The 43,358-nt window shown below is 66.0% G+C and carries 43 protein-coding genes (1 of these 43 running past the window's edge); 29 read left to right on the top strand and 14 right to left on the bottom strand.

Features of this window, described 5'->3' with window-relative positions; all coding sequences use genetic code 11:
• Nucleotides 1–383 precede the first annotated feature (383 nt).
• Nucleotides 384–1,067 (bottom strand): TetR/AcrR family transcriptional regulator, encoded by a 684-nt coding sequence (locus tag MGN01_RS15810; RefSeq protein WP_147047790.1) that lies wholly within the window; start codon nucleotides 1,065–1,067, stop codon nucleotides 384–386.
• 206 nt (nucleotides 1,068–1,273) lie between these two features.
• Between MGN01_RS15810 and MGN01_RS15805 the strand changes: the two genes are divergently transcribed.
• The gene (locus MGN01_RS15805; RefSeq protein ID WP_147047789.1) at nucleotides 1,274–1,633 is read left to right on the top strand and encodes a YybH family protein; all 360 of its coding nucleotides are present in this window, start codon (nucleotides 1,274–1,276) and stop codon (nucleotides 1,631–1,633) included.
• 19 nt (nucleotides 1,634–1,652) lie between these two features.
• On the opposite strand, the gene MGN01_RS15800 is transcribed toward MGN01_RS15805, so the two are convergent.
• Both MGN01_RS15800 and pdxH read right to left on the bottom strand, forming a co-directional pair.
• Nucleotides 1,653–2,588 carry a pirin family protein gene (locus tag MGN01_RS15800; RefSeq protein WP_147047788.1) on the bottom strand — a complete coding sequence of 312 codons (936 nt, stop codon included), beginning with the start codon at nucleotides 2,586–2,588 and terminating at the stop codon, nucleotides 1,653–1,655.
• Between the two features lie 30 nt (nucleotides 2,589–2,618).
• Complete coding sequence (gene pdxH, locus MGN01_RS15795; RefSeq protein WP_280178547.1) at nucleotides 2,619–3,245, bottom strand: pyridoxamine 5'-phosphate oxidase; 627 nt, start codon at nucleotides 3,243–3,245, stop codon at nucleotides 2,619–2,621.
• Nucleotides 3,246–3,335: 90 nt separating this feature from the next.
• On the opposite strand from pdxH, the gene MGN01_RS15790 reads away from it, so the two are divergent.
• The 3 genes from MGN01_RS15790 (at nucleotide 3,336) to fabI (ending at nucleotide 5,781) form a co-directional block, all read left to right on the top strand.
• Nucleotides 3,336–3,818 (top strand): RT0821/Lpp0805 family surface protein, encoded by a 483-nt coding sequence (locus MGN01_RS15790; RefSeq protein WP_147047787.1) that lies wholly within the window; start codon nucleotides 3,336–3,338, stop codon nucleotides 3,816–3,818.
• A gap of 114 nt (nucleotides 3,819–3,932) precedes the next feature.
• Nucleotides 3,933–4,841, top strand: a complete 909-nt coding sequence (locus MGN01_RS15785) for a DnaJ C-terminal domain-containing protein (RefSeq protein ID WP_147047786.1) — start codon at nucleotides 3,933–3,935, stop codon at nucleotides 4,839–4,841.
• Between the two features lie 118 nt (nucleotides 4,842–4,959).
• Complete coding sequence (fabI, locus tag MGN01_RS15780) at nucleotides 4,960–5,781, top strand: enoyl-ACP reductase FabI (protein WP_147047785.1); 822 nt, start codon at nucleotides 4,960–4,962, stop codon at nucleotides 5,779–5,781.
• A 131-nt stretch (nucleotides 5,782–5,912) separates the two neighbouring features.
• On the opposite strand, the gene MGN01_RS15775 is transcribed toward fabI, so the two are convergent.
• Nucleotides 5,913–6,917: a polyphosphate kinase 2 family protein gene (locus MGN01_RS15775; RefSeq protein ID WP_147047784.1), complete on the bottom strand. Its 1,005-nt coding sequence runs from the start codon at nucleotides 6,915–6,917 to the stop codon at nucleotides 5,913–5,915.
• 130 nt (nucleotides 6,918–7,047) lie between these two features.
• Between MGN01_RS15775 and MGN01_RS15770 the strand changes: the two genes are divergently transcribed.
• The 3 genes from MGN01_RS15770 (at nucleotide 7,048) to MGN01_RS15760 (ending at nucleotide 12,439) form a co-directional block, all read left to right on the top strand.
• Nucleotides 7,048–7,644 carry a histidine phosphatase family protein gene (locus MGN01_RS15770; protein ID WP_147047783.1) on the top strand — a complete coding sequence of 199 codons (597 nt, stop codon included), beginning with the start codon at nucleotides 7,048–7,050 and terminating at the stop codon, nucleotides 7,642–7,644.
• Nucleotides 7,645–7,823: 179 nt separating this feature from the next.
• Nucleotides 7,824–11,909, top strand: a complete 4,086-nt coding sequence (locus MGN01_RS15765) for a Pls/PosA family non-ribosomal peptide synthetase (protein ID WP_147047782.1) — start codon at nucleotides 7,824–7,826, stop codon at nucleotides 11,907–11,909.
• Between the two features lie 107 nt (nucleotides 11,910–12,016).
• Nucleotides 12,017–12,439 (top strand): VOC family protein, encoded by a 423-nt coding sequence (locus MGN01_RS15760; protein WP_147047781.1) that lies wholly within the window; start codon nucleotides 12,017–12,019, stop codon nucleotides 12,437–12,439.
• A 557-nt stretch (nucleotides 12,440–12,996) separates the two neighbouring features.
• Here MGN01_RS15760 and MGN01_RS15750 read toward each other — a convergent pair.
• The gene (locus MGN01_RS15750; protein WP_147047780.1) at nucleotides 12,997–13,650 is read right to left on the bottom strand and encodes an alpha/beta hydrolase; all 654 of its coding nucleotides are present in this window, start codon (nucleotides 13,648–13,650) and stop codon (nucleotides 12,997–12,999) included.
• A gap of 289 nt (nucleotides 13,651–13,939) precedes the next feature.
• Between MGN01_RS15750 and MGN01_RS15745 the strand changes: the two genes are divergently transcribed.
• From MGN01_RS15745 to MGN01_RS15715, 7 genes are all read left to right on the top strand, one after another.
• A complete protein-coding gene (locus MGN01_RS15745; protein ID WP_147047779.1) occupies nucleotides 13,940–15,112 on the top strand; it encodes a cysteine desulfurase family protein in 1,173 nt (390 codons plus the stop codon).
• Nucleotides 15,113–15,180: 68 nt separating this feature from the next.
• On the top strand, nucleotides 15,181–16,650 hold the full coding sequence (gene sufB, locus MGN01_RS15740; RefSeq protein ID WP_147047778.1) for a Fe-S cluster assembly protein SufB: 1,470 nt from the start codon (nucleotides 15,181–15,183) through the stop codon (nucleotides 16,648–16,650).
• 92 nt (nucleotides 16,651–16,742) lie between these two features.
• Nucleotides 16,743–17,492 carry a Fe-S cluster assembly ATPase SufC gene (sufC, locus tag MGN01_RS15735; RefSeq protein ID WP_147047777.1) on the top strand — a complete coding sequence of 250 codons (750 nt, stop codon included), beginning with the start codon at nucleotides 16,743–16,745 and terminating at the stop codon, nucleotides 17,490–17,492.
• Nucleotides 17,492–18,814, top strand: a complete 1,323-nt coding sequence (locus MGN01_RS15730) for a SufB/SufD family protein (RefSeq protein ID WP_147047776.1) — start codon at nucleotides 17,492–17,494, stop codon at nucleotides 18,812–18,814. The genes sufC and MGN01_RS15730 overlap by 1 nt, the downstream gene beginning before the upstream one ends.
• A 198-nt stretch (nucleotides 18,815–19,012) precedes the next feature.
• The gene (locus MGN01_RS15725; protein WP_147047775.1) at nucleotides 19,013–20,257 is read left to right on the top strand and encodes a cysteine desulfurase; all 1,245 of its coding nucleotides are present in this window, start codon (nucleotides 19,013–19,015) and stop codon (nucleotides 20,255–20,257) included.
• Nucleotides 20,258–20,307: 50 nt separating this feature from the next.
• Nucleotides 20,308–20,691, top strand: coding sequence for an SUF system Fe-S cluster assembly protein (locus tag MGN01_RS15720; RefSeq protein ID WP_147047774.1), 384 nt, complete (start codon nucleotides 20,308–20,310; stop codon nucleotides 20,689–20,691).
• Nucleotides 20,692–20,815: 124 nt separating this feature from the next.
• Nucleotides 20,816–21,199, top strand: a complete 384-nt coding sequence (locus MGN01_RS15715; RefSeq protein ID WP_147047773.1) for a HesB/IscA family protein — start codon at nucleotides 20,816–20,818, stop codon at nucleotides 21,197–21,199.
• Between the two features lie 38 nt (nucleotides 21,200–21,237).
• Here the strand turns inward: MGN01_RS15715 and MGN01_RS15710 are convergent, their stop codons facing one another.
• The 3 genes from MGN01_RS15710 to MGN01_RS15700 all read right to left on the bottom strand — a co-directional run bounded on the left by MGN01_RS15710 (nucleotide 21,238) and on the right by MGN01_RS15700 (nucleotide 24,427).
• Complete coding sequence (locus MGN01_RS15710; protein ID WP_147047772.1) at nucleotides 21,238–22,296, bottom strand: GGDEF domain-containing protein; 1,059 nt, start codon at nucleotides 22,294–22,296, stop codon at nucleotides 21,238–21,240.
• Between the two features lie 107 nt (nucleotides 22,297–22,403).
• Nucleotides 22,404–23,864, bottom strand: coding sequence for a DEAD/DEAH box helicase (locus tag MGN01_RS15705; RefSeq protein WP_147047771.1), 1,461 nt, complete (start codon nucleotides 23,862–23,864; stop codon nucleotides 22,404–22,406).
• A gap of 302 nt (nucleotides 23,865–24,166) precedes the next feature.
• Nucleotides 24,167–24,427, bottom strand: coding sequence for a hypothetical protein (locus MGN01_RS15700; RefSeq protein WP_147047770.1), 261 nt, complete (start codon nucleotides 24,425–24,427; stop codon nucleotides 24,167–24,169).
• A gap of 417 nt (nucleotides 24,428–24,844) precedes the next feature.
• On the opposite strand from MGN01_RS15700, the gene MGN01_RS15695 reads away from it, so the two are divergent.
• Nucleotides 24,845–25,744 (top strand): outer membrane protein, encoded by a 900-nt coding sequence (locus tag MGN01_RS15695; RefSeq protein WP_147047769.1) that lies wholly within the window; start codon nucleotides 24,845–24,847, stop codon nucleotides 25,742–25,744.
• A gap of 128 nt (nucleotides 25,745–25,872) precedes the next feature.
• On the opposite strand, the gene MGN01_RS15690 is transcribed toward MGN01_RS15695, so the two are convergent.
• Nucleotides 25,873–26,481 carry a YceI family protein gene (locus MGN01_RS15690; protein WP_147047768.1) on the bottom strand — a complete coding sequence of 203 codons (609 nt, stop codon included), beginning with the start codon at nucleotides 26,479–26,481 and terminating at the stop codon, nucleotides 25,873–25,875.
• 333 nt (nucleotides 26,482–26,814) lie between these two features.
• Between MGN01_RS15690 and MGN01_RS15685 the strand changes: the two genes are divergently transcribed.
• Nucleotides 26,815–28,323: a Do family serine endopeptidase gene (locus tag MGN01_RS15685; protein WP_147047767.1), complete on the top strand. Its 1,509-nt coding sequence runs from the start codon at nucleotides 26,815–26,817 to the stop codon at nucleotides 28,321–28,323.
• 110 nt (nucleotides 28,324–28,433) lie between these two features.
• Here the strand turns inward: MGN01_RS15685 and MGN01_RS15680 are convergent, their stop codons facing one another.
• Both MGN01_RS15680 and MGN01_RS15675 read right to left on the bottom strand, forming a co-directional pair.
• Complete coding sequence (locus MGN01_RS15680; RefSeq protein WP_147047766.1) at nucleotides 28,434–29,180, bottom strand: SDR family NAD(P)-dependent oxidoreductase; 747 nt, start codon at nucleotides 29,178–29,180, stop codon at nucleotides 28,434–28,436.
• A 61-nt stretch (nucleotides 29,181–29,241) separates the two neighbouring features.
• Complete coding sequence (locus tag MGN01_RS15675; RefSeq protein WP_147047765.1) at nucleotides 29,242–29,580, bottom strand: ArsR/SmtB family transcription factor; 339 nt, start codon at nucleotides 29,578–29,580, stop codon at nucleotides 29,242–29,244.
• Between the two features lie 176 nt (nucleotides 29,581–29,756).
• Here MGN01_RS15675 and MGN01_RS15670 point away from each other — a divergent pair, with 176 nt between their 5' ends.
• The 5 genes from MGN01_RS15670 to MGN01_RS15650 all read left to right on the top strand — a co-directional run bounded on the left by MGN01_RS15670 (nucleotide 29,757) and on the right by MGN01_RS15650 (nucleotide 33,149).
• Nucleotides 29,757–30,632 carry an aldo/keto reductase gene (locus MGN01_RS15670; RefSeq protein WP_147047764.1) on the top strand — a complete coding sequence of 292 codons (876 nt, stop codon included), beginning with the start codon at nucleotides 29,757–29,759 and terminating at the stop codon, nucleotides 30,630–30,632.
• A 172-nt stretch (nucleotides 30,633–30,804) separates the two neighbouring features.
• Entirely contained in the window at nucleotides 30,805–31,266 is a 462-nt protein-coding gene (locus MGN01_RS15665) for a hypothetical protein (protein WP_147047763.1), read from the top strand.
• A gap of 43 nt (nucleotides 31,267–31,309) precedes the next feature.
• Nucleotides 31,310–31,813 (top strand): hypothetical protein, encoded by a 504-nt coding sequence (locus MGN01_RS15660; protein ID WP_147047762.1) that lies wholly within the window; start codon nucleotides 31,310–31,312, stop codon nucleotides 31,811–31,813.
• Nucleotides 31,814–31,822: 9 nt separating this feature from the next.
• Nucleotides 31,823–32,680, top strand: a complete 858-nt coding sequence (gene kdsA, locus MGN01_RS15655; protein WP_147047761.1) for a 3-deoxy-8-phosphooctulonate synthase — start codon at nucleotides 31,823–31,825, stop codon at nucleotides 32,678–32,680.
• 184 nt (nucleotides 32,681–32,864) lie between these two features.
• Nucleotides 32,865–33,149 carry a hypothetical protein gene (locus MGN01_RS15650; protein ID WP_147047760.1) on the top strand — a complete coding sequence of 95 codons (285 nt, stop codon included), beginning with the start codon at nucleotides 32,865–32,867 and terminating at the stop codon, nucleotides 33,147–33,149.
• A gap of 81 nt (nucleotides 33,150–33,230) precedes the next feature.
• Here MGN01_RS15650 and queF read toward each other — a convergent pair whose 3' ends face one another.
• Nucleotides 33,231–33,695 (bottom strand): preQ(1) synthase, encoded by a 465-nt coding sequence (gene queF, locus MGN01_RS15645; RefSeq protein WP_147047759.1) that lies wholly within the window; start codon nucleotides 33,693–33,695, stop codon nucleotides 33,231–33,233.
• A 238-nt stretch (nucleotides 33,696–33,933) separates the two neighbouring features.
• Here queF and eno point away from each other — a divergent pair, with 238 nt between their 5' ends.
• Nucleotides 33,934–35,223 (top strand): phosphopyruvate hydratase, encoded by a 1,290-nt coding sequence (gene eno, locus MGN01_RS15640; protein WP_147047758.1) that lies wholly within the window; start codon nucleotides 33,934–33,936, stop codon nucleotides 35,221–35,223.
• A gap of 119 nt (nucleotides 35,224–35,342) precedes the next feature.
• Here the strand turns inward: eno and MGN01_RS15635 are convergent, their stop codons facing one another.
• Both MGN01_RS15635 and MGN01_RS15630 read right to left on the bottom strand, forming a co-directional pair.
• Nucleotides 35,343–36,047 (bottom strand): YoaK family protein, encoded by a 705-nt coding sequence (locus MGN01_RS15635; protein ID WP_147047757.1) that lies wholly within the window; start codon nucleotides 36,045–36,047, stop codon nucleotides 35,343–35,345.
• A 16-nt stretch (nucleotides 36,048–36,063) separates the two neighbouring features.
• On the bottom strand, nucleotides 36,064–36,282 hold the full coding sequence (locus MGN01_RS15630; protein WP_147047756.1) for a hypothetical protein: 219 nt from the start codon (nucleotides 36,280–36,282) through the stop codon (nucleotides 36,064–36,066).
• Between the two features lie 97 nt (nucleotides 36,283–36,379).
• Between MGN01_RS15630 and MGN01_RS15625 the strand changes: the two genes are divergently transcribed.
• From MGN01_RS15625 to lpdA, 7 genes are all read left to right on the top strand, one after another.
• Nucleotides 36,380–37,249, top strand: coding sequence for a LysR substrate-binding domain-containing protein (locus tag MGN01_RS15625; RefSeq protein ID WP_147047794.1), 870 nt, complete (start codon nucleotides 36,380–36,382; stop codon nucleotides 37,247–37,249).
• A gap of 138 nt (nucleotides 37,250–37,387) precedes the next feature.
• Nucleotides 37,388–37,699, top strand: a complete 312-nt coding sequence (locus MGN01_RS15620; RefSeq protein WP_147047755.1) for an FtsB family cell division protein — start codon at nucleotides 37,388–37,390, stop codon at nucleotides 37,697–37,699.
• A gap of 176 nt (nucleotides 37,700–37,875) precedes the next feature.
• Nucleotides 37,876–38,925, top strand: a complete 1,050-nt coding sequence (gene pdhA / locus MGN01_RS15615) for a pyruvate dehydrogenase (acetyl-transferring) E1 component subunit alpha (protein WP_147047754.1) — start codon at nucleotides 37,876–37,878, stop codon at nucleotides 38,923–38,925.
• A 54-nt stretch (nucleotides 38,926–38,979) separates the two neighbouring features.
• A complete protein-coding gene (locus tag MGN01_RS15610; protein ID WP_147047753.1) occupies nucleotides 38,980–40,428 on the top strand; it encodes a pyruvate dehydrogenase complex E1 component subunit beta in 1,449 nt (482 codons plus the stop codon).
• Between the two features lie 58 nt (nucleotides 40,429–40,486).
• Nucleotides 40,487–40,762 (top strand): DUF5076 domain-containing protein, encoded by a 276-nt coding sequence (locus MGN01_RS15605; RefSeq protein WP_147047752.1) that lies wholly within the window; start codon nucleotides 40,487–40,489, stop codon nucleotides 40,760–40,762.
• A 27-nt stretch (nucleotides 40,763–40,789) separates the two neighbouring features.
• Complete coding sequence (locus tag MGN01_RS15600; protein ID WP_147047751.1) at nucleotides 40,790–42,193, top strand: pyruvate dehydrogenase complex dihydrolipoamide acetyltransferase; 1,404 nt, start codon at nucleotides 40,790–40,792, stop codon at nucleotides 42,191–42,193.
• A 79-nt stretch (nucleotides 42,194–42,272) separates the two neighbouring features.
• Nucleotides 42,273–43,358, top strand: the 5' portion of a protein-coding gene (gene lpdA / locus MGN01_RS15595; protein ID WP_147047750.1) for a dihydrolipoyl dehydrogenase. Its footprint extends 336 nt past the window's final position; 1,086 of the gene's 1,422 nt are visible here — the first part of the coding sequence; its start codon is at nucleotides 42,273–42,275; its stop codon lies beyond the right edge, outside the window.

Genomic DNA, 43,358 nt, shown 5'->3' with positions numbered 1-43,358 from the left:
CCGTCAGAGTTGGCTTTGCGTAACCCGCGCTCTTGTCATTCGGAATCGAAAGGACCCGCCGAGCGGCTGATACCAGCTCGGCGGGTCCCGACCTCGAGGCGCTCTGAGCGCGTTTGTCGCTACTCAGATCAAGGCTTGGGTGCTGCAGGCTTCGGAGCGTCGGGGTTCGTCGCAGGCGGCGTGGTCGGTGCGGTGTTAGCCGGCGGAGAAGCGGGAGGCGCGGGTGGCGGAGCCTTCTTCTCGTCCTTGCAACCGGCCAGAGCCAGCATACCGGCTACGGGCAGCAGGTAACGGAATTTCATGACGTCCCTCCACGTTATTGGGACTTCAGCAACGCCTAAGCCCACGAATCGGTTCGAAACGGCCTGTGGGCAGCGCTGCAGCTAGCGTTTTGCCCCGAGTTCTGGGATCGACCGGACGAGTTCGGGCATCCCGCCGAGAAAGACGCGCACGTCGTCGGCAATGGTCTGCGTCAGGTCCGAGGGAATGACACCGCCATAGACGAATTTTCGGATGGCCAGGTAGAACACCTTGCCGTGGAGCGCCCAGACGGCCTCCACCTCCCGCTCGGTCAACGGAACATCCGCGACGGCGGGTAGGGCAAGATTGTGCCGGACCTCCTCGGCAATCGGCAGGATCAGCTCATCGCGCACGGTTGCGAGGTAACGCGGGGCGATGTCGTAGCCTTTCAGCCCGGAAAACACGAAGATCCGGACCCAGTCGTAGTCGAAGACCCGAGCCGCATAATCACCGTAGAAGCGGAGCAACCGGTCTTCGAAGGCAAGCGAGCGATCCCGAATCAGGCCGGTCCAGCCTGAATCCCAGCGGCTGACATAGACGTGCTCGTAGACGCGATCGACCAATGCTTCCTTGGTCGGAAAGTAGCGGAAGATCGCCGAGTGCGTGATGCCGAGGCCGCGAGCGAGTTCGCGCGTTTGGCCCTCGAAGCCATGCTTGGCGAAAAACCGCGTCGCTCCTTCGACGATCAGGCGCTCGCGCTCCGCCGCGGGCAGATGGCGCCGCCTGCGCTCGGTCAGTTGGATGATGGCCTCGTCGCTATCATCCATCACACTCGATCTCCCCGAGAACTGGCTTTGGCGGCCCTGCTCGTGACCATGCGGTCACATCTGTTGACGAGCCGTGCCCATCCCGGTACCCATTGTAACCAAGCGGTCACAACCAGTCGATACGCGGCGTGCCCAGGGCAAGCCGCCACGGCCTTCGCCGTCACGACAGCCGCGTTTGCAACCCAAGTTCATGGGAGATCCATCATATGACTGCGCATGTCCAAGCCGCTGCCGACCGTTGGGACGAAGCCTTCAACAACGGCGATACCGACAAGCTCGCAACCTTCTACAGCGCGGAGGGTCGCGTGCTGCCGGCCGGCGGCACGCCTGTCGATGGTCCGAGCGCGATCGGCGCGTTCTTCGCTGACCTGCGCGCCAAGGGCTTCGACGGGCACAAGATCACGGTCCAGTCCGTGCTCGAGCGCGATACGGTCCTCGTCGCCTCGGGCACCTGGGCGCTGACCGGCCCGGGCGAGGGAGGCCAGCAACAATACAGCGGCAACTGGGTGAACGTGATCGAGCGTCAGGGCGACGATCTGCGCATCCTTCTGCACAGCTGGAACTGAGATAAGCCTCGCGGGCCGATCAGCCGGGCAGGGGGATGAACTCCGCCCGGTCGTCGGCCGGCAGGTCGAACTGGCCCTGTCCCCAGGCCCCGCGCCGCCACTCCTCCTTGGCGGCCTCGATCTTGTCGCGGCTGGAGGAGACGAAGTTCCACCAGACGTAGCGCGGCCCGTTCAGCGTCGCGCCGCCCAGCGCCATCAGACGTGCACCCTGCGGGCCAGCGGCCACGGTAATGGCGTCGCCTGGGCGAAACACCATCATCTGGCCGCCCTCGAAGACCTGGCCCGCGATCGAGACCGAGCCTTCGACGATGTAGAGGCCGCGATCCTCGTGGTCAGTCGGCAGCGGCAGCCGCGCGCCGGCTTCCAGAACGACGTCGGCATAGAAGGTGTCGCTGAAGACGCTGGCCGGTGCCGTCTCGCCATAGGCGCGGCCGAGGATCAGGCGGAGGCGGACACCGTCGCTCTCGATGACCGGGAGGGTGTCCTTGCCGTGGTGCTCGAAGATCGGCGCAGCCTCTTCCTTGTCCTCGGGCAGAGCCACCCAGGTCTGGATGCCATAGAGACTGTGTGGCGCTAGACGGGTCGCCTCCGAGGTGCGTTCGGAATGGGTCACGCCGCGCCCGGCCACCATCCAGTTCACCGCGCCCGGCAAGATGGTCTGGTTCGAGCCAATGCTGTCGCGGTGCTGAAATTCTCCGCGGTAGAGATAGGTCACCGTGGCGAGGCCGATATGCGGGTGAGGGCGCACATCGACGCCCTTGCCGGTCACGAACTCGGCCGGGCCGGCCTGATCGAAGAACACGAAAGGCCCGACCATCTGCCGTTTCGGCGAGGGCAGGGCGCGCCGCACCTCGAACCCGCCGAGGTCGCGGGCGCGGGGCACGATCAGCGTCTCGATGGCGTCGATGCCGATGGCATCGGGGCAGCCAGGCTCCAGGGCCGGATTCCAACTCATCGCGTCACCTCGCTCTTACGGCCGCAGGCCTCAGGGATAGAGCCGCGCGCGACCCCAGCCCTCGCTTTCTCGCGTGAACCTCACCCGGTCGTGAAGGCGAAACTCACCATTCTGCCAGAACTCCATCTGGACGGGTGCGAGGCGAAAACCCGACCATGTCTCCGGGCGCGGAATTGGGCCGTCGCCATATTTCTCCGAGAGCGCGTCGACCGCAGCGATCAGCGTCGGCCGGTCAGCGAGCGGCCGTGACTGCCGGCTGGCGATGGCGCCGAGACGGCTCTCGCGGCGGCGGCTGGCGAAATAGGCATCCGCCTCCTCCGCCGTAACCGGGCTCACCGGCCCGCGCGCCCGCACCTGCCGGCCCAGCGACTTCCAGTAGAAGACCACGGCAGCTTGTGGATTGCGGGCAAGCTGCTCACCCTTCGCCGATCCGAGATTGGTGTAGAAGACCAGCCCGCCCTCGTCCGCTCCCTTCAGAAGGACCGTGCGCACGTCCGGCAGGCCGTCGGCATCGACCGTTGCGAGCTGCATCGCGTTCGGATCGGCAGGCTCCGCGGCCTCGGCCTCGGCCATCCACGCGGAAAACAGCTCCCAGGGATCTCGCGCCAGAGTGAAGTCCGCAGGCAGACCGGGCTCACCGTCTCTTAACCGATCCACGCTCTACTCCTCTGTCGTGACATCCGGGTCGGGGGGCACCGACGTGGAGCGCCGAAGCGTCGGTCACGGGGTGTGGCGAGTTCAGGTTTAATGCGTTTTCGCGAGTGTAAAACCCCAGCAGGTTGGAGACCGGCCGCGCTGGTAGTGTCGAGCCTGATCGTCTCGAGCCTGTGCGGCTGCAGCGGACCGATCCTTTCGTTCCAGGCCGAGCAGAAGGATGACCCCGCCCGCGAGCCCGTCAGCACGGGTAGCATCACCAAGGCTCCCACCACATTCGGCAAGGATCTCGGCGATGAGGACTGGCGTCGGGCTCACGCCGCCCTCGCCGTGGCGCTCGATCCGCAAGGCAACGGCAAGCCGGTGAAGTGGGAAAATCCCGACACCGCTATGCGCGGCTCGGTGAATCCCACTGGCCTGCCTTACGTCGACAATGACGAGATCTGCCGTGACTTCCTCGCCTCCGTGATCGCGCCGGCGACGAGCCGCTTCGTGCGTGGCACAGGGTGCAAGCCGTCGGGCGGCAACTGGGAGCTGAAGCGCCTCAAGAGCGCTGCCAAGCCCGCCACCACTTGACCTCGCCTCGTCACCCGCGAAGGCCGTTGCACATCCGCCACGTACCACCCACGTTGTACGGCTGACCACGAGGCCGTATCCGTACGGCCAGATTGCGCTTGGACAAGACCCTGGATGCGAAACCCCTACGACGTGCTTGGCGTGCCGAAGGGCGCGAGTGAGGCAGAGATCAAGAAAGCCTTCCGGAAGCTCGCCAAAGCCTACCATCCCGACTCGAACAAGGATCCAAAGGCCAAGGAGCGGTTTGCCGAGGCGAACACCGCCTACGAGGTGGTGGGCGATAAGGAAAAGCGCGCTCAATTCGATCGCGGCGAGATCGATGCCGAGGGCAAGCCGCACGCCACCGGCTTCGAAGGCTTTTCCGGCTTCGGCGGTGGACGCGGCGGTGGCGGCTTCGATTTCGAGCATATGCAGCGCGCTCGCGGCGGCATGGGTGAGGACATCTTCTCCTCGCTGTTCGGAGAGGCCTTTCGCGCGAGCGGAGCCGGGCCGGGGCGGGGACCGATGCGGGGTGAGGACGTCCAGGCCGAACTCGCAGTAACCCTTGAGCAGATCGCGGCGGACGAGAAGCTGCGCCTGATCCTGCCAGGCGGACGCGGCGTCGACGTGATGATTCCTAAGGGCGTTGTCGACGGTCAGACCATCCGGCTGCGCGGCCTCGGCGGACAGGGCGGCCCTCGCTCGGAGCCGGGCGATGCCCTTCTCACCATCCGCGTCAAGCCGCACGACCGCTTCAAGGTCGACGGTGCGGATCTGCGCGTCACCGTCGAGCTTCCCCTGGAGGATGCGGTGCTCGGAGGCGGGCTGCGTGTGCCGACTCTGACCGGAGCCGTCGAGATGAAGATCCCGGCCATGACCAGCTCCGGCCGCTCCTTCCGCCTGCGGGGCAAGGGGCTACCGAAGAAGGATGGCAGCCGAGGCGATCTCATCGCCACCACCGCCATCGTTCTACCGGCAGACGACGAAGACGCGCTCGCCGACTACGCGCGGCGCCGGCGCGAGGCGAAGGCCGGCACGGCCTGAGACCCGCACTGCACTGCGCACAAGGCTTTCCCCTACGCCGGGCGTCCGCTAAGGATGCCGGCCGCATGGCCGTCCCGTGGGTCGGGCGGAACGTGCGGTCCTAAGGTCAAGGTGGGTCATGTCGGACGGAACCGGTTTGCTGGCTGGCAAGAACGGGCTGGTGCTCGGGGTAGCCAACAACCGATCGATCGCCTGGGGCATCGCCAAGAGCGCTGCGGCGCACGGTGCCAAGCTCGCCTTCACCTACCAAGGCGACGCACTCAAGAAGCGCGTCGAGCCGCTGGCAAAAGAGCTCGACGCGCACGTCGTCGGTCATTGCGACGTTACCGACCCGGCCTCGATCGACGACGTCTTCGCGCGTGCCGGCGAGGTCTTCCCGGAGGGTCTCGACTTCGTCGTCCACTGCATCGCCTTCTCCGACAAGGACGAGCTGACCGGCCGCTACGTCGAGACCTCGGAAGGGAACTTCACCAAGTCGCTGCTGATCTCCTGCTACTCGTTCACGGCCGTTGCCCAGCGCGCCGAGAAGCTGATGAAGAATGGCGGCTCCCTGCTGACCCTGACGTATTACGGCGCCGAGAAGTGGATGCCGCATTACAACGTCATGGGTGTCGCCAAGGCCGCGCTCGAAGCCTCCGTGCGCTACCTCGCTGCCGATCTTGGACCCTCGAACATCCGGGTCAACGCGATCTCGGCCGGTCCGATCAAGACGCTAGCAGCGTCGGGCATCGGCGACTTCCGCTACATCCTCAAGTGGAACGAGTACAACGCGCCGCTGCGTCGGACCGTGACCATCGACGAGGTCGGCGAGACGGCCGCTTATCTTGTCTCCGACATGTCGCGCGGCATGACCGGCGAGATCCTGCACGTCGATGCTGGCTACCACGTCGTCGGCATGAAGAACCCTGAAGCCCCCGACCTGTCGCTCGACAAGGACTGAGCGCATCTAGCCTTCGCGGCGGGGGGTCCAATCGCCAACCGCCTCGCGCTCAAGCTGCTGGGCGACGAGCGGCCACCGGGATGTCGACAGCGGTTCCAGCGCGGCCCTGTCGATCTGTCTCGAGCGGCCGCTCAGTCGTCCACGCGCAATCCTGAGATGCCTGCTCTGGCTTCGGGGAACTGGGGGTCCATCGCCTGAAGCGTGTCGGCGATGGTGCGGGCGACGACGATGTTGCGGTACCATTTGCGATTGGCCGGCACCACGAGCCAGGGCGCGTAGGGCGTCGAGCAGCGCGACAGGGCATCCTGGAAAGCGCCCTGGTAGGCGTCCCAACTCTTGCGCTCGACGAGATCGGCCGGGTCGAACTTCCAGTGCTTCTCCGTCTCGGCGATACGCGCCTCCAGACGCTTCTTCTGCTCGTCCTTCGAGATGTGCAGGAAGAATTTGAGCACCGTGGTGCCGGAGGCCGTGAGGAGGCGTTCGAAACCATTGATCAGGCCGTAGCGCTCACGCCAGACAGGCTCGGGCACGAGATCCTTGACCCGCACCACGAGCACGTCCTCGTAATGGCTGCGGTTGAACACGCCGATCATACCGCGGCCGGGCGTGCGCAGATGGTAGCGCCAGAGGAAGTCCTGATCGAGTTCCTCAGCGCTCGGCACCTTGAACGACCAGACCCGGCAGCCCTGCGGGTTCACGCCCTCGAAGACGTTGCGGATGGTGCCGTCCTTGCCGCCGGTATCGATCGCCTGGAACACAATGAGCAGGCTGCGCTTGTGCTCAGCGTAGAGACGCTCCTGCAGAGCCTTGATGCGTGTGCGTTCCGCCCTCAGCAGTTCCTTGGCGGCATCCTTGTCGAACCCGCCATCGGTGCTCGCGTCGATCGCGGCGAGGCTGACCGTCTTGCCAGGCTCGACCATGACGATGCCGGGCGCGGGCCGCGGCACCGTCGGGGCGTAGCCGCCGATGAGCGCCGGGGCCGTTTCCGCAAGCGCCTCAGCGCCGCGCGCCCATTCGGCGGAGGAGGGCGGATGGCCGCCAACAAGCCCTGCACCGCGCGCTGCATCCTGCGACGCTTTGGCAGAGTCTTTCTGCCCGTTCGCGGCATCGTGATGCTTGCCCTGCTTCTTTGTCATGCGGACAGTCGTGCCTTGGCAAGGTTTCGAAATGCAATCGAGTCACGCTACCTAACCGAGACGCTATGATCCAGGTTAAGAAGCGGCACGACGCGCCGAGGCACGCGTCGAAGAGTATCGGAACGGTGGCGTGAAGCCGAGATCGGCGATCTGGTTCGTTCGTCACGGCCAGACCGACTGGAATGCGCAGAGACGGCTTCAGGGCCAGCGCGATATCGACCTCAACGCGACTGGGCTCGCCCAGGCGGCGGAAGCCGGAGCGCGCCTGCGTGCGGTGGCCGGCCCGAGGCTGGCCGCGGCCGCATTCGTATCAAGCCCGCTCCTGCGCACCCGCCGAACCATGGAGACTCTGCGCGCGACGTTGGATCTTCCCCCGGATCAGTACCGGACCGATCCGCGGCTGATGGAAATCGGCTTCGGTGCCTGGGAAGGCTCAACCTGGGCGGAGATCCGGCGCTGGGATCCCTCCGGCGCGGCCGCGCGCGACCGCGACCGTTGGAATTACCAGCCGAAGGGTGTGGGTGCGGAGAGCTATGCCATGCTCGCAGGGCGGGTCGGCGCAATGCTCGCCGAGTTCGAGGGCCCCGCAGTGATCGTCGCCCATGGTGGTGTCGCTCGCGCAGCCCTGGTGGCACTCGGCCATCTCGATACCTACGCCGCCGTGCGTCTCGGCATCCGCCAGGGCAAAATCCTGGTCATCGAGCCGGATGGCTGGCGCTGGGCCTGAGGCCATCCGCTATTCAAACCCGGTTCAAGCGCGGCATGGAACCGTGCTAGGCGACGCTTACGAGGTTCACGCCTTCGTGAGGGCAGGGTCCGGTCGCAAAACGGCCCCGAGCGTCGGCCAAGCGTCGCCGAGCCGATCCAAGACCAGAGGGCCGGTCCCTGACGGGGACGGAAGTTCGGATGAGCACACTCGCCGAGACGAGCACGGCACGCCACGGCACGGTGCCCGACGGACTCGTCGGCAAGGCCGTCATGCATGGCGAAACCCGCCCTGAATTCATCCGTGACGAAGTGCTTGCCGACATCTTTCGCGCGAGCGCTGAGGCTCGTCCGGACCACCCTTGCCTGATCGATGGCGCCGCCGGCAGCGCCGGCAACCGCTATCCGGCCCTGACCTATGCCGAGGTCGATGCCCGCTCCGACGCGGTCGCGGCGGCTTTGGCCAATCGCGGCATCGGCCCGGGCTCCGTGGTCGGGCTTTGGATGGCGCGCGGGCCCGAGTTGCTGATTGCCCAGATCGGCATCACCAAATCCGGCGCTGCCTGGCTGCCCTTCGACGCTGAAGCTCCCGCGGATCGCGTCGCGGTCTGCCTCAAGGATGCAGAGGCCAAGGCACTGCTCGTTTCGGAGGCCTTGAAACCGGGTGCGCCCGACGTGGCACCCATCGTCACCACCGAGACCCTGCTGCGTGCCGTGCCGGAGGGGGCTCCCGCCCCGGACCTCAAGGCCCTGCGCTTGACCCCGCAGCACCCTGCCTACCTGATTTACACCTCGGGCTCGACCGGCGTGCCCAAGGGCATCGTCATCAGTCACGCCAATATCTGCCACTTCCTGCGCGCGGGGAACGCGCTCTACGGCATGCGCGCGGACGACGTCGTCTTCCAGGGGGCAAGCGTCGCCTTCGATCTGTCGATGGAGGAGATCTGGGTTCCCTACCTCGTCGGCGCGACGCTCTTCGTCGCCACGCCCACCATGATGGGTGACGTCGAGAGCCTGCCCGGCATCATCGCCGAGGCCGGCGTCACGGTGCTCGACACGGTGCCGACGCTGCTCGCCATGATCCCGGGCGACCTGCCGAAGGTCAGGCTGGTTCTGCTCGGCGGCGAGGCACTGCCTGAGCCGCTGGTCGGCCGCTGGGCGGTGAACGGGCGCCAGCTCTTCAATACCTATGGCCCCACCGAGGCGACGGTGGTCGCCACCGCCGCCGAGATGCGGCCCGGCGAGCCGGTGACCATTGGCGGCCCGATCCCGAACTATACGATCTACGTCGCCGACGAGGCGCTGAACCTGCTCGGACCTGGTCAGCAAGGCGAATTGCTGATCGGCGGCCCGGGCGTCGCCAAGGGCTACCTGCAGCGCCCAGAGCTGACGGCGGAAAAGTTCATCGCCAATCCCTTCGCCGCGGGCGGCAACGATCCGGTGCTCTACCGCTCGGGTGATGCGGTTTCGCTGGATGCCGAGGGCCGTATCGCCTTCCACGGTCGCATCGACGACCAGGTCAAGATCCGCGGCTTCCGCGTCGAGCTCGGCGAGATCGAGACGCGGGTGCGAGCCGAGCCGGGCATCAATCAGGCCGCTGTTGTCGTGCGCAACGACGACGGCGTCGAGCGTCTCGTTGCCTTCGTGGTCCCCGAGCGCGATGCCACGGTCGATCCGGCCGCGCTGCGCAAATCGCTTGCCGCGCAACTACCGCCCTACATGGTGCCGGGCCATTTCGAGACCGTGGAGACGCTGCCGCGGCTGACCTCTGGCAAGGTCGACCGCAAGGTGCTGAAGGCGGCGCCGCTCACGGTGACGATCGTCGAGGGCGAGCAGGAAGAGCCGGCCAACGCCACGGAGGCGGCACTGCTGGCGGCGGCAAAGAAGGCCTTCGGTGAGCAGCCCATCAGCTTCAATGCGGATTTCTTCGCCGATCTCGGCGGCCACTCGCTGCTCGCCGCGCGCTTTGTCGGTGCAGTGCGCGACACCCCCATTCTCGCGGCTATGACGATCCGCGACGTCTACGCGCATCGAACCCTGCGGGCGATGTCGGACGACCTGATCACGCGCTTCGGCGGCGTCGGCACCGAGATCGCGGCGCGCGACCTGAGTTTCAGTCCGCCACCGCTGCTGCGCCGAGCGCTCTGCGGGTTGGCACAGGCCATCGCTCTGCCTTTCGTGATCGCGCTCGCGACCTCGCAATGGCTTGGCATCTTCGTGACCTACCTGCTGCTCACCGGCGGCGGGCTCGGCTTCTTCGAAGAACTCGGCGTGCTGCTCGCGGTCTATATCGGCCTCGTCCTCGGCACCGGCTTCATCGCGGTCGCCGCGAAATGGATCGTGCTCGGGCGGACCAAGCCCGGGCGCTATCCACTCTGGGGCCAGTATTATTTCCGCTGGTGGCTGGTGTCGCGGCTGGCGCCGCTGGTGCACATCAAGTGGCTGCAGGGCTCACCGGCCATCGCCTGGTACCTGCGCCTGATGGGCGCCAAGATCGGCAAGGATGCCCTGATCTCCGAACTCGTCGTCGGCGCGCCGGACCTGCTGACGATCGGGGAGGGCGCAACGCTCGGCGGCCACAACGTCGTGGCCAATGCCGAGGTGATCGGCGACGAACTTGTCATCGGCACCGTCGAGATCGGCCGCGACGTCGTCACCGGCGCTTCCTGCGTCTTCGGGCCGAATACGGTGCTGGGCGACTACGCGCAGCTCGCCGACCTGACCACCGTCCCAGAGGGCACCGAGATCGGTGAGGCCGAGGCCTGGGACGGCTCACCGGGCCGCAAGGTCGGCATGGTGAACATCTCGGAATTGCCGGAACCGGCCGAGGCCTCGCCCGCTCGCCGCTTCTGGCTCGGCGCGGCCTATCTGGCACTCGTCACCATCGTGCCGTCAGTCGGCTTGCTGCCGATCTTCCCGGCCTTCTTCGTCTTCGACCAGATCAGCGACTCGCTCGGCGACATCACCGATATCGACTATCACTGGTACCTGCCGCTCCTGACCTGGCCCACCGCCATGCTGATGACGGCGAGCTCGGTGCTGCTGATCGCGCTGATGCGGTGGGTGCTGATCCCGCGGCTGCGCACGGAACGGTACTCGGTCCACTCCCTCTTCTACCTGCGCAAATGGACCCTGACGCTTGCTGTCGAGGTCACGCTGGAGATGCTCTCCTCGCTCTTCGCCACCGTGTACATGCGGGCCTGGTACCGCATCATGGGCACGCGGATGGGCAAGGGCTCGGAGATCTCGACGAATCTCTCCGGCCGCTACGACATCGTCGATATCGGCGCCAACAACTTCCTGGCCGACGAGGTGATCATCGGCGAGGAGGAGATTGTGCGCGGCTGGGTCGAGACCAAGCCCGTGAAAACCGGCGCACGCGTCTTCATCGGCAACGAGGCCGTGGTGCAGCCGGGCGCCGTGGTGCCGGAGGACGTGCTGATCGGCATCAAGTCGAAGGCGCCGTCGAACGCCGAGATGCAACCGGGCGATACCTGGTTCGGCTCGCCGCCGATCAAGCTGCCAACCCGGCAGAGGGTCGATCTCGGCCAGATCGGCAAGACCTACGAGCCCGGCATCGGCCCGAAGCTGAGGCGCGGCCTATTCGAGGCCTTCTCGACCTCGTTCTCGCCGATGCTGTACCTCACGCTCGCGGTCTGCGGCATCGACTTCTACTTCTATCCGGCGATTCTCGCCGAGGACTGGACCGGGCTGGCGATCAGCTTCGTGATGCTCAGCGTCGCCTTCGCCTTTATCCAGACGGCCGCGGTAATCGTGTTGAAATGGGCTCTCATGGGCACCTACAAGCCCGGCATGCGCCCGATGTGGTCGTGGTTCGCCATGCGCACCGAGGCGATCGCGGTGGCCTATTGGGGGCTCGCCGGCAAGGTTCTGCTCGAGCACATGATGGGCACACCCTTCCTGCCTTGGATGCTCAGGCTCTTCGGGGTGAAGATCGGCAAGGGCTGCTGCCTGTTCACCACGGACGTTACCGAATTCGACTGCGTGACGATCGGCGACTACGTCACCGTCAACCGCGTCTCGGCCGCCCAGACCCATCTCTACGAGGACCGCATCATGAAGGTTGGCCGCGTCGAGATCGGTAACGGCGTCTCGATCGGCTCCTTCGCCACCGTGCTCTACGACGCCAAGGTCGGCGACTTCGCGCGCCTGCGGCCCCTCACCATCGTCATGAAAGGCGAGACCATCCCGCCGCACAGCGAGTGGGAAGGTGCGCCACCGGTGCCGGTCGTGCGGGCTCCGGTGGAGATCCGGAAGGCCGCCTGACCGCGCGTCAGCTTTTCTACACAAGAATCGCAGGAGGCTGTCGGAAAGGCTGCGCTTCGTTCGTCTTCATGACGGAGCTGGCAAGCCCGTCCGAGAGGAGCCCTGAGATGACCGACGAGACACTGAACACCATCCCGCCCAAGGGCATCACCAAGGGCGGTGTCGTTGCTTACCTCTCGATCCCGAGGGCGACTGAAGCCGCCGAGTTCTACGGCCGCGCCTTCGCCGCGGAAACCGCCTTTGCCATCCCGCCCGACGACAAGGGGCGGACGATGCACGTGCACCTGCACATCAATGGCTCATCCGTGATGCTGGCGGATCCCTTCCCGGAATACGGCCACCCGGTTGAGGCACCGCGCGGCGTCACCATGACCCTGCAGGTCGATGACATTCACGCCTGGTGGCAACGCGCCATTGATGCCGGCTGCACGCCGGTCATGCCTGTCTCCGAGATGTTCTGGGGTGACCTTTATGGGCAAGCCCGCGACCCGTTCGGCGTGCTCTGGGCTTTCAACCAGCCGAAGCCTTGAGCGGGCCTTCCAGGCCTCTTCGGCCGAGGCATCACCGTAACCGACGCCGCTGACAACGCGGAACGCAACCTCGTGCTCACGCGGTTGATCGCGGCGTGTCCGGCCGCACTCTTTTGCCTTCGGACCGAGCCGTAGCTGCTGAAGCAGTGGTTCACGCCGGCGCCGGGGACCACGGTCGGAGTTGAGTCTGACAGCGTCCCGCCGGGCCGGGTCTCGTCGTGACGCGAGGATGGGACGGCACCGAGTTTCCCAATTGCGGGATTTGCCTCGGTGTCGTGCCGAACGAATGAATCGTCTTCACCGATGCCGACACTTCGGCCTGGGAGCCCTCGCAAAAGCCGGTCATGACGGCGATCGCGACCTTCGCGTCCGAGGGCATCGGCACCCGCTATACCACCCCAGTCCGACACTGAACGGTGGCTGATCGCGAAGCTCACGAGCAGACGGGCTTCTAGGAGGGATGGGGAAAGGCGGCGCATCAGCGCGCCGCTGTGGCGACGATGCTGTAGGCGCAAGCGCCATTCCCGCTCCCAAGTGGGACGGGGTGGCGCAGCGGTTCAGGCTGCCTTTGCCGGCCCCAGTCGCTTGTCGAGATAGGCGTCTACCGTCTGCGTCAGCTCATCGACCTTGCCATCGAAGAAGTGATTGGCGCCCTCGACCATCTGGTGCTCGATGATGACGCCCTTCTGGACCTTCACCTTCTCGATCACCGGCATGACCTCGCGGGCCGGGGCCACGCGGTCCTCGGAGCCGTGCACGAATAGGCCGGAGGAGGGGCAAGGGGCGAGGAAAGTGAAGTCGTAGCGGTTGGCCATGGCGGCGATCGAGATGAAACCCTCGATCTCGGGGCGGCGCATCAACAGCTGCATGCCGATCCAGGAGCCGAAGGACACGCCGGCGATCCAGCAGGCCTTGGCCTCCGGATTGACCGACTGCACCCAATCCAAGGCCGAGGCCGCATCCGACAATTCGCCCGAACCGTGGTCGAAGGCTCCCTGGCTGCGGCCGACACCGCGGAAGTTGAAACGCAAGGCCGCGAAACCGCGATTGGCGAACGTATAGAACAGGTTATAGACGATCTGGTTGTTCATCGTGCCCCCGAACTGCGGGTGCGGATGCAGGATGATCGCGATCGGAGCGCCCTTCTTCTTGGGCGCCTGGTAGCGACCCTCAAGGCGACCGGCCGGACCGGTGAAGATGACTTCGGGCATGATGTCCTCGGGCGGAGCATCCGATCGCCTCCGCTCGGCACGAGTCGGCGGGGATCGCGATACAGACGTATTTCGCAACGCCTTGACTCGCTCCGCCATCACCGTACAAGCGGCTTAGAATAATTCTAGGCGATTAGAAGCATTCTAAACAATAAGCCGCTTTGAGCGGCCCCGTCGTTGCAGATGTTGCGTGGCAGCGCCTTAGCACGGTGACGGGGGGCGAAAGCAAGAATTTCGAGCATCGGTCGAACAGGCGCGACGAATTCGAGCCATCGAGATCTAAAAGGGCATGAACGGAGCAACACGCAGTTACCTCGACTACAACGCTACGGCTCCGGTGCGTCCGGTCGTGGCGCAGGCGGTCGCGCGCGCTCTGATGGTCCCTGGAAACCCGTCTTCGATCCATGCGGAGGGCCGCGCTGCCCGCATCATGCTCGATACCGCGCGCGACTCCGTCGCCGCCCTCGTCGGCACCCGGCCGGCGCAAGTTACTTTCACCAGCGGCGGCACCGAGGCCGCCAATACCGTGCTCTCCGGCGCTCTGCGGCGTGTGGGCCAGCCCGCGCCGACTCGACTGCTGATCTCCGCCACCGAGCATTCCTGTGTAGCGACCGGCCATCGTTTCACGGATGAGGCGGTCGAGGTTTTGCCGGTCGACCCATCGGGCATCCTGCGGCTTGACGTGCTTCGCGAGCGTCTTACGGCTCTTGCTGGAGAGAGCCTGCTGATCTCGGTTCACGCGGCCAACAACGAGACCGGCGCGGTTCAGCCGCTTGCCGAAATCATCGCGCTCGCCCGCGAGCATGGTAGGGCGCTGGTGCACAGCGACGCCGTGCAGGCCATTGGCAAGATCCACCTGGACATGGCAGCGCTCGGCCTTGATGCGCTCACTCTGTCCGGCCACAAATTCGCGGCGCCCAAGGGCGTCGGTGCCCTCGCGGTTGGCCGCGGCGTTACTCTGGAGGGCGCGTTCATTCGCGGTGGCGGGCAGGAGTCGCGCCTGCGCTGCGGGACCGAGAACCTGTCGGGTATCGTCGGCATGGGTGAGGCCGCCCGGCACGCGCTGACCGATCTCGACGCTGAGGGGACGCGGCTCGCAGGCTTTCGCGATACGCTCGAGGCGCGGGTGCTGGCGCTCGCGCCCGATGCGGTTATCTTCGGTAAAAGTGCGCCGCGCCTCCCGAACACCCTCAGCTTCGCTGTGCCCGGCCTGGACGCCGCCACGACGCTGATCGCCTTCGATCTCGCCGGCGTTGCAGTCTCATCCGGTTCGGCCTGCTCGTCCGGAAAGGTCGCGCGGTCGGCCACGCTCGCGGCCATGGGCGTGAGCCCTGCACTCGCTGCGGGGGCGCTACGCGTCAGTTTTGGTTGGAATTCGCGGGATGAGGACATGACCCGCTTTCTCATGGCCTTCGAACGGGCCGTCCAATCCCTATATCAGCGACGAGGGCAGGCGGCATGAGTGCCACCTTCCACCGTCATCTCGCAAATGCGCCAGCCATATGGGCCGGCGTCGTCAGGAGACGTTGAATGCCTGCAGTGCAGGAAACCATCGATCGCGTCCGCTCGATTGATCTCGATCAGTACAAGTACGGCTTCGAGACCGTGATCGAGATGGAGAAGTCCGAGAAGGGCCTCTCCGAGGACATCGTGCGCTTCATCTCCGCCAAGAAGGGCGAGCCGGAATGGCTGCTCGAATGGCGCCTCGATGCCTATCGTCGCTGGCTCACCATGAAGGAGCCGGCCTGGGCACGCGTCGAGTACGACACGATCGACTACAACAACCTCTATTACTATGCCGCGCCCAAGCGGAAGAGCCCGGAATCGCTCGACGAGATCGATCCCGAGATCCTGAAGACCTACGAGAAACTCGGTATCCCGCTGCGTGAGGTCGAGGTGCTGGAGGGCATCGCCCCCGAGCGCCGTGTCGCCGTCGACGCTGTGTTCGACTCCGTGTCGGTGGCTACCACCTTCAAAAAGGAGCTCGCCAAGGCCGGTGTGATCTTCATGCCGATCTCTGAGGCGGTGAAGGAGCATCCCGAGCTGGTGAAGAAGTATCTCGGCTCGGTCGTGCCGGTGACCGATAACTTTTTCGCGACGCTGAATTCGGCAGTCTTCTCAGACGGCTCGTTCGTCTACATCCCGCCGGGCGTGCGCTGCCCGATGGAGCTGTCGACCTATTTCCGCATCAATGAGCGCGATACCGGCCAGTTCGAGCGCACGCTCATCATCGCCGACAAGGGCTCCTATGTCTCGTATCTCGAGGGCTGCACGGCCCCGAAGCGCGACGACAACCAGCTTCACGCGGCGGTGGTCGAACTCGTCGCCCTGGACGACGCCGAGATCAAGTACTCGACGGTCCAGAACTGGTACCCGGGCGACAACGAGGGCAAGGGTGGCATCTACAACTTCGTGACGAAGCGCGGAGATTGCCGCGGCGCCCGCTCCAAGATCTCCTGGACCCAGGTTGAGACCGGATCGGCCATCACCTGGAAGTACCCGTCATGCATCCTGCGCGGCGATGACAGCCGTGGCGAATTCTACTCGATCGCTGTGTCGAATGGCATGCAGCAGGTCGATTCCGGCACCAAGATGATCCACCTCGGCAAGAACACCACCAGCCGGATCATCTCGAAGGGCATCTCGGCCGGTCGTTCGCAGAACACCTACCGGGGCCTCGTCTCGGCGCACAAGAAGGCCAAGGGCGCGCGCAACTTCACGAACTGCGACTCCCTGCTGATCGGCGATCAGTGCGGCGCGCATACCGTGCCCTACATCGAGTCGAAGAACGCCTCGGCTGTCTTCGAGCACGAGGCCACCACCTCGAAGATTTCCGAGGACCAGAAGTTCTACTGCCAGCAGCGCGGGCTCTCCGAGGAGGAGGCGACCGCTCTCATCGTCAACGGCTTCGTCCGCGACGTGCTGCAGCAGCTGCCGATGGAGTTCGCTGTCGAGGCGCAGAAGCTGATCTCGATCAGCCTCGAAGGCTCGGTGGGCTGAGGCCCGCCCAAACAAGAATGCTCAACGTCGGCGCCGACCCTACTGCCTCGCGGTGGGGTCCGGCTGCCGTTCCCAACTAGGACGACCCCAGCATGCTCGAAATCAAGAACCTCGTCGTGAAGATCGAGGACAACCAGATCCTCAACGGCCTGAACCTCACCGTGAACGACGGCGAGGTCGCTGCGATCATGGGCCCGAACGGCTCCGGCAAGTCGACGCTCTCCTACGTCATCGCCGGCAAGGAGGACTACGAGGTCCTCGATGGCGAGATCCTGCTCGACGGCGTGAACGTGCTTGAGATGGCACCGGACGAGCGCGCCGCGGCCGGCCTGTTCCTGGCCTTCCAGTACCCGCTGGAGATCGCTGGCGTCGGCACAATGACCTTTCTCAAGGCGTGCATCAACGCGCAGCGCCGTGCTCGCGAGGAAGGTGAAATCTCGACCCCGGACTTCATCCGCAAGGTCAACGCTGCCGCAGACAAGCTCGAGATCAACAAGGAGATGCTCAAGCGCGCCCTCAATGTCGGTTTCTCCGGCGGCGAGAAGAAGCGCATGGAGATCCTGCAGATGGCGCTCCTGGAGCCGAAGTTCTGCGTCCTCGACGAGACCGATTCCGGCCTCGACATCGATGCGCTGCGCATTGTCTCCGAGGGCGTGAACGCGCTGCGCGAGAAGGGCCGCTCCTTCCTCGTCATCACGCACTACCAGCGGCTCCTGAACCACATCGTGCCCGACACCGTGCACGTCATGTCGAAGGGCCAGATCGTGAAGACCGGCGGCAAGGAGCTGGCGCTCGAACTCGAGCAGTCGGGCTACGCCGATTACCGCAGCGAGGCCGCGTAATGGCCGACATTACCAACCTGCGCACCTCCGCCGAAACAGGGCTCTCGAACCTGTTCGAAGCTGCTCGCAAGAGCTTCGCCACCGAGGAGAAGATCTCGCGCGAGGAGGCCTTCAAGTTCTTCGAGGCGACCGGCCTGCCGAGCCGCCGCGTCGAGGCCTTCAAGTACACGGACCTGCGCGCCGCGATCGTAGAGGCCGCGCATCCGGCAGAAGTACCCTCGGCCGAGACCGCCAAGTCCACTGTTGCTTCGGCAAAAGCGTTTGCCGGTGTCGAGGCCGTGCGCCTGACCTTCGTCAACGGCCACCTCGTCGACGCACTCTCGGATCTCGGCTCGCTGCCGGAGGGTGTCACCGTGACGCCGCTGACGGAGGCGCTGACCAAGGGCAACCCGCTCCTGAAGGCGCTCGGCCCGGTCGAACAGACCCGCGAGAACCCGATCTACCAGCTCAACACGGCTTTCCTGGCCGATGGCGCGCTGATCTCAGTCGCAGCCGGTGCCAAGGTCGAGACGCCGGTCCATCTGCGCTTCGTCGGCACGGGAGCGACGGCGTTTTCCACGGCCACACGCGTGCTGGTGTCGGTGGGCGAGGGCGCCGAGTTCTCGCTCTTCGAGACCCATGAGGGCCCGAACGGGCTCGCCTACCAGCCGAACGACGCCGTGGATGCGGTCATCGCCGACAAGGCCACCCTGCGCCACACCCGGCTCAACCGGGAAGGCGACAAGGCGATCGCGCTCTCGACCATCGCGGCCCGGCTCGGCGCCGAGGCGAACTTGGAAAGCGTGAACCTCGTCTTCGGCGGTGCGCTGTCGCGTCACCAGATCTACCTGCATTTCGCCGGTGAGAACGCCAACGCCATCGTCAACGGCGCGGCCATGCTCGGCGACGGGCAACTCGCCGACTCGACGCTTCTCGCCGACCACGCCGCCGTCGGTGGGGTGAGCCGCGAGCAGTTCAAGACGGTGATCGACGGCGATGCCACTGGCGTGTTCCAGGGCAAGATCATCGTCCGCCAGATCGCGCAGCAGACCGACGGCAAGATGAAGTCGGATTGCTTGCTCCTCACCGATGAGGGGCAGATGATGAACAAGCCGGAGCTCGAGATCTTCGCCGACGATGTCGCCTGCGGCCACGGTGCCACCTGCGGCGCGCCTGACGAGGAACTCCTGTTCTACCTTATGGCCCGCGGCCTGCCGAAGCCCATCGCCGAAAGCCTGCTCGTCCAGGCCTTCATCGGCGAAGCACTGGAATCGGTCACGCATGAGGGTGCCCGGGATGCGCTGATCGGCGAGGTCGAGGCTTGGCTGAGGGCGCGGGGCTAGACCCGTGCGAGAAAGGCGATCCCATCTAAGAACCTCATCCTGAGATGCCCGCGCCGCGGGCTTCGAAGGGAGGCTCTAGGGATCGCCGAGACGTCTGAAGGCCTTCTTCGAGGCCTTCGCTTCGCTTCGGCACCTCAGGACGAGGGAGTGGCTTCGAGGAGCGAGGTTTTCGAAGACCGAAGGTTCGAGGTCGACCCGATGAACGCCCCACTGCGCCACCCCAGCTACGACGTCGCGGAAATCCGCAAGGAATTCCCGATCTTGTCCAAGCAGGTCTACGGCAAGCCCCTGGTCTATCTCGACAATGCCGCCTCGGCCCAGAAGCCGAAGGCTGTGATCGACGCCATGGTCGGCTGCATGGAGGGCGCCTATGCCAACGTGCATCGCGGGCTGCACTACATGGCCAACGCCGCCACAGAGGGTTTCGAGGGTGCGCGCGAGACCACGCGGCAGTTCCTCAACGCGGCCTCGCCAGACGAGATCATTTTCACGCGCAACGCGACCGAGGCCTACAACCTCGTCGCGTCGTCGATGCACCGGGCTGGGCTGATCGGGGAGGGGGATGAGATCATCCTCTCGATCATGGAGCACCATTCCAACATCGTACCCTGGCACTTTCTGCGGGAGCGTTATGGGGCGGTGATCAAGTGGGCGCCGGTCGACGACGAGGGCAACTTCCTCGTTGAGGAATACGAGAAGCTCTTCTCCCCGCGCACCAAGATGGTCGCGATCACTCACATGTCGAACGTGCTCGGCACGGTGACGCCGGCCGAGGACATTATCCGCATCGCCCACGCCCACAACGTGCCGGTGCTGCTCGACGGCGCACAGAGTGCGGTCCACCGCACCATCGACGTGAGGGCGCTCGATTGCGACTTCTTCGTCTTCACCGGGCACAAGGTCTACGGACCGACCGGGATCGGCGTGCTCTACGGCAAGAAGGAGTGGCTCGACCGCCTGCCTCCCTACCAGGGCGGCGGCGAGATGATCCGCACGGTCACGCAGGACACCATCACCTACAATGACCCGCCCCATCGCTTCGAGGCTGGCACGCCGGCGATCATCGAGGCAGTGGGCCTTGGCGCGGCTCTGGAATTCATGATGGGCGTAGGCCGCGAGGCAATCGCTGCCCATGAAGAGGCCCTGACGACTTATGCTCAGGAGCGGCTCGGCGCGATGAATTCGGTGCGCTTGATCGGCACTGCGCGGGATAAGGGCGGCGTCGTCGCCTTCGAGATGAAAGGGGCTCACGCCCACGACGTCGCCACGATCATCGACCGGCAGGGCGTCGCGGTACGCGCCGGGACGCATTGCGCGATGCCTCTCCTCAACCGCTTCGGCGTGACCTCCACCTGTCGCGCCTCGTTCGGTCTGTATAATACGAAGGCCGAGATCGACACGCTCGCCGAGGCCCTGGCCAAGGCCGAGATGATGTTCGCCTGAGTTTTTCGGAGTTTCCGTCGCGGCCCCGAGCCGTACCGGAGGAGTGACACATGAGCACCGACGCCACCATCACCGGCGGCTCCAATGCCCCGACCGTCGCGGCGGCCTCCGCGATTCCGCCGGAAGAGCTCGACCGGCTGACCGACGACATCGTCGTAGCGCTGAAATCCGTCTATGATCCGGAGATCCCGGCCGACATCTACGAGCTCGGACTGATCTACAAAGTCGACATCGCCGACGACCGCAAGGTCGCTATCGACATGACGCTGACCGCCCCGGGCTGCCCGGTAGCCGGTGAGATGCCGGGTTGGGTCGAGGATGCTGTCACGAAGGTGCCGGGCGTCCAGTCCTGCGCCGTGACCATGGTGTTCGATCCGCCCTGGGATCAGAGCCGCATGTCCGACGAAGCCCGCGTCGCGCTGGATATGTGGTGAGCCGCGGTTTGCGCGGGGCTCATCCGCACGATTGCATGCAGTGGACCGGTTAAGGTCCAATCCCTATCTTGAAAGCGTACCCCCTCACCCGCCCGGGCCTTGAACCCGGCCGCAGGAGAGAACGATGTCAGGTTTCAAAGTCATCACGCTGACGGACCGTGCCGCAGACCGGCTCAAGACGATCATGGCGGATGCGGACAAGCCGATTGCCGGTCTAAGGGTCGGCGTGCGCAACGGCGGCTGCGCCGGCATGGCCTACACGATGGAATATGCCGAGGAGCGAAAGCCCGGCGAGGACATGGTCGAGGACCGCGGCGTCACGGTCTTCATTGATCCCAAGGCGGTACTTTTCCTGCTCGGCACAGAAATGGACTTCAAGACCGACAAGCTGTCGTCCCAGTTCGTGTTCAACAATCCGAACCAGACCTCGGCCTGCGGCTGCGGCGAGTCCATCGCGATCACGCCGGCGACGCCGGATCGGCTCGCGGCAGCGGGCGCCACGGCCTGAGTGACGGACAACGCGCGGCCGGCAAGCCGCGCTGGGCGTCAGGCGACGTGCGAAAACTCTTCGACCTCGGTGTCGTCCATGGTCTTGTTCCGGCCCGAGCGCTTGGCCGCGTAGAGGCAGGCATCCGCGCGCTCCATGAAGGACACGACGCTGTCGTTCGAGCGCCGCTGCGCGACACCGAGCGAGATCGTGACCTTCCCGAGCGACTCGCCCGTAGAGCGCTTCACGAGTTCGCGGCCGATGATGGTGGTGCGCACGGCTTCAGCCACGGTGCGGGCGGCCTCCCGGCTGGAGCCGGGCAGCAAAATCGCGAATTCCTCGCCTCCAAAGCGTGAAAGCGTCGCACCGCGCGACAATACGGTCTCGCGCATGACCATCGCCACAAGCCGCAGCACCTGGTCGCCGGTCAAATGGCCAAACTGGTCGTTGAACCGCTTGAAGAAGTCGATGTCGATCAGAATCAAACTTGTCGGACGGAGGGACTTGTCGCCCTCTTCGAACTCCTTGTTCAACGCCTCCTCGAAATGCTTACGGTTCGACAGGCCCGTTAGGCGGTCGGTCAGGCTCTCGAGACGGGCTGCGGCGAGCGTTTCGCGGAGGCCTTCGATCTCTCGACGGCTCTCGCGCATATGCGCCTCGAGCGTCTTGTTGCTCGCTGCAACGTCCCGCGTGTTCGCGATTAGCGTCGCGACGATGTCCTTCAGCCGGTTCGGCGTGGTGTTGTGGAGGTCTTTGGAGATGGCCTGGAGCGAAGCGCCGTACTGCGCAGTCGATCCGAGCGACAGGTCGATCATCTCCATGATGTTCTGTACCTCGGAGATCAGGCCCGCATTGTGTCGATCCAGCTCGCCCTCGACGTTCCGGCCGTCGATATAGGCCTCGTAGAGTTTGTCGATGTCGCCATCAGACAGGGTCGCGCTCTTCGAGGTCAGGCGCTTGATGGCCTCGTTCATTGGGGGCAGGCGCCACGAAACGTAGGTGTACCAGATCGCGTAGGCGCGCGGGCTAGCCGACGAGCCGTAGTCGCGCATCAGCTCGTTCGCGCGCTGCGCGATGACGAAACTCCGCTCGCGATCCTCGTGACTCGCGCCGTTCATCAGACCGATCCAACCTGCCTCGACGTCATGATGGACGACAGCTGGTGGACGCCGAGTTAAGCCACCGACCGAGAGGCCGTGGCTCGGAGGCCGTTGAGGCGGCCCTATCAGCCCTTCTTGAGCTTCACGGGGCGCATCAGGAAAGCCGGCACATGCTCGCCCAGACCCAGCGGCGTATCGCCGTCGTCGTCGTGCCGATGCCCCGGCCGGCGACTCTCGCGCGCACGCTCATGCGAAGGCCGCTCGGAAGACCGCCTTGGCGCCTCGGCGCGCGGCTCGGATGACGGCAACGGCTCTGCCGCCTTCTCGTCGGATGCCGAGCGCCGGCCGCGGACACGTCGTCCGCCTTCGGCGCGCGCTTCGCCGCGTGCGGACTCCTTGCGACCGCCGCGACGGCGCGGGCGGCTTTCCTCCGACTCGCCCTCGTCACCGGAAAGCGACCCGAGGTCGCCGTCGAGCCAAGGAATGGGTTGGCCGATCAGGCTCTCGATCGCCGAGAGTGAGCGTTCGTCGCCACGCGCCACCAGGGTGAAGGCGTGACCTGCGCGGCCGGCACGGCCGGTGCGGCCGATGCGGTGGACGTAGTCCTCGGCGTGGTGTGGGATGTCGAAATTGAAGACGTGGCTCACGGCCGGGATGTCGAGGCCGCGCGCCGCAACGTCGGAGGCGACGAGCAGCGGCACCTCGCCCGAGCGGAAGCCATCCAGCGCCTGCATCCGGGCACGCTGGTCCATATCGCCGTGAAGCGCCGCGACGGAGAAACCGTGCTTGGCCAGCGAACGCTGCAGCAGCGCGACGTCGCGCTTGCGGTTGCAGAACACGATGCCATTCTTCAGTTCGTCCGCGGCCCGGATCAGCTTGCGCAGGGTGTCGCGCTTTACGGCCGCCTCGGAACTCGTTGCGACGAGCTTCTGCTCGATCGTCGTAGCGGCCGAGGCCGGACGGCTGACCTCTACGCGCTGCGGGTTCGACAGGAACATGTCGGCCAACCGCTCGATCTCCGGCGGCATCGTCGCCGAGAAGAACAGCGTCTGGCGCGTGAAAGGCACCATTTTCACGATGCGCTCGATGTCGGGGATGAAGCCCATATCGAGCATGCGGTCGGCTTCGTCGATGACGAGCAGTTCGACGCCGGTCAGCAGCAGCTTGCCGCGCTCGAAATGATCGAGCAGCCTGCCGGGCGTCGCGATCAGCACGTCGGTGCCGCGCATCAGCTTAGCATCCTGGTCGGCGAAGGAGACGCCGCCGATGATCAGGGCGACGTTGAGCTTGTGGTTGGTGCCATAGCGCTCAAAGTTCTCGACGACCTGCGCCGCGAGTTCGCGGGTCGGTTCGAGGATGAGCGTGCGCGGCATGCGAGCCCGCGCACGACCCGATTCCAGCATGGTCAGCATCGGCAGCGTGAAGGCCGCCGTCTTGCCGGTACCGGTCTGAGCGATGCCGAGCACATCGCGGCGGGCAAGTACATGCGGGATCGCGTTGGCCTGGATCGGCGTCGGCTCAGTGTATCCGGCAGCGGCGACGGCCTGGAGGACCTTGTCGCTCAGTCCGAGATCGGCAAAAGACATGATCGTTGGGAGACCATCCGCGCGAGGTCTTCGGCATCAACGGTGCGTCGCGGCGGCCGCCCGCACGAGCGAATGATGCGAAATCGTAGAAACCCGAACAGGGATGCACGACAATGGTTCGCGCATCCCTGTTCGGGTCGGTCGAACTCGCGTAGCGGCGGAAGCGTCCGGTCCTATACCGCAGCCGTCGCTTCGGCCACGCACCATCCTCGCCCCGCCGGGAGTGCGAGCGTGCGCGACGTTTAGAGGCTTGCCCAGGCTTGTCAATCTTCGCGCGCCGGATCTCACCGGCCGCGTCTGACTCAGGGGCCGCGAACGAGCAGCCGCTCCCTGGCGACGCAAGGGTCAATTATGATGCTGCGGGCCGCCGGACCAATGGCGCCGGTCACCTCCGGCTCGACGATGCCCGGTGGCAAGGCGGCAGCCTGACGCTTCTGATGCTCCAGTGACTGGGCGAGGCGATGGGCGAGCCCGAAGCCGCCGATCCCCATGACGAGCGCAGCGATAGCCGTCGCAGTGAGTAGGCCATGCGGGCGAGGAGTTTCGGAGGGATCAAGCGACATGGAGTGGTCACCAAAGGCGACCACCGGGGAGGGATCGCGCCGCACATCATCGATGAACGCGGTTAACACTGGCTAACGGAGGAAGGGGGCACGCTTTCCTCCTTCCGGTACACCTGGCGGCCGTCGAGTATCGCGGCTTGGATTTTATGGTTTCCGAATGATTGATGGATGATGCCATGGGAGAGCCGAGAACAGCTTTAACATTCATATCCATGCCCGGCTGGATGACTTTCCCAGCCAGTCTATGTGCGCAATGACACATTTGAAAAAGCTCCGCGGCAGCGGCTGGGTAAGCTTTACCTTTCTTTGATGAAGTCGGCGGCATCTGAGCGAATTGTTGCAGGAACGCGACAAGCCTTCTCACAGGACCGGGGCTCGAAGCCCACTGGCTTTCGCCAATCCAGGACCTTTCGTCTGATGAAAAAGCTGCTCCTCGCCTCGACCGTCCTCGCCGGCCTGACGGCCGTCGCTTCGGCCGCAGACCTTCCGCGCCGTGCGGCCGCACCGGAGATGTACTCGCCGCTGCCGGTCTTCACCTGGACGGGCTTCTATGCAGGCCTCAACGCCGGCTACGGCTTCGGCACGCAGGGCGACCAGCCGGCGACGGTCATCGGCACGACCGCCGCCAGCGGTCTGCTCGTCTCCAGCGTCGCACCTTTCGGGGGGTCGGCTGGGGCTGTTGCTTTTAGCAACCGCAGTGACAACAGCGGCTTCGTCGGCGGTGGTCAGATCGGCTACAACTACCAGTTCACGCCGGGCTCGGGCATCGTGGTCGGCATCGAGGCCGATGCGCAGTACGCGGATTTCGGCCGCAACCGGAACAACGCCCTCCCGGGCCCCGGAACGGCGGCGGCCCCGGGCGTGACCTTTTTCAATCCGAACGGGCTGTCCGGGCTCGATTTCTTCGGCACGGTGCGCGGCCGCGTCGGCTACGCGTTCGACCGCACGCTCGTCTATGGCACCGCCGGCTTCGCCTACGGTGCCGGCGGTGGCCGCGACTTCGGCCTGCCGAATTCCTCGACCAGCGACTTCCAGACCGGCTACGCCGTCGGCGGCGGCGTCGAGTATGCCCTGCCGACCAATACCTTCCTGAACGTCTTCAACTCTTCGGCCGTCACGCTGAAGCTCGAGGGCCTCTACGTGGACATGGATCGCGGCGGCAACCGCAATGCCGGTGGCTTCGCGATCCGTCCCAACGGAACCGTGGCCAGCCTGGCGGGCGGCGACGGCACTCTGTTCGCCGGCTCGATCCGCCGCCAGGACACCGAGTTCGCCGTGGTGCGCGCCGGCATCAACTACAAGTTCGGTTCGTTCTGAGATCGACCGATTCCTCGGGAGGCCGCCATCCCAATGGGCTGTGCTCGCGCCGATCATGATCGGCGCGAGCACGCACGCCATGGCGTGCGGAAACCTGGGTGCCTGCGGCCGAGTTGACCGGCCGCCGATCAGTCCTGGCGCTCGAAGGCGCCGGCGATCACGAGGTGCAGGTCGTCGCCGATCAGCGGCAGATATGTCTTCACACCGAACTCGGACCGCTTGAGCGTTCCGGTCGCCTCGAAGCCGACATTGACCTTCTTGCTGAGCGGATTGGTGCCCGCGCCGACGAGCGTCACGTCGAGCGTCACCGGCTTGGTCACGCCGTGGAGCGTCAGGTCGCCGGTTACCTTGGCCTTGTCCTGTCCGACCGGCACCACCTTGGTCGAGACGAAGGTCATGTCGGGGTACTTGGCGGCATCGAGCCACTTGTCGCCCTTCAGCTCGCCGGTGAGCTTCTCGCTGGTGGTGGCCACGGACGCGACCGGGATCTTCACGGACAGCTTCGCGGCGGCCGGGTCCTTCGGTTGCAGCTCGAGCGTGCCCGACACCTCCGAGAAGCTGCCCGCGTAGTTCGAGAAGCCCATATGCGACACACGCCAGCCGACCTGGGTGTGGCCCGCATCGACAGCGTAGTGGCCCGCGGGGATCTGAGCCGGATCGCGGGTGGCGGGGCTCTGGGCCTGAGCGAGCCCGCCGAGCAGGGCGAGGGCGAGTGTGGAGGCGAGGAGCGGCTTCAACGAGATCTCCAATCTGTCCGTCAGGTGCTGGGCGCTCCGACACCGATCGGCGGTCGAAGCTTGGCGGGCGTGAGATAGGTACTCTCGAAAACCAGTTCGAGGCCGCTTTCCCACGCGAAACGAGGGCAGGATTTGTAACCTTCGATGGCTGGAACCAACCTGCCGGCCCGCTGCGCGGCCGTTGAACGCTGCACCCCTCCTGCTGCATCGGCGGATGCGGCTGCATGACGAAACTGTAATGCCGGCGCCACGAGCGGGTCAGGCAACCGTCGATATCACCGGGACAACGCTGCGTCGGCAACGACGGCAGCACGACCTTTCCCGGAGTGTTCCATGACATCGACCTTCCGCCGCCGTGCCCTCGCATCCGTCGCCGTGGCCGCGCTCGCCGCAGGCAGCGCGGCCGGCGTCGGATCGTTCGCCCCCGCGACAAGTGCACTGGCCCAAGCCCTGCCGAAGACGCCGATCGAGGCGCCCGAGCATCCGCCCGGCTCGTTTGCCGGCATCGTCAACAAGGTAAAGCCCGCCGTCGTCGCCGTGAAGGTGAAGCTCGACGACAGCGCCGACGACGACGGCGAGGGTGGCCCTGGCCAGCCGAACCTGCAGCAGGTCCCGCCGCAACTGCGCGAGTTCTTCAAGCGCTTCGGGCAGGGCGGGCCGAACGGCTCGCCGCAGCGCCACAGCGAGCGCGGCGCGGTCGGCTCCGGCTTCATCATTTCGGTCGACGGCTACGTCGTGACCAACAACCACGTCGTGAGCCGCGCCAAGTCGGTTCAGGTGACGCTCGACGACACCCGCACCCTCGACGCCAAGGTGATCGGCACCGACCCGAAAACCGACGTCGCCCTGCTGAAGATCAAGGATTCCGGAACCTATCCCTACGTCCAGTTCGGCAAGTCCGCGCCGCAGGTTGGCGATTGGGTGGTGGCGATCGGCAATCCCTTCGGTCTCGGCGGCACGGTGACGGCGGGCATCGTCTCGGCCCGCGGCCGCGACATCGGCGCCGGCCCCTACGATGATTTCCTTCAGATCGATGCGCCGATCAACAAGGGCAACTCGGGTGGCCCTGACTTCAACGTCAATGGTGAGGTCGTGGGCGTGAACACCGCCATCGCCTCGCCCTCGGGCGGCAGCGTCGGTCTCGCCTTCGCGATCCCTGCCGAGACCGTGCAGGCGGTGGTCGAACAGCTGAAGACCGACGGCAAGGTGGTGCGCGGCTATCTCGGCGTGCAGATCCAGCCGGTCACCAAGGACATCGCCGACAGCCTCGGCCTCGACAAGGCAAAGGGCGCGCTGGTGAACTCCACAGAAGCCGGCACGCCTGCCGCCAAGGCCGGTCTCAAGACGGGTGACGTGATCGAGAAGGTCGACGGCAAGACGATCGACGACGCCAAGGAGCTGTCGCGCAAGATCGCCGGTCTCAAGCCCGGTACAAAGGTCGAGCTCGCCTATCTCCGCAATGGCAAGTCCGACACCGCCACCGTTGAGCTCGGCACATTGCCGACCGACCTGAAGAACGCTCGCAACAGCGACGACGACGGCTTCTCAAACGACGGCCAGCCGCGGCTCGGCCTGGGGCTGGCACCGGCAGACGCCGTCGGTCTCGGTACGAGCGGGGTTGCCGTGGTGCGGGTCGATCCCGAGGGTCCCGCCGCCGCCAAGGGCATCGAGCAGGGCGACGTGATCCTGGACGTCGCCGGAACCAGCGTTTCGACCCCCTCCGACGTTGCCGCGCAGATCAAGGCGGCAGAGTCCAATGGGCGCAAGGCGGTGCTGATGCGCGTCAAGAATTCGAAGGGCGTGACCCGCTTCGTCGCGGTCTCGCTCTCGAAAAGCGGCTGAGTTCCGGCCGCTCTCTACCGGCACGGACGTCTTCCCGTGCCGGCATTCCTCCCTCAGATCCCCTCGACTATGCCGGCTCGCAAGAGCCGGCTTTTTCGTCGAGGAAGGCGCTACATGCCGCCCGAGACATAGAGGATCTCGCCGGTCACCCAGCGCGCATCATCGGATGCCAGGAAGACGGCGACAGGGGCGATATCGTCCGGTCGGCCCGAGCGTCCGAGCGGCGTGTCATCGATGATGCTGCGCTCGAAGTCGCCGCCGGCAAATCCCGCGGCTTCGACCCCTTCGGTGACGATCAGACCGGGATTGATCGCGTTCACGCGGATCTTGCGCGGCCCGAGCTCTTTGGCGTGCACGCGCGTGATCGCATCGACGGCTCCCTTGGTCCCGGAATAGATCGCCGCTTCCGGCACCCAAAAGCGCGTGACGGTCGAGCTGATGTTGATGATGCTGCCGCCGCGTTCGCCGAACTGCGCGACGGCCGCCTTGGTCGCGAGGAATACGCCGAGCACGTTCGTGTCGTACTGGCGCCGGTACTCATCCTCCGAGAAGTCCTCGATCTTCGAGAAGGCATAGACGCCGGCATTGTTGACCAGGATGTCGACCGGGCCGAGCCTGTCCTTGGCCTCGGCGAAGAACCGCTCGACGTCGGCAGACTTCGCGACGCTGCCCTGGACCGCGATGGCCTTGCCGCCGGCCGCCGTGATCGCGGCAACGACCGCATCGGCCCCCTCCCGGCTCGTCGCATAGTTCACGGCCACGGCCGCGCCCTCGCGCGCCAGGGCCTTCGCGATTTCGGCTCCGATTCCCTTCGATGCCCCGGTGACGACGGCGACTTTTCCTTCGAGCTTGCTCATGGCGATCTCCGATACTTAGACGTTTAGACAAGCGTCGAAGTGTTGAGCGCCAAGTCCCGCTTCAAGAGCCGGGTGCGAGCGAGCGGGACAGCCGTCGCATATAAGCGACGAGCGTTGTGCGCTGGAACACCAATTCGACGAACCGGCCATTCCGCACGGTGGCGATCAAACCTGACGTCTCGAGTTCCTTGATGTGGTGCGAGATCGTGGCCGCACTGACCTTGTCGGCATCGCTCAGCGCGCAACAGGGAAGGGCGCCCTCGGAGGCCGCGATCTCACTCAGGATGCCGAAGCGACGCGGGTCGGAGAGGGCCTTGGCGACCGCCGCGAACTGCCGGTCGCTGAGCTCGAGAGGCTCCTCGGCAACCGGATCGCCGTCCCGTTTATGCCCCGAACTCATCGAGCCAACTGAATCCTCTGCGGAGCGCGACACGGCTCCCACTGACCAAGATAGGAACCTAGCCCGGTCCAACACCCTTGTCCTGGCAGCATGGCTCGATCCCACCGCAAAGCGCTGGCCGGGACGACCCATCTTCCCACATCGGCTTTCATGCTCACGCTCGACAAGGATGCAGCATGACGACAGCTCACGCTTCCGGCACCTTCGCCATCGGCGGAGACCTGACGGTTCATCGGCTCGGTTTCGGTGCCATGCGCATCACGGGCAGCGGCATCTGGGGTGAGCCCGCGGACCGGGCGAAGGCGATTGCCACGCTGAAGCGCGTGCCCGAACTCGGCATCGACCTGATCGACACAGCCGACAGCTACGGCCCCTTCGTCAGCGAGGACCTGATCCGTGAGGCCCTCCATCCCTATGACGGCCTGGTCGTCGCCACCAAGGGCGGCCTGACCCGCCATGGGCCCGATATCTGGCAACCCGTCGGCAACCCAGACTATCTGCGCCAATGCGTCCTGATGAGCTTGCGGCGGCTCAAGATCGAGCGCATCGACCTCTGGCAGCTCCACCGGATCGGCCCCGATGTTCCGCGCGAGCGCCAGTTCGAGGCGATCGCGGCGATGCGGGAGGAGGGGCTCATCCGCCATGTGGGCCTGAGCGAGGTCTCGGTCGAAGAGATCGAGGCGGCCCGTAAATTCTTTCCCGTCGCCACCGTGCAGAACCGCTTCAATCTCGTCGACCGCACCAGCGAGGCGGTGCTCGACCATTGCGAACGGCACGGCATCGGCTTCATTCCTTGGGCACCGCTCGACAAGGGAACGCTAGCCCAGAAGGGCTCGGTGCTCGCCGAGATCGCGGGCAAGCGTGGCGCCAGCGAGGGTGCCGTCGCCCTGGCCTGGCTGCTCAAGCGCTCGCCGGTCATGCTGCCGATCCCGGGAACAGGCGATCCCGAGCATCTCGCGCAGAACGTCCAGGGCGCGAATCTCCGCCTCGACGACGAGGAGTTCAGGGCGCTCGACGAGCAGGGGCGCAAGGCCTGGAAGGCTGGCGGTTAAGGCCCTCGCCAAGCGGCGGTGCCCGTCACGATCGGCGGCGCGACATCAATCAGCAAAGGGCCGGTGCGATACGGACTCGGCCCGAGTCGATGCTCGGGCAGGTCCGCAGCAAACTTGCCTGAATCCTGCATGGCGCCTCCCGAGACGACGTGCCGACCGGAAAGGCCTCGCGATGCGTTCTGCAACCCTCCTCCTGGCCTCCCTTCTCGCGCTGCCTGCCATCATGCCGCTCGGCGCCGCGGCCAAGCCGGTCTGGCTGACGGGAACCTTCGTTTATGCCAATCTCTGCACCAATCCGAGTGCCGGGCGGCTCGAAGGCCGGCGCGTGACCTTGAAGCGCTCGCCGAACGGAAACGGCGTGCTCTACGAGGCAGCCTCCGGCGCCAAAACCGCTCAGATCCCCGCCGACAGGCTCTCCATCGACGACACCACCCAGCAGATCTCCTTCACGGTGGAGAGCGCGGACGGCCTGCTGCACTTCCAGGGGATTGCGGCGGCCGACGTGCTCGCCGGGACCATCAGCGACGGCTCTGGCGAGCAGCCCCTGCGCTTGCGCCGCGTGCTCCGTTCCCACGAGCGGGAGGCTTGTCAGGCGGCCCAACCGGACCCGGATTCCACGGCTTCCGTGAACTGATCCCGTCTCGCCAGGACCCCGTCGGCCGGATAGACCGACCGTCATGATGTGTCGTGCCCTCGTCAGCAGTCTCGCCCTGTGCCTCTTCATCGCCACATCGGCGCGGGCCGATGGCTGCGATGCGCTGACGGCCCAGATGATCCGGGGCACCGGGGCTTCGCTCGCCGGCCGCACCGGACACTTGGTGGTCTTCCGCGCCGCCGACGCCGAACGGATGAGCCTCGATTGCGGCCCGCCGCGCCGGATGGTGTTCCGCTCTCGCGAGCGCGAGCCGCAGCGCTTCTACTTCGTGCTGATCGGGCTCGCAGCGAAGACGCTCGCCCATGCCGCGTCGGAGCGGGTCGAGATCCTCGCCATGAACCTGCATCAGGCTGCCTTGCTCTCGGGCGAGCCTCAATTCGGGCGGGTCGGCGCCGCGGTCTTGCGCTGCGAACCGGGTGACCATCTCGACGGGTCGGCCGACGGCGCCCTCTGCCGTCTGGCCGTGGACCGGAGATCGCATCCGAGGCGCAAGGCCAGACTTTCCGCTTTGTCCGTCGCGGGGTAGAGCGGCGGCATGTCTCAACACGCCGCACCCGGCCCGGTCGTCCATGCCGGCACCGTCGCCTTCGCCAATCACCTGCCCTTCGCGCTGATCGCCGGACCCTGCCAGCTGGAGAGCCGGGACCACGCCTTCGAGGTCGCCTCAGCACTCAAGGAGATCGCCGAGCAACTCGGGATCGGCCTCGTCTTCAAGTCGTCCTTCGACAAGGCGAACCGCACCTCCGGCAGCACCGCACGCGGGATCGGGCTGGACGGTGCCCTGCCGATCTTCTCCGAGATCAAGGAGCGGCTCGGCCTTCCGGTTCTCACCGACGTGCACGAGGCCGAGCAATGCGCGCGCGCGGCGGAGGTCGTCGACGTGCTTCAGATCCCGGCCTTTCTCTGCCGCCAGACCGACCTGCTGCTCGCCGCGGCGGCCACGGGCCGCGTGGTCAACGTGAAGAAGGGACAGTTCCTGGCGCCCTGGGACATGGCGCATGTCGCTGCCAAGGTGACGACGGCCGGCAATCCGAACGTGCTCGTCACCGAGCGCGGCGCCTCCTTTGGCTACAACACGCTGGTCTCGGACATGCGCTCGCTGCCGATCATGGCGCGGGTGACGGGCGGGGCACCGGTGGTGTTCGACGCAACCCACTCCGTGCAGCAGCCGGGAGGGCAGGGCGCCACCTCGGGCGGGCAGCGGGAATTCGTGCCCGTGCTCGCCCGGGCCGCCGTCGCGGTCGGCGTGGCCGGCCTTTTCATCGAGACGCATGAGGACCCCGACAACGCCCCCTCGGACGGCCCGAACATGGTGCCCTTGAAGGCGATGCCGGCCCTGCTTGCCGAGCTGCAGGCCTTCGATCGTCTTGTGAAGCATCGCACCGACGTCTGACGGGCGGCGAGCGCATCGTCACCCTGGTGCTGCTTTCAGGAGGGGTTCAGGTCGGCCGGCCTAACTTGACGGAAGCAAGCCGTCCAAGCTGCTGATTTGACTCAAATTTCGGTCGGCAGTTCGGAACCTGTAAGCAACCTTAGTGTTATCGGCGCTAATGAGCTTCAACGAGGGAAGGGACCTTATGCGTAAACTTGCAATCATCACGGCCGTCGTCGCCACGACCATTCCCATGCTGGCTGCGACCGCCGAGGCGCGCCCTGGCCGCGGCTACGGCCACTACCATGGCGGCGGATATGGCTATCGCCATGGCTACCGCCGCGGCGGCATCGGCACCGGCGCGGCCGTCGGCCTGGGTATCGCTGGTCTCGCGGCTGGCGCGATCGCTGCCGGCGCTGCGCGCGACGCCTATTACCGCGACCGCTACTACGGCCGTCCGGCCTACGGCTACTACGATTACGGCTACTAAGCCTGCACTCGTCGTCTTTGGAAAAGGCGGCCGGTTCTCACCGGCCGCCTTTTTCGTGAGCGGATCCTTCGAGCCCTTGCGCTAGCCGCGACCGCGATAGGCAGGCACGCCCTGGTCCGGCAGCCAGACGGATGCCAACGGCGCGCCTGTTTGCCAGAACACGTCGATCGGAATGCCGCCGCGCGGGTACCAGTAGCCACCAATCCGCAGCCAGCGCGGCGCGAGAAGCTCCGCCAGGCGCCGGCCGATCCCCACGGTACAATCCTCGTGGAAGGCGCCGTGGTTGCGGAACGAGCCGAGATAGAGCTTCAGCGACTTCGATTCGACGAGCCACTCGCCCGGTACGTAGTCGATCACCAGCGTCGCGAAATCCGGCTGGCCGGTGACCGGGCAGAGCGACGTGAATTCCGGCGCCGTGAAGCGGGCGAGATAGTCCGTATCGGGATGGGGGTTCGGCACGCGATCGAGCTGCGCTGCCTCGGGCGAGGCGGGCAGGGGCGTCGAGTGTCCGAGTTGGCGGGCATGCGCAGCGATATCGTCGGTCATGGCGCCCGCTATAGCGCCCGGCCACGCAAGACGCATCCCGTCGGGTATGCCGCAGAGGGCCGGAGACGCGCGACTGGGGCGAAACGAAGAAGAATAGTTCGCTCTCCCCGAAAAAATCTTAGCCCCCGGGGGCGCTTGCCCGGCGCTTCACCTTGCCCGATAAGCCGCGGCAGATGACGCCGCTCCCGCCGACCGCTGCCGGTCAGGCCTCTCGCGGCAGCCGACGCAAGGATGGTCCATGACAGCGATCACCAACATCGCCGCCCGCGAGATCCTCGACAGCCGCGGCAACCCCACCGTTGAAGTCGACGTGCTGCTGGAGGACGGCTCCTTCGGCCGCGCCGCTGTGCCCTCGGGCGCCTCGACCGGCGCTCACGAAGCGGTCGAGCTGCGCGACGGTGACGCGAGCCGCTTCAAGGGCAAGGGCGTGCTGAAGGCGGTCGAGGCGGTGCAGACCGAGATCCTCGACGCGATCGGCGGCATGGAGGCCGAGGATCAGGTCGCCATCGACGAGGCGATGATCGACCTCGACGGCACCCACAACAAGTCGCGCCTCGGCGCCAACGCCATTCTCGGCGTGTCGCTCGCGGTGGCCAAGGCCGCGGCCGAGACCGCCGGCCTGCCGCTCTACCGCTATGTCGGCGGCGTGCAGGGCCGCGTTCTGCCGGTGCCGATGATGAACATCGTCAATGGCGGCGCGCATGCCGACAACCCGATCGACTTCCAGGAATTCATGGTGATGCCGGTCGGCGCCTCCTCGCTCAGCGAGGCGGTTCGCATGGGTGCCGAGATCTTCCATACGCTCAAGAGCGCGCTGAAGAAGGCCGGCCACAACACCAATGTCGGCGACGAAGGCGGCTTCGCCCCGAACCTGCCCTCTGCCGAGGCTGCCCTCGACTTCGTCATGGAGTCGATCCAGGCCGCCGGCTTCAAGCCGGGCCAGGACATCGTGCTGGCGCTCGACTGCGCGGCGACCGAGTTCTTCAAGGACGGCGCCTATCGCTACGAGGGCGAGGGCCAGACCCGCTCCATCGAGCAGCAGGTCGACTACCTCGCCAAGCTCGCCAGCACTTACCCGATCCTGTCCATCGAGGACGGCATGTCGGAGGACGACTGGCAGGGCTGGAACCTTCTGACCCAGGCGATCGGCGACCGCGTGCAGCTCGTCGGCGACGACCTGTTCGTAACCAATGTCGAGCGCCTGTCGCGCGGGATCAGCGAGCGCACCGCCAACTCGATCCTGGTGAAGGTCAACCAGATCGGATCGCTCACGGAAACGCTCGCTGCCGTGGATATGGCTCAGCGCGCCGGCTACACCGCGGTGATGTCGCATCGCTCGGGCGAGACCGAGGATTCCACCATCGCCGACCTCGCGGTCGCCACCAATTGCGGGCAGATCAAGACCGGCTCGCTCGCCCGCTCCGACCGGTTGGCCAAGTACAACCAGCTCATCCGCATCGAGGAAGGCCTGGGCGCGCAAGGGCGCTACGCGGGCCGCGACGCGCTCAAGCAGCTCGCCGGCTCCTGAGCGACGGCACGATCACCAGAACTCACGTCACCGCGACGCCCGCCTCCTCGAGGTGGGCGTCGATCGTTTGGGGATTGCCCTTCGCCGTGAGGCCCGCGACCCGCATCGGGCAGACCCGCTCAAGCCGGGACGTTTGTCTCGGCCGGCGCCATTGCCAGAAAGATGAGGGCGATCAACACGATAATCGGAAGAGTGATGGAGCCGAAGGCGAGATGGGCGATGCCGAAGGCACCGCATAGGGCGCCTGCCGCGAAGGCCACGATGGCCGGCAACACGCGGGTCAGCCGCGCGCGGGTTTGCGCGGGGTTTGCGGCTTTCTTCAAGGCGAGGTCCGTGGCGTCGATGACGGCCTGACTCACGCTCACGGTCATCACCGTCGTCGGCGCGAGATGGCCGAGTGAGAGACGCCCAATGGCGTTCTGCAGGCCCATGGCTGCGACTGCGAGCATGCCGATGGTGATGGAAGCGGCACCGTCCGGCGAACCGATCGGCGACCACAGGATGCCGCACAGGCCGAACCCGGCAAGGAGGGCCGCCTCGCAGGCAAGCAGCCAGGGCAGAGGGCTGAAACCGTGTCGCTCCAACAAGAGTGCGAGGATGCGCGCGCCGGCCACCGCCGCCATGAAGACCGGCAGCGCGAGGAGCTTCGCCAGCACTCCGGCAGAACTCGCAATCAGCTCGGCACCGATCAGCACGAAGTTTCCGGTGACATGAGCCGTGAACAGCCCCGTCAGAGCGATGAAGGCCGCTGCATCAACGAAGCCGGCGACGAAGGAGAGCGCGGCGCCAACCGCGGTACCCTCGCCTGTGATCGACGATCTCATAAGACGCATCACGGACCTAGTGGGCCGACGGCGCCGCAGCCACGGCGACCGGATTGCGTGGATTGGCGTAGTATTGCGGCCACCGGTTGCAGAGATACATGCTCGCAACCATGACGACGGTGATCGCCAGCAGGAAGGCAAGCACCTCCGTCACGTGACGAGCCCATCTCCCGAGTACCGGAATCGCGACGAAGCCACCGACGAAGATCGTGGCCATGAGAACGGCAGGGGGCATCGGCGAGGCTTGGCGCAGGTGTTCCGAAACAGCTTCGACCTCGACTCTAAGCCGGCCATGCCCCCGACGGTATGGATATCGGCTATCATGAACCATGATGAGCAATCTGAACGTCGAGCTGCTCCGCTCCTTCCTGGCCGTCGTCGAAAGCAGCAGCTTCACGGCGGCCGCCCATACGCTCGGCGTGCGGCAATCCACCGTGAGCGGACACATTGCGCGGCTGGAACAGGCGCTCGGCCGCTCCCTGCTGATGCGGGACACCCACCGGGTTGCCCCCACGCTGGACGGTCAGGCCATGATCGGCTTCGCCCGCGACGTGCTGGAGGCGCATGACCGGTTGCGGGCCTTCTTCTCGCCGAGTGGCCTGCGCGGCAGCATCCGGCTCGGCGTCTCCGAGGACTACACCCTCTCGACCCTGGCCCAGGTGCTCGCGCGCTTCGCCGACCGACACCCCTCGGTCGATCTTCAGCTCACGGTGGGCCTCAGCCGCGTGCTCTACCAGGGCTACGATGCCGGCGAACTCGATGTCATCTTCTGCAAGCGGCGGCGCGGTGATCCACGCGGCGAACTCGCTTGGGCGGAGGACCTGATCTGGGCGGCCCGGCCCGGCTTCGTCCCGGATCCAGGGCAGCCGCTGCCGCTTGTCCTCTACCCGCCGCCCTCGATGACCCGCACACTGGCCATCGACGCCCTCGACGCGGCTGGGCGACCCTGGCGGATCGCGTGCACCAGCGGCAGCCTGATGGGGCTGCGCGCAGCCGTCGAGGCCGGCCTGGGCATCGCGCCGCACTCGGCCCGGGTGATGCCGCCGGGCCTGAGACCGATCCCGGAGGCGGCCGGATTGCCTGCGATCGGCGAGGTGGAATTCGTCCTACTCGGCCCGGGCCGTCATCACGTCGTAGCGGCAGCCTTGCAGGAGACGATTCTGGCGAGCACGGCGGAGCTACAAGGCGTTCCGGGCGGGTAACTCTCTCGCTCTCGATCACCCATCGAGCGCGGCTCTGTTCCATTCTTATCGCTCGGCTGTTCGCCCTATCACCGAGGATCTCGACGCGTGACGCTCCGGTGAAACGCTTTCTTCACCCTACGCGGCGAAGGTCTCGTCATGGTCATCCGCCGCCGCGTCAGAGCTGTCGTCGTGCCCGCCGTCCTCTGGACGGTCTCGGCGCTCGTCGGCGGCTATTTCCTGGTCCAGGCCGAGACGGGCAACCGCGGCATGGAGGCCAAACGCGCGCTCAAGATCCAGGCCTTCGGTCTCAGGCAGGAACTCGCCGCCGCGAATTCCGAGCGGGCGACCTGGGAGCACCGCGTCGAACTCCTGCGCTCCGAGAAGATCGACCGCGACCTGCTCGAGGAGCGCGCCCGCGTCGTGCTCGGCCGCGTCCACGCCAACGACGTGGTGATCATCGATCCCTGAGGGCGTTGCCGCACCCTCGCGGGCACCGATCTCGAGCCCGTTCCACCTTGTCTCATCGACGGTTAGTCGCGCTGAGCTTGGCCGTAACACGCTGAAGACTCTGTCAGGCCGACCCTCGCTTTCCGGTGCACCGCGCTCTAGAACCCTCTCGAAACATGAGTTTCGGGAGAGTGCCGATGGCAGCAGGCAGAAATCCGGGCAAGGCCGCATCCACGGTGGACGCGCCCGAGCACAAGCCGGCGCCGAACATCCCGCAATTTACCAAGGACGAGGATCTCCACGCCTATCGGGAGATGCTGCTGATCCGCCGCTTCGAAGAGAAGGCGGGCCAGCTCTACGGCATGGGACTCATCGGTGGCTTCTGCCACCTCTATATCGGCCAGGAGGCCGTCGTGGTCGGCCTGCAGATGGCCTCGACCGATGGCGACCAGGTCATCACCGGATACCGCGACCACGGGCACATGCTGGCCTGCGGCATGGACGCCAAGGGGGTCATGGCCGAGCTGACCGGCCGCCGGGGCGGCTATAGCCGCGGCAAGGGCGGCTCGATGCACATGTTCTCGCGCGAGAAGCAGTTCTTCGGCGGCCACGGCATCGTCGGCGCGCAGGTCTCGCTCGGTACAGGCCTCGCGTTCGCCGACGCCTATACCAAGAACGGCAAGGTCAGCTTCACCTATATGGGTGACGGCGCGGCCAACCAGGGCCAGGTCTACGAGAGCTTCAACATGGCGGCTCTCTGGAAGCTGCCGGTGGTCTACGTGATCGAGAACAACCGCTACGCCATGGGCACGTCTGTGGCTCGCGCCTCGGCCCAGCCTGATTTTTCGAGGCGCGGCCTCTCGTTCGGCATCCCCGGTGAGCAGGTCGACGGCATGGATGTCCGCACCGTGCGTGAGGCCGCAATCCGCGCCGTCGAGCACGCCAGGTCTGGCAAAGGGCCCTACATTCTGGAGATGCAGACCTATCGCTACCGCGGCCACTCCATGTCCGACCCGGCCAAATACCGGTCGAAGGACGAGGTCTCGAAGATGCGCGACGAGCACGACCCGATCGAGATGGTGCGCAAGCGCCTGATCGAGGCGCACGGCGTCGCTGAGGCGGATCTCAAGGCGACGGATGCGGAGATCCGCGAGATCGTCAACGAATCCGCCGACTTCGCTACGAACGATCCCGAGCCCGATCCGCGGGAGCTCTGGACGGACATTCTGCTGGAGGCTCGCGCCTGAGCCCAGCTCGGCCGACCGACCACCCCACGAGACCGGATCGATAGAGCAGCGTCCATGGCGACCGACATCCTGATGCCCGCCCTCTCGCCCACCATGGAGGAGGGCAAGCTCGCCAAATGGCTCAAGAAGGAGGGTGACGCGGTCAAGTCCGGCGACATCCTTGCCGAGATCGAGACCGACAAGGCAACCATGGAGGTCGAGGCGATCGACGAGGGCGTGCTCGCCAAGATCCTGGTTCCGGACGGCACCGAGAACGTCGCCGTCAACACGCCGATCGCGATCATCGCGGGTGAGGGCGAGGACGTCTCCGAGGCCGCGTCAGGCAGCGGCAAGGCGAAGTCGAATGGCCGGGACAACGACCCGGCCGCGCCAACTCCGCAGATGCAGGCCGAGGGGATGGCGAAGGAGGCCTCCGCCGACGCGAAATCGAGCGAGGACGCTCCGAAGGCGCCGGCCGCGCCGGCTGCCGTCACCAGCAAGGCCACCGAGCCGGTGATGGACGAGTTCCCGGCCGATACGCCGATGGCCTCGATGACCGTGCGCGAGGCCCTGCGCGATGCCATGGCCGAGGAGATGCGCAAGGACGAAACGGTCTTCGTGATGGGCGAGGAGGTCGCCGAATACCAGGGCGCCTACAAGATCACGCAGGGGCTGTTGCAGGAATTCGGCGCACGCCGCGTCGTCGACACGCCGATCACCGAACACGGCTTCGCCGGCATCGCGGTGGGCTCGGCCTTTGCGGGCCTGCGGCCGATCTGCGAATTCATGACCTTCAACTTCGCCATGCAGGCGATCGACCACATCATCAACTCGGCGGCCAAGACCCTGTACATGTCAGGCGGCCAGCTCGGCTGCCCGATCGTCTTCCGCGGCCCCAACGGCGCCGCGGCCCGCGTCGGCGCCCAGCACAGCCACGACTACTCCGCCTGGTACTCGAACGTTCCCGGCCTGAAGGTGGTGGCGCCCTACACGGCCTCTGACGCCAAGGGCCTGCTCAAGGCCGCGATCCGCGACCCCAATCCGGTGATCTTCCTCGAGAACGAGATCCTCTACGGCCAGAGCTTCCCGGTGCCGCAGCTCGACGACTTCGTGCTGCCGATCGGCAAGGCGAAGGTGCATCGGCCGGGCAAGGACGTGACCCTCGTCTCCTTCTCCATCGGCATGACCTACGCGCTCAAGGCCGCGCAGGCGCTCGCCGAGGAGGGCATCGAGGCCGAGGTGATCGACCTGCGCACGCTGCGCCCGATGGACAGCGCCACCATCGTCGAATCCGTGAAGAAGACCGGCCGCTGTGTCACCGTCGAGGAGGGCTTCCCGCAGAGCGGCGTCGGCGCCGAGATCGTCGCCCGCCTGATGGCCGACGCCTTCGATTATCTCGACGCTCCGGTGCTGCGGGTGACCGGCAAGGACGTGCCGATGCCCTATGCGGCGAACCTCGAGAAGCTCGCCCTGCCGAGCGTGGCCGAGGTGATCGAGGCGGCGAAGGCCGTCTGCTACAAGTGATGCGGGCAGCGATCCGGCATCTCTTATTCCCTCGGGGCGGAACACGAGGCCGCGCGTCATGAGCAAGGAATTCACCGAACTCGCCATACCACCGGACGCCGTCGAGCACGGCGGCGTCGAGGTGCTGCGTGCCGCGGTGGTCGACGGTGCCGTGAGCGTCGCGCTCCGCCGCTCCTTCGACGATCCAGCGACCTGGGGCCGCCTGCTGATCGACCTCGGCCGCCAAGCCGCGCGCACCTACGCGCTGGAGACGGACATGTCCGAGGACGAGGCCTTCGAGCGCATCCGCGCCGGGATGGAGGCCGAGAGCCTCGATCCGGACAGCTTCAACTGACCGACCGCACGGGACTCTGGAAACGCGATGCCGATCAACGTCCTGATGCCCGCCCTGTCTCCGACCATGGAGAAGGGCAACCTCGCCAAATGGCTCAAGAAGGAGGGCGATGCGGTCAAATCCGGCGACGTGCTCGCCGAGATCGAGACCGACAAGGCGACCATGGAGGTTGAGGCCGTCGATGAGGGCGTGCTCGCCAAGATCGTCGTGCCCGAGGGCACGGCGGACGTGCCGGTGAACGACCTGATCGCGCTGATCGCCGAAGAGGGCGAGGATCCCAAGAGCGTGAGCGCGCCTTCCGGCGACGATGCGCCGAAGGCAACGGAGGCACCCGCCGCCGCGCCCGAGCCCAAGACGGCTCCCGACGAGGCCGCTCAGCCTGCCTATGCCCGCGCGAACGAGGCGCCCGAGGGCGCCGTGGCGACCCGTTCGGGAGAGCCAGCGGCGCGCACGGAGGGCGAGCGCATCTTCGCCTCACCGCTCGCCCGCCGCATCGCCGCGCAGGAAGGCCTGGACCTCTCGGCGATCAGTGGCTCCGGCCCGCGCGGCCGCATCATCGAGCGTGACGTGCGCGAGGCCGCCAAGAGCGGGACGGGCAAGGCTCCGGCCAAGCCCGAGGCAGCAGCGGCTCCCGAAGCCAAGGCGCCCGCGGCCAAGCCGGCCTCCGGGGGAGGGGGCGTGCAGCCGCTCGGCATCGATCAGGTCCGCGGCTTTTTCAGCAAGGATGCTTACGAGGAAGTGCCGCTCGACGGCATGCGCAAGACGATAGCCCGCCGCCTCACCGAGGCGATGCAGATTGCCCCGCACTTCTTCCTCACGGTCGACTGCCAGATCGACGCCCTGCTCGCCCTGCGGTCACAGCTCAACGACAGCGCCGCCAAGGACAAGGACGGCAAGCCGGCCTTCAAGCTGTCGGTGAACGACTTCATCATCAAGGCGATGGGCCTCGCGCTGATGCGCGTGCCGGATGCCAATGCGGTCTTCGCCGAGGACCGGGTGCTGAAATTCAACAATGCCGAGGTCGGCGTCGCGGTCGCCATTGACGGCGGGTTGTTCACGCCGGTGATCCGCAAGGCCGACCAGAAGACGCTCTCGACCATCTCCAACGAGATGAAGGATTTCGCGGCCCGCGCGCGTGCCAAGAAGCTCAAGCCCGAGGAGTACCAGGGCGGCGTCACCTCCGTGTCCAATCTCGGCATGTTCGGGATGAAGCACTTCACGGCGGTGATCAATCCGCCGCAATCCTCGATCCTGGCGGTCGGTGCTGGCGAGAAGCGCATCATCGTCGGCAAGGACGACCAGCCCGTGGTCGCGCAAGTCATGACGGTGACGCTGTCCTGCGATCACCGCGTCATGGACGGCGCACTGGGCGCGGAACTGCTGTCGGCCTTCAAGACGCTGATCGAGAGCCCGATGGGGATGCTCGTCTGACCTGGCAGAGCCGCATCAGCCACGAACAATGACCTCCAACTCCTCCCCGCAAGGGGAAGGAGAGAAGGCGGAGCCTTGAATGTCCGAGACCTACGACGTCCTCATCATCGGTGCCGGACCCGGCGGCTATGTCACGGCGATCCGCGCTGCACAGCTCGGCTTCAAGACGGCGGTGGTCGACCGCGAGCATCTCGGCGGCATCTGCCTGAACTGGGGCTGCATCCCGACCAAGGCGCTGCTGCGTTCGGCCGAGATCTACCACTATATGCAGAATGCCGGCGATTACGGGCTTTCCGCCAAGGACGTCGGCTTCGATACCGCGGCGATCGTGAAGCGCTCGCGCGGCGTCTCGGGCCGTCTGAATGGCGGCGTCGGCATGCTGCTGAAGAAGAACAAGGTCGACGTGATCTGGGGCGAGGCCGCGATCGACGCGCCCGGCAAGGTCACGGTGAAAGAGACCAAGCGCGCCGAGCCCCCGAAGGGTGCCAAGGGCGCGGGCAGCTACAGCGCCCGGCACATCATCGTCGCGACAGGTGCCCGCCCGCGCGCGCTGCCCGGTATCGAGCCCGACAAGAAGCAGATCTGGACCTACTACGACGCCATGGTCCCGGAGAGCATGCCGAAATCACTGCTCGTGATGGGCTCTGGCGCCATCGGTATCGAGTTCGCCTCGTTCTACCGCACCATGGGCGCCGAGGTGACGGTGATCGAGCTGCTGCCACAGATCCTGCCGGTGGAGGATCGCGAGATCGCCGGCCTTGCCCGCAAGCGCTTCGAGAAGCAGGGCATCAAGATTCTCACCGGCGCTAAGGTCACCAAGGTTGAGAAGAGTGCGAATGCCGTCACCGCCACGGTCGAGGACGACAAGGGTAAGACGCAGCAGTTGACGGCCGAAAAGCTGATCTCCGCGGTCGGCGTCGTCGGCAACGTCGGGAATCTCGGGCTCGAAAAGCTCGGTGTGAAGATCGAGCGCGGCATCGTCGTCACCGACGGACTCGGCCGCACCAACGTGGACGGCATCTACGCCATCGGCGACGTCGCCGGGCCACCGATGCTGGCGCACAAGGCCGAGCACGAGGGCGTGATCTGCATCGAGACCATCAAGGGGCTTCCCACCCACCCGATGGACAAGGGCAAGATTCCCGGCTGCACCTATTGCCAGCCG

Source organism: Methylobacterium gnaphalii (genome assembly GCF_007992215.1).
GTDB classification, from domain to species: Bacteria; Pseudomonadota; Alphaproteobacteria; order Rhizobiales; family Beijerinckiaceae; genus Methylobacterium; species Methylobacterium gnaphalii.
This window is presented reverse-complemented; position numbering and strand designations above follow the sequence as displayed.

Coding starts and splice junctions, on each gene's coding strand:
- MGN01_RS15810 (WP_147047790.1), bottom strand. CDS start 1,067: ATGGATGATAGCGACGAGGCCATCATCCAACTGACCGAGCGCAGGCGG.
- MGN01_RS15805 (WP_147047789.1), top strand. CDS start 1,274: ATGACTGCGCATGTCCAAGCCGCTGCCGACCGTTGGGACGAAGCCTTC.
- MGN01_RS15800 (WP_147047788.1), bottom strand. CDS start 2,588: ATGAGTTGGAATCCGGCCCTGGAGCCTGGCTGCCCCGATGCCATCGGC.
- MGN01_RS15790 (WP_147047787.1), top strand. CDS start 3,336: ATGCGTTTTCGCGAGTGTAAAACCCCAGCAGGTTGGAGACCGGCCGCG.
- MGN01_RS15785 (WP_147047786.1), top strand. CDS start 3,933: ATGCGAAACCCCTACGACGTGCTTGGCGTGCCGAAGGGCGCGAGTGAG.
- fabI (WP_147047785.1), top strand. CDS start 4,960: ATGTCGGACGGAACCGGTTTGCTGGCTGGCAAGAACGGGCTGGTGCTC.
- MGN01_RS15775 (WP_147047784.1), bottom strand. CDS start 6,917: ATGACAAAGAAGCAGGGCAAGCATCACGATGCCGCGAACGGGCAGAAA.
- MGN01_RS15765 (WP_147047782.1), top strand. CDS start 7,824: ATGAGCACACTCGCCGAGACGAGCACGGCACGCCACGGCACGGTGCCC.
- MGN01_RS15760 (WP_147047781.1), top strand. CDS start 12,017: ATGACCGACGAGACACTGAACACCATCCCGCCCAAGGGCATCACCAAG.
- MGN01_RS15750 (WP_147047780.1), bottom strand. CDS start 13,650: ATGCCCGAAGTCATCTTCACCGGTCCGGCCGGTCGCCTTGAGGGTCGC.
- MGN01_RS15745 (WP_147047779.1), top strand. CDS start 13,940: ATGAACGGAGCAACACGCAGTTACCTCGACTACAACGCTACGGCTCCG.
- sufB (WP_147047778.1), top strand. CDS start 15,181: ATGCCTGCAGTGCAGGAAACCATCGATCGCGTCCGCTCGATTGATCTC.
- sufC (WP_147047777.1), top strand. CDS start 16,743: ATGCTCGAAATCAAGAACCTCGTCGTGAAGATCGAGGACAACCAGATC.
- MGN01_RS15730 (WP_147047776.1), top strand. CDS start 17,492: ATGGCCGACATTACCAACCTGCGCACCTCCGCCGAAACAGGGCTCTCG.
- MGN01_RS15725 (WP_147047775.1), top strand. CDS start 19,013: ATGAACGCCCCACTGCGCCACCCCAGCTACGACGTCGCGGAAATCCGC.
- MGN01_RS15720 (WP_147047774.1), top strand. CDS start 20,308: ATGAGCACCGACGCCACCATCACCGGCGGCTCCAATGCCCCGACCGTC.
- MGN01_RS15715 (WP_147047773.1), top strand. CDS start 20,816: ATGTCAGGTTTCAAAGTCATCACGCTGACGGACCGTGCCGCAGACCGG.
- MGN01_RS15710 (WP_147047772.1), bottom strand. CDS start 22,296: ATGAACGGCGCGAGTCACGAGGATCGCGAGCGGAGTTTCGTCATCGCG.
- MGN01_RS15705 (WP_147047771.1), bottom strand. CDS start 23,864: ATGTCTTTTGCCGATCTCGGACTGAGCGACAAGGTCCTCCAGGCCGTC.
- MGN01_RS15700 (WP_147047770.1), bottom strand. CDS start 24,427: ATGTCGCTTGATCCCTCCGAAACTCCTCGCCCGCATGGCCTACTCACT.
- MGN01_RS15695 (WP_147047769.1), top strand. CDS start 24,845: ATGAAAAAGCTGCTCCTCGCCTCGACCGTCCTCGCCGGCCTGACGGCC.
- MGN01_RS15685 (WP_147047767.1), top strand. CDS start 26,815: ATGACATCGACCTTCCGCCGCCGTGCCCTCGCATCCGTCGCCGTGGCC.
- MGN01_RS15680 (WP_147047766.1), bottom strand. CDS start 29,180: ATGAGCAAGCTCGAAGGAAAAGTCGCCGTCGTCACCGGGGCATCGAAG.
- MGN01_RS15675 (WP_147047765.1), bottom strand. CDS start 29,580: ATGAGTTCGGGGCATAAACGGGACGGCGATCCGGTTGCCGAGGAGCCT.
- MGN01_RS15670 (WP_147047764.1), top strand. CDS start 29,757: ATGACGACAGCTCACGCTTCCGGCACCTTCGCCATCGGCGGAGACCTG.
- MGN01_RS15665 (WP_147047763.1), top strand. CDS start 30,805: ATGCGTTCTGCAACCCTCCTCCTGGCCTCCCTTCTCGCGCTGCCTGCC.
- MGN01_RS15660 (WP_147047762.1), top strand. CDS start 31,310: ATGATGTGTCGTGCCCTCGTCAGCAGTCTCGCCCTGTGCCTCTTCATC.
- kdsA (WP_147047761.1), top strand. CDS start 31,823: ATGTCTCAACACGCCGCACCCGGCCCGGTCGTCCATGCCGGCACCGTC.
- MGN01_RS15650 (WP_147047760.1), top strand. CDS start 32,865: ATGCGTAAACTTGCAATCATCACGGCCGTCGTCGCCACGACCATTCCC.
- queF (WP_147047759.1), bottom strand. CDS start 33,695: ATGACCGACGATATCGCTGCGCATGCCCGCCAACTCGGACACTCGACG.
- eno (WP_147047758.1), top strand. CDS start 33,934: ATGACAGCGATCACCAACATCGCCGCCCGCGAGATCCTCGACAGCCGC.
- MGN01_RS15635 (WP_147047757.1), bottom strand. CDS start 36,047: ATGAGATCGTCGATCACAGGCGAGGGTACCGCGGTTGGCGCCGCGCTC.
- MGN01_RS15630 (WP_147047756.1), bottom strand. CDS start 36,282: ATGCCCCCTGCCGTTCTCATGGCCACGATCTTCGTCGGTGGCTTCGTC.
- MGN01_RS15625 (WP_147047794.1), top strand. CDS start 36,380: ATGAGCAATCTGAACGTCGAGCTGCTCCGCTCCTTCCTGGCCGTCGTC.
- MGN01_RS15620 (WP_147047755.1), top strand. CDS start 37,388: ATGGTCATCCGCCGCCGCGTCAGAGCTGTCGTCGTGCCCGCCGTCCTC.
- pdhA (WP_147047754.1), top strand. CDS start 37,876: ATGGCAGCAGGCAGAAATCCGGGCAAGGCCGCATCCACGGTGGACGCG.
- MGN01_RS15610 (WP_147047753.1), top strand. CDS start 38,980: ATGGCGACCGACATCCTGATGCCCGCCCTCTCGCCCACCATGGAGGAG.
- MGN01_RS15605 (WP_147047752.1), top strand. CDS start 40,487: ATGAGCAAGGAATTCACCGAACTCGCCATACCACCGGACGCCGTCGAG.
- MGN01_RS15600 (WP_147047751.1), top strand. CDS start 40,790: ATGCCGATCAACGTCCTGATGCCCGCCCTGTCTCCGACCATGGAGAAG.